Below are 57,671 nucleotides of genomic sequence, written 5' to 3'. Positions count from 1 at the left end.
TGTACTGGTACCTCAAGCGGTCCGTTCCGTACTACGCGCGCGAGCGGGTGGCGACCGGCGAGCGGTCGCAGGCCATGGCCGGGGCGCTCCACGGCGCGGCGACCGTGCGCGCGTACCGCATGGAGGACGCCCACGTCGGTCGGATCGCCGATCGCTCCGCCACGGCCCGCGACCTGTCGTTGGAGATCTTCGGCCTGCACACCCGGTTCGGGCTGCGGATCAACCGGTCGGAGTTCGTGGGGCTCGCCGCCGTACTGCTCGCCGGTTTCCTGCTGGTCCGCGACGACCTGGCGACCGTGGGGGCGGCCACCACCGCCGCCCTCTACTTCCACCGCCTCTTCAACCCGATCGGCCTGCTGCTGCTCCAGTCGGACTCCGTGCTCCAGGCCGGGGCGAGCCTCGCCCGGCTCGTCGGCGTCACCGCACTGCCCGACACCGATCCGCCCGACGGCTCCGCGCCCGCCCGTGCGGAACGGCCCGGGACGGCGGGGCCGGGCGCGCTCGAACCCGCGGCGCTGGAGGTGGCCGTCGCCCGGCACTGCTACGACGACGGACCCGTCGTGCTGCACGACGTCACCCTCCACCTCGCACCCGGGGAACGCGTCGCCCTCGTCGGCGCGAGCGGAGCGGGCAAGAGCACGCTCGCCGGTATCGCCGCCGGCATCATCGCGCCCACCCATGGCTCGGTCCGCCTGCGCGGCGTGCCGCTGACGGAACTGGACGAGCACCGCGTGCGTCGCGAGATCGCCCTGATCAGTCAGGAGGTGCACGTCTTCGCCGGGACCCTCGGCGACGACCTGCGCCTCGCCGACCCGGACGCCACCGACGCCGAGATCACCGCCGCGCTCGACCTCGTCGGCGTCACCGACTGGCTTCGTACCCTGCCCGACGGCCTCGACACGTGCGTGGGGGAGGGCGGGCGACGCGTCACCGCCGCCCAGGCCCAGCAGCTCGCCCTGGCTCGCCTCGTCCTCGCCGACCCCGCCGTCGCGGTCCTCGACGAGGCCACCGCGGAGGCCGGCAGCGCGGGGGCGCGCGACCTCGACCGCGCCGCCACGGCGGCCACCGAGGGCCGCACCACGCTCATCGTCGCCCACCGCCTCAGCCAGGCGGCCACCGCGGACCGCATCGTCGTCCTGGAGCACGGGCGCGTCGTCGAGCACGGCACGCACGAGCAGTTGCTGGCGGCCGGGGGCGGATACAGCCGGCTGTGGCGGTCCTGGAGCACGCCCGGTCCCGTGGTCCCCAGGGGACGCGGGAGCGAGGATGCCGCCGCCCGTCGTCCACGCTCGGCCGTGTCGCCGGGTTAGCGCGCGACCGCGGGGGCATCGGCGGCACGCCGGTCGCCGTACGCCGCACCGACGACGCGACGGGCTGGTCCCGGCGCTGCCCGCGTGGCGTCGCCCGCCGGAGCCGGGGCAGGATGGGTACGTGGACATCGAGCCGGTCGACTCCGCGCCCGAGCAGGCCTTCCGGTGGGGGATCCTGCGGCAGCGCTGGGACGACCTGACGTTCCTGCACTGGGCGGTCGCGCCGGAGCTCGTCGCGCCGCTGCTGCCCCAGGGAACCCGCCCCGACACCCTCGACGGGGTCAGTTACGTCGGGCTGATCGGCTTCCGGATGGTGGGGCTGGGCCTCGGCCGAGGGCCGGGGGTGCCGTACTTCGGCAGCTTCTGGGAGACCAACGTCCGGCTCTACTCGGTCGACGACACCGGCCGGCGTGCCGTGGTGTTCCGTTCGCTCGACGCGTCGCGGCTGGTCCCGGTGCTGGCCGCCCGGGCGACCCTGCGGCTGCCGTACATGTGGTCGGCGATGCGGCTGGACCGCGACGGCGACCGCCTCACCTACCGGTGCCGACGCCGCTGGCCCGGGCCGGTGGGTGCGACGAGCCGGATGGTGGTGCGGGTGGGGGAGCCCGTCGCCGACCCGACCCCGCTGGAGCACTTCGTCACCGCCCGCTGGGGGCTGCACACCCGGGCGTACGGGCGGACGCTGCACCTGCCGAACTGGCATCCCCGCTGGCCGCTGCACCGGGCGGAGCTGCTGCACCTGGACGACGAACTGGTCGGGGCCGCGGGGCTGCCGCGGCCCGTCGGAGCGCCGGTGAGCGTGCTGTATTCCCCTGGCGTCCCGGTGCGGTTCGGCCCACCGGTCGCGACGGGCCGGACGCGGGCTGCCCAAGTCAGGCAGTCAACCTGAACCGCTGACCCTCGGCTGCTGATGGTCGGTCAGCCGGAAGCCGACACCGCGCACCGCGTCGATGGCCACCCCGGTGCCGAGTTCGTGCAGCTTGCGACGCAGCCGCTTCACCAGGGACTGCACGTCCGCCCTGCGTTCCCGCCCCTCGTCACGCCAGACCGAGCGGTGCAGCTCGGCGTAGCTCCACACCCGGATCGGCTCGGTGGTCAGGCAGGCCAGCAGGTCGTGCTCGAGCCGCGTCAGGCCGATCTCGCGGCCCCGGCTGCGGGCCGTCGAGCGGGCCGAGTCGATCAGCAGCGCGTCGCCGTCGGCGGTCGGCGTGCGGGCGGACGGCTCCGGGGCGGGCCCCGGCGCGACCCCGATCAGCCTGCGCAGCTCGTCGAGGTCGGCGACCAGCAGCAGCGGCGCGACCCCGTCCAGGCGTTCGGCGAGTCGTATCCGCTCGGCCGCCGACGGCGTCACCGCGATCACCAGCGGAAATGGTTCGTCGGCCGGAGCTGGTCCGTCCGGCGTAGTGCCTTCGTCGCGTGCCCCCACAGCACCCACCCGGAAACTATGGGCAGCCTCTGCCCATCTTCGTCATGACCGTGACAATCATTGGCAAGCTCCCCATTCGCCGGCCAACAGCTAGTGACAGATTGCTTACGGCAAGTTCTTGATCGTCCATTCTTGTCGATCATAGTGTCCAGACGGGCAGCCGGCGCGACCCGCGCGGTGCCTGGGGGGCATGTAGGGGTCGGATCCGGATCATCCGAACGGAGCCGGCCCCCTGCACCTTCCACCATGGCTCGTTCCACTCTGGGTCGTTCTGGAGGAGGCACCACCGATGTTCACACGTCCACCCGCAAGGCGCTTAGCCAGATCTCTGGTGAGCGCCGGAGCGGCGATGATCCTCGCCGCGACAGGCCTGGCCGCGACCGGGTCAGGCGCACAGGCCTCCCCGTCCGACAAGATCAGGCCGGAGCTCACGAAGGAACTCCAGGGCAAGACCGAGGGCGACTTCTGGATCCGCTTCAAGGACAGGGCGGACCTCAGCGAGGCCGCCGCGATCAAGGACTGGGCCAAGCGCGGCACCGCCGTCGCCGACGCGCTGAAGAAGGCCGCCGCCAGCAGCCAGTCCAAGATCCGCGCCGAGCTCGACGGTTCGGGGACGAAGTACGAGACCTTCTGGGCGACCAACGCGATCAAGGTCAGCGGCGGCTCCCTGACGATGGCGCAGAGCTTCGCCGCGCACGCCGAGGTCGAGGGCCTGTACGCCCCGGTCGCCTACAAGGTTCCCGAGGTCACCGAGGGCACCGACGAGAAGACGGTCAACGCCCTCGAGTGGGGCATCGCGAACATCAACGCCGACGACGTCTGGTCCCAGTACGGCGCCAAGGGCGCCGGCATCACGGTGGCGAACATCGACACCGGGGTCCAGTTCGACCACCCCGCGCTGGTCAACTCCTACCGGGGCAACAACGGCGACGGCACGTTCGACCACAACTACAACTGGTACCGGGCCACCGGCTCCTGCGCCGCGCCCTGCGACACCAACGGCCACGGCACCCACACGATGGGCACGATGGCCGGCTCCGCCGGTGCGAACCAGATCGGCGTCGCACCCGACGTGAAGTGGATCGCGGCCAACGGCTGCTGCCCGAGCGACGCGGCGCTGGTCACCTCCGGCCAGTGGATGCTCGAGCCGACGGACCTCAACGGCCAGAACCCGGACGCCAGCAAGCGGCCGAACATCATCAACAACTCGTGGGGAACCACGCTGCCCTCCAACGACCCGTTCATGGAGGACGTGACGCTGGCCTGGACCGCGTCGGGCATCTTCGGCGTGTGGTCCAACGGCAACAGCGGGTCGGCCTGCCAGACCAGCGGCTCACCGGGCAGCCTGGTCAGCAACTACTCCGCCGGCGCCTACGACGTGAACAACAACATCGCCAGCTTCTCGTCCCGTGGCGCCGGCCAGAACGGCGAGATCAAGCCCAACATCGCGGCACCCGGGGTGAACGTCCGGTCGAGCATCCCGGGCGGCGGGTACGCCAGCTACAACGGCACCTCGATGGCCGCCCCGCACCTCGCGGGCGCGATCGCGCTGCTGTGGTCGGCCGCGCCGGCGCTCGTCGGCGACGTCACCGCCACCCGCGCGCTGCTGGACAACTCGGCGATCGACAAGGCCGACGCCCAGTGCGGCGGCACCGCCGACGACAACAACGTGTTCGGCGAGGGCCGGCTGGACGCGCTGACGCTGCTCAACGCCGCCCCGATCGGCGACACCGGCACCCTGGCCGGCAAGGTCACGGACGCGACCACCGGCGCGCCGATCGCGGGCGCCACGGTGACCCTGACCGGCGCGGCGGACCGCGAGCTGACCACCGGGTCCGACGGGACGTACTCGTCCCTGCTTCCGGTCGGCGACTACCAGGTCGCCGTGGCGGCGTTCGGCTACCAGGCCAAGACGACGCCGGCAGCGGTCGCCCGCAACGCGACCACGACCGTCGACGTGGCGCTGACGGCCGTGCCGAGCGTCACCGTCAGCGGCACCGTCACCGACGGCTCCGGACACGGCTGGCCGCTCTACGCGAAGGTGACCGTGGAGGGTCCGTCGGGCGTGTCCGACTACACCACCCCCGTCAACGGCCGCTACAGCCTCAAGCTGCCGGCCGGCACCACCTACGACCTGAAGGTCGAGCCGCAGTACCCGGGCTACCAGACGGTGACCAAGCAGGTCGTGGTCGGCACGGGTAACGCCACGGCCAACGTGGCGGTGCTGGTGCGGACCGACGCCTGCACGACCGCGCCCGGCTACCGGTTCGGCTCCGACGGCGAGTACGAGACCTTCGACGGCAGCACCGTGCCGGCCGGCTGGTCCGTGGTGGACCACGCCGCCAGCGGCCAGGTCTGGAAGTTCACCGACGACGGCGCCCGCGGCAACCTGACCGGCGGCACCGGCAACTTCGCGATCGTCGACAGCGACGAGTACGGCTCCGGCGGCAAGCAGGACACCTCGCTCGTCAGCCCGGTCGTCGACCTGACCGGCGTCACGGCACCGGTGATCCGGTTCAACCAGGACTACAACTGGCTGGGCAGCGACCGCGCCGACGTCGACCTCAGCCTCGACGGCGGGACCACGTGGACCAACGTGCTCCGGCAGGCGGCCGACGTCCGCGGCCCGAAGGTGACCCAGGTCGCCATCCCGCAGGCCGCGGGCCAGGCCCAGGCACGGGTCCGGTTCCGCTACTACGACGCCTCGTACGAGTGGTGGTGGGGGGTCGACAACGTCCTGATCGGCAGCCAGCTCACCTGCGAGCCGATCGACGGCGGCCTGGTGCTCGGCCACGTCCGCGACAAGAACGACAACGGCTACGTCAACGGCGCCACCGTCACCAGCGACGACCGGCCGACGGAGAAGGCCACCACCGTGGCGACCCCGGACGACCCGGGGCTGGCGGACGGCTTCTACTGGCTGTTCTCGTCGCTGACGGACACCCACCCGTTCACCGCCCGCGCCGGCAGCTACGTCAGCCAGAGCAAGCAGGTCGACGTCCAGGCAGACTGGGCGACCGCCGCGAACTTCCAGCTGGCGGCCGGCCGCCTGTCGGTCAAGCCGACCCAGGTGGCCGGGACGGTCCGGATGCCCAGCGGCAAGGTCACCAAGGCGTTCACGGTGACCAACACCGGCGGGGCCCCGGTCGCGGTCGAGTTCAGTGAGCGCGACGGCGGGTTCGAGCTGCTGCGGGCCGACGGGTCCCGGATGAGCAAGCAGGAGGTGCTCGGCTCCCAGGGCGCGCCGGTGCAGCGGCTCGAGGTCCCGACCTCGTTCGCGGCGAAGACGTCCGGCAAGTCGACGGCGGCGGCGTCGCCCGAGGCGGGCCCGCAGGCCGCGCCCTGGACCGACATCGCCAACTACCCGGCCGTGGTGATGGACAACCGGGTGGTCAACCTCGGCGGCAAGGTGTACTCCATCGCCGGCGGCACCGGCTCGGCGTCCTCGGCGAAGAACTACGCCTACGACCCGGTCGCGCAGACCTGGACCGCGATCGCCGATCTGCCCGGCGCGCGTACCGCCATGACGGTGGGCGTCCTGGACGGCAGGATCATCGCCACCGGCGGGTGGGCGGCGGCCGGCCCGGACGGCACCACCTGGTCGTACGACCCGGCGGCCAACACCTGGACGGAGAAGGCCGACAACCCCGCGCCGCGCTCGGCGGCGGGCCAGGCGGTCGCGGGCGGCAAGCTGTACGCCATCGGCGGCTGCACCACGGCGTCCTGCACGCCGATGTCCAACGACGTCGTGCGCTACGACCCGGCCGACGACAGCTGGGAGACCCTGGCCGACTACCCGAAGTCGGTGGCCTTCGTCTCCTGCGGCGGGATCGACGGCATCGTCTACTGCACCGGAGGCAACGACGGCTCCGCCGCGCAGAAGGCGAGCTACGCCTACGACCCGGGCGCCAACACCTGGACGGCCATCGCGGACGCGCCGGCCGACAACTGGGCCAGCTCGTTCGCCGTGGCCAACGGCAAGTTCCTGGTCGTCGGCGGCTCGCAGGGCGGCGCCATCACCAACGTGGGCTTCGCCTACGACCCGGCCACCTCCTCGTGGTCGAGCCTGCCGAACGCCAACACGGCGCGGTACCGCGGCGGCGCGGCGTGCGGCTTCTACAAGGTCGGCGGCTCCTCCGGCGGCTTCACCGCGACGCGGGACAGCGAGGCGCTGCCGGGCTTCGAGGAGTGCGCCGCCAGCACCGCCGACGTCAGCTGGATGACGGTCGACAAGACGGCGGCCACCCTGGCGCCGGGCGAGGCCGTCACGGTCAACGTCGGCATGACGGCGAACGTGGACCAGCCCGGCACCTACACCGCCTCGGTCGCCATCAAGGAGAACACCCCGTACGCGGTGGAGCCGGTGGCGGTCACGATGAACGTGCTCCAGCCGACGACCTGGGGCAAGTTGATGGGCACGGTCACCGGGACGAGCTGCCAGGGCGCCGGCTCGCCGCTCTCCGGTGCCACCGTCCAGGTCGACTCGTGGGCGATGTCCTGGACGTTCGCCACGGACGCCGAGGGCAGGTACGCCTACTGGCTGGACCGTCGGAACAACCCGTTGACGATGATCGTCGCCAAGGACAACTGGAAGCCCCAGACCCGGCAGACGAGGATCAACACCACCGCGCCCACGGTGGAGGACTTCGCGTTGTCGCCCGTCCGCTGCTGACACCGAACGTCAGCCGACAGGTCCGGCCCGCCTGGTTTCCCACCAGGCGGGCCGGGCCGCGTCGGGGCTCCGAAGAGGCCGGACGGGTCAGACCGGCGCGAGGCGGAAGCCGACCCCGCGGACCGCGTGGATCGCCGCCGAGGCGTCCAGCCGGGCGAGCTTGCCCCGCACCCTGCGCACCACCGAGTGCATGTCGGAGCCCCGCCCGAGGTGCACGTTGCCCCAGACCTCGAGGTGCAGCCGCTCGTAGGTCCAGACCTGCCCGGGCGCGCCGACCAGGCACCGCAGGAAGTCGTGCTCCAGGCGGGTCAACTCGACCTCGCGGTCCAGCCAGCGCAGCATCCGTCGGTCGGAGTCGACGCTCAGGTCGGCCGGCGGCGGTGCCACGGCGCCCGGCACGGGCCCGGCCGCCACGGCCGGCCTGGTCGCCACGACGGGCTCGGCTGTCACGACGGGCCTGGCCGCCACGACCGGCTCGGCCGTCACGACGGGCCTGGCCGCCACGACGCGCTCGGCTGTCCCGACGCGCTCGGCTGCCGCGACGGGCTCGGTAGCCACGACGGGCCTCGCCGTGACGGCCGGCTCGGCCGCCGCGACGGGCTCGGACCGCGCCACCGGCGCACCGGGCACGCCGAGGAACGTGCGCGCCTGATCGACGCTCGAGACGATCAGAAACGCCTCGGTCCCGCCGAGCAGACGTGCAAGCTGCCTGCGTTCGGCCGGCGAGGAGGCAATGCCGATGACCAGCGGAGCCACCCCCCTCATTCCCACCCCTTCCGGTGTCCCACCCACTCCGGGGACGATTTCAGCCACGACACCGATCAATTGGTTTCCTGACCCTAGTGGTGACTCGTCTCGCTTCGGTTAAAAACGGTGACGCGTTGGCGTCGATAAATTGACTGCATTCGGCGTGCCGAGTCGGGTCGTGGCCCTTCATGGCGGCTTGACCCTTTTCGGCGCGATGTTCTCCGGGCGCGCGGTTTCGGCGACCGACAATTGCCCGGCGGGTGCGAGCGGGGCCCGCGTCGAACCCGGCGAATCGTCAGGCCCCGGCAGCCGCCCGTGGCGGTGTGGAAACTCCTGTCGACGTTGCGGGCCCTTGCCCGAACGGTGGCGGCACAGGCGACGCGGGCCGGGGCGCGCGCCGTGGTCGGGTCAGGTGCGGGCAGGCGACCAGCCGACGGGGACGAGCCGGGCGGCGTCGCCGCCCTCGCCCTGGAAGAGGAGCCCGTCGCGGTCCGCCGCCACGATCCGGTCGACGTATACGCCGCGACCCTGGCTGGAGGCGTCGGTGGTGCTGCTGAAGCGCAGGTGGGTCGCCCGGTCGGGCAACTCGACCGAGACCTGCCACCAGACCCGGCCGCCGTAGCCGGTGACCGTGCCGTCGCTGCTCCACCGCCGGTCGGAGTGCCGCAGCAGCAGCCGTCCCGGAGCCCACGTCGACCCGCCGTCGGTGGAGACCTCGAACCGGGCGCTGTCGTAGCGGGGCTCGGTGTCGTACCAGAGCAGGAAGCTCGCCGTGGCGCCGCCCCGCGCCGCCCGGCGCAGCGGGGCGGTGAGGGTCACCGTCGCGAGGTCGCGCGGGTCGGCCCGCCACGCCTCGCGGGACCGGGGCCGCACCGGCGTCGCCTCGGCGAGATCGCGCGCGACGGCGCGCCGGGCGACGTTGTTGCTGCCCCAGCCGCGATCGGGGTGCACCCGGTTGCTGAGCAGGATGACGAACGAGTGGGAGAGCGGGTCGACGACGATCGACGTCCCGGTGAAGCCGGTGTGCCCGAACGCCACCGGGGAGGAGAGCCCCATCATGTACCAGTGCTTGTCGAGCTCGAAGCCCAGCCCGCGGTCGCTCTCGGGGTAGCCCTGCTCCAGCGGGGCGTTGTGGTTGACCAGCATCGCGCGCACCGTGTCCGCGCGCAGGATCCGTCGTCCCCGGTACTCGCCGCCGTTGAGCAGGGACTGGCAGAGCACGGCCAGGTCCGCCGCCGTGGAGAACACCCCCGCGTGCCCGGCGACGCCGCCGAGCGACCACGCGTTCTCGTCGTGCACCTCACCGTGGACCATGCCCCGTCCGGCGTACGGCTGGTACTCGGTCGCGGCGATCCGCGACCGCCGCTCCGGCCCCGGGTTGTAGCCGGTGTCGGTCATGCCCAGCGGCGTGGTGACGCCGTCGGCGACGAGCGCGGCCAGCGGCCGGCCGGTCACCCGTTCCACCAGCACGCCCAGCGCGATCAGCCCGAGATCGGAGTACACGTACCGGGTACCGGGCTGCGCACCGGGCGTGAGTGGCGTGGCGAGCGCGGCGGCGAAGCGCTCCGCCGGCGTCGGGTACCTGCTCCACAGCGGCGCGAAGGCGGGCAGCCCCGAGGTGTGGGTGAGCAGCATCCGTACGGTGACGGCCGCCTTGCCGCCGGCCGCGAACTCCGGGACGTACCGGGCGACCGGCGCGTCGAGGTCCACCCGTCCCCGCTCGACCTGCTGCATGGTCACGATGGCGGTGAACAGCTTCGACACCGACGCCAGGTCGAAGATGGTGTCGGGCCGCATCGGGATCTGCTCGTCGGCGGGGAGTTCCACCCCTTGCAGCCCGGGCGGCGGGCCGACGGCGGCGTACCGCACCGCGGAGCCCACCGCGGCGTGCTGCACGACCACGCCGTCCTTGGCCGCCAGGACCACGGCACCCGCGTACGCGGGATGGCCGGGGTGATCCGGCGTCGGCTCGAGGTATGCCGCCAGGTCGGCGGGCAGGCGATCCACGTGCTCGGGGAGCAGGCCGACCTCGCGGGCGTGGCCCGGCCGCAGCGTGTCGTGCCGGAACGTGATGTCGGCGGGCGTGACGACCGGCGGCGCCGATCCGGCCGGCGGCGGCGCGGCACCGGCCGCCGTGGCCGGAAGGGCCGCGCCCAGGACGGCCGCGGTCAGGCCGATCGCGAAGGGGCGGAGCGACGACATGGTGGGTTGCCTCCTACCAGCTCATGCCGTGGCCGTAGGGATAGAGCACGGTGCCCGCACCCTCGGCCGTGGGGATCGTGACGGGAAGCCGTCCACGGGGGGACAACTCGCCGTGCAGCGCACGGACGAGGGCGTCCATCGCCGCCCGGGTGTACGAGTAGGTCGCCAGGTAGGTGGTCACGCCCGGCAGGTACGCGACGTCGTAGGGGTCCCGGACCGCTACCACCACCACGGGCCGGCCCGTGCCGAGCAGCGCGGCGACGAGCCGCCGCTGGGTGCCGCGTGGATCGGTGACGGTCGTGTCCCACGCCTTGTTGGTCAGCACGACGGTGAGGTCGTGCTCGGCGGCGGCCGCGGCCGTCGCGGCGATCGTCTGATCCGACGGCAGGGTCGCGGGCCGGGCGGTGGCCCGGGCGCCTCGGGCGGTGAACCCGTCGGCGACGGTCTCGACCGGCGCGAAGGCGGCGCTGTTCCAGCCGGTGACCAGCACCGACCGCTGCCCGGGGGACAGCGGCAGCAGCCCCGTGTCGTTGCGGACCGCGGTGAGGGTCGGATCGGTGACCCGTGCCACGGCGGCGAGGTGCGCGGGCGCCCCGACCGTGCGTACGGCCTGCTCGACGTCGACCAGCGGCGACCGGGCGAGGCCCTGCCGGTACTTCAGGGCGAGGATGCGCCGGACGGACTCGTCGACGCGCCGCTCGGTCAGCTCGCCGGTGGCGACGGCCCGCAGCACCGCGTCCCGGGCCAGCCGCAGGTCCGGCGGCATCAGGAGCTGGTCGGCGCCGGCCTTGAGGGCCAGCACGGGCACCCGGTCGTCGCCGTACTTGCGGCGCACGCCGGCCATGTTCAGCGCGTCGGTGACGATGACTCCCCGGAAACCGAGCTCGCCGCGCAGCACGCCGTTGAGAATCGTCGGCGACAGCGTCGCCGGGTCGCCGGAGGGGTCGAGCGCGGGCACCACGATGTGCGCCGTCATGATCGATTCGACGCCGGCGTCGATCGCCCGCCGGAACGGCGGCGCGTCGATCCGGTCCCACTCCTGTCGAGTGTGGTCGATGACCGGCAGGTCGGTGTGGCTGTCCGTCGCCGTGTCGCCGTGGCCGGGGAAGTGCTTCGCCACCGCCGTCGCGCCGGCTCCCTCCTGGAACCCGGCGACCTGGGCGGCGGTCAGCTCGGCCACCAGGGTGGGGTCGGCGCCGAAGGACCGTACGCCGATCACCGGGTTGCCGGGGTCGACGTTGACGTCGGCGATCGGTGCGTACGGCTGGTGGATGCCGACCGCGCGCAGCTCGCGTCCGGTGATCTTCGCGGCCTCGTGGGCGGCCCGGGGCGACCGCCCGGCCCCCAGGGCCATCGACCCGGGGAACTGCGCGGCGGGGGCGGGCATCCGCAGCACCACGCCCTGCTCCTGGTCGGTGGAGACGAGCAGGGGCACCCGCCCCTTCGTGCCGTCGCCGACGGCGGCACGCTGCAACCCGTTGGAGAGGTCGGCGATCTGGCGCGGGCTGTCCAGGTTGTGGGACCACGAGAAGTAGCAGACGCCGCCGAGGTGGAACTCGTCGACGACCTCGGCCGGCGTCTCGACACCGAACGCCGCGCGGTTGGCGGCGCGGTCGGCGGCCGAGGGCTCGGTGGCGTCAGCGCCGTAGACGTAGGTGGCGAAGAGTTGGCCGACCTTCTGCGTCAGGCTCATGTGCCGCAGTGTCGAGGTGACCCAGCCGTGCTCGCCGCCCGGTGGACGCGCGGGTGCCGCGGAGGCCTGGACGGGCAGCGGCGCGAGGGTGGTCGACAGGGTGGCCACCAGGACGGTCGCGGTAACGAGTCGGGCCTTCATGGACGACGACCTCCCAGTCCGGATGGCTGAAACTTAGCTACGCATCGATGAATCGTCAAGAAGGTTTGCTACAGGTCCGGTCGGACCCGGAGCGGTCGGCGGAGGCCGGCGACCGGACATCTCCCTCGACGCGGCGGAACCCGCGGGGCGTCGGCGGTGTCATGAGTGTGTCCCCACCGGAGGTTCCCCTGAACGACGAAGACCTGGTCACCCGTGCCCGGGCGGGCGACCTGGAGGCGTACGAACTCCTGGTCGCCCGGCACACCGCATCCGCGTACCGGACGGCGGTGCTGCTCGGCGCCGGTCCGGACGCGGAGGACGTCATCCAGGAGGCGTTCGTGAAGGGACACCGCAAGATCTCCCGCTACCGGGGAGAGTCGTCGTTCCGGTCGTGGCTGATGGCGATCGTGGCCAACGAGACCCGCAACCTGCACCGGTCGCGCAGCCGGCGCGACGGGCTCGCCCTGCGCGCCGCCGCCGCGGACCCGCACGCGGAGATCGGCGAGGACGCCGCCGTCGAGGCCGTCCTCGCCGGGGAACGCCGGGCCACCCTGGTGCGGGCCCTGCGCTCGCTGTCGGTGAAGGACCGCGAGGTGATCGTGTGCCGGTTCTTCCTCGACCTCAGCGAGGACGAGACCGTGACCATGCTGGGTTGGCCGCGCGGCACGGTGAAGTCGCGGACCTCCCGGGCGCTGGCGAAGCTCCGCGGCCTGCTCGACGTCGCGGAGGTGCGCCGTGGATGACCTCGAACGCGAACTGCGCGACCTCTCCGCCTGGCTGGAGACGCCCGACCCGCCCGACGTGACCGCCCGGGTACGCGCCCGCCTCGCCGCGCCCGCGCCGAGGCGACGCCGGTGGCGCCACCTCGTCGCCGCGGCGCTCACCGTCCTGGTCGTGGCGGCGCTGCCGCCGGGGCGCGCCGCCCTCGCCGACGCCGCCGCCGGGCTGCTGCGCTTCGCCGGAATCACGATCGCCACGACGCCCGATCCGGCGCGTCCCACCGGCGCCGCCTCGCCACTGCCGACGCAGCGGCTCACCACCGTGGCCGAGGCGCAGCGGAAGGTGCGCTTCCCCGTCCGCACGCCGACGAGGCTGGGCCCGCCCGAGCAGGTGCTGGTCGCCGACCCCGACGGCGCGGGCTTCTGCCGGGTGGCGACGCTGCTCTACCGCGGGGGAGCGCTGCGCATCGACGCCTTCGACGGCCGTCTCGACCTGGCCTTCCACAAGGAGAGCAGCGCGGTGGGAACCAGCTGGGTCCAGGTGAACGGCGGCTTCGCCGTCTGGATCGGCGCCCCGCATCCGGTCTCCTACGTGGACCGCGCGGGCGCCGTCCGGGTGGAGACCGCGCGGCTCGCCGCCTCGACCCTGATCTGGCAGGAGGCCGACGTCAGCTATCGGATCGAGGGCGACCTCACCAGGCCCGAGGCGATCGAGATCGCCCGGTCACTCGGTTAGGGCGGTCGTGCCGGTGCCGGCCCGCCACCCGGAGGGCCCGGGCCGGGAACCCGGGGGAGCCGGCCGGTGTCCTGACAGTGCAGAGCACGAGCAGGTCGTCGGGAGGCGTGAGATGGGTGCGGCGCGCAGGGTGTTGCTGGGGACAGTGGTCCTGTTGGCGGGGTGCACGACAGCGGGGCGGCCCGTCCCGCAGGCGGCCTCCCCGGCCGTGACGGCGTCGGCGGGCGCGGCGTCGGGTGGTGCCACCACCGGCTGCGGTTCCCGGGTCGAGACGGGGCCGCTGCCCGACTGGGCGGACGCCGGGTTCAGCGGGAGCACCCGGATGCCGCACGTTTTCGGCGCGAGCGGCGAGATCGTCGCGGTGCTGTTCGGACACCCGCTGGCCCGGGCCAGGAAGCACGGGACGAACAACAAGATCCTCTGGGTCGCCCGTCCCGCCGCGACGCCCCCCGCCGCGACCACCCCGGACGCCCTGCGGATCACCGCGACCCTGGACGGCACCGGAACCCGGGTGACCCGGGAGGTCGCCGGCGGCCCGGGCCCGTCGATCATCGACATGCCGCGGGCCGGCTGCTGGCACCTCGAACTGCGCTGGGCCGGACGCACCGACGTCATGGACCTCGTCTACGAGGACAGCTAGGCCCCGGGCCGTCGCCCGCTCGAACGCCCCGCCGCCCCCCGGCACACCCGGCGGCGACGTGCGCCGACGCCACGGCGAGGGCCGCCGGGTCGACCGGTACGGGCGGTGGCGTCGCCACTGCCGGCCCCGGGGTCGACGCAGGTCGCCCCCGCCGTGGCGCGGTGGCGCGGAAGGCGCTCCGCCGATGCGAATCCGATACCCGCGCCCGCGGCGGACGCCCGGCGGCGACGACCGCGGACCACCCGTGCCGCCGTGCCGCCGCAGGAGCCACAGTCGAGGGTCGCGACGGCTTTGCCGAGGCTCCCGAGCGCGTGGCAGGATGCGACCATGACAAGCGACGAGCAGGTGAAAGCCAGCCACCGCAACACCCCGACGAGCGACGCGTTCCGCGCTTTCATCGCCTCCGGTTGGGCCAGTCCGGATGCGGCACCTGTCCCGCGGGCGGAGGTCGCCGACCACGCGGCCCGCCGTCGGGCGGCCTTGTCACGGCGGTTCCCGGGCGAGCGCCTCATCATCCCCGCCGGCGGCCTCAAGGTGCGCAGCAACGACACCGACTACACCTTCCGGCCGCACACGGCCTTCGCCTGGCTGACCGGCCTCGGGTTCGACACCGAGCCCGACAGCGTCCTGGTGCTGGACCCCCGGCCCGACGGCCACGAGGCGATCCTGTTCTTCCGGCCGCTCGCGCCGCGCGACAGCGAGGAGTTCTTCGCGGACTCCCGGTTCGGCGAGTTCTGGGTCGGGCCCCGCCCGACGATGCGCGAGATCGAGCAGCGGCTGGGCATCGGCACCCGGCACATCGACTCGCTCCCGGACGTCCTGGCCAAGGACGCCGGCGCGACCGTGGTGCGCGTCGTGCGGGGGGCCGACGGCGAGCTCGCCCGGCTCGTCGACGAGACCCGGGCCCAGGCGGAGACGCCCGCCTCGGTGACGCAGCAGCACGAGGCGGACGAGGAGCTGGCCCGCCACCTCTCGGGGATGCGCCTGCTCAAGGACGAGTGGGAGGTGGGCGAGATGCGCAAGGCGATCGCCGCCACCCACCGGGGCTTCGAGGCCATCATCGCCGGGCTGCCCGAGGCCGTCGGCAAGGAGCGCGGCGAGCGGTGGGTCGAGGGCCTCTTCGGCCTGTACGCCCGCCACGACGGCAACGGCATCGGCTACGAGACCATCTGCGCGTCCGGCGACCACGCCAACACCATCCACTGGACGAAGAACACCGGGCCGGTCCGCGAGGGCGACCTCATCCTGGTGGACGCCGGTGTCGAGGTCGACTCCCTCTACACCGCCGACATCACGCGCACCCTCCCGGTGACCGGTCGCTTCACCGACGTGCAGCGCAAGATCTACGAGGCGGTCCTGGAGGCGCAGGAGGCCGGCCTGGCGGCGGTGAAGCCGGGCAACAAGTTCAGCGACATCCACGCCGCCGCGAACGTGGTCATTGCCCGACGGCTGTACGAGTGGGGGCTGCTGCCGGAGGGGGTGACCCTCGAGCAGACCCTGGACCGCGAGCGCGGCGGCTGGCACCGGCGGTGGATGGTCCACGGCACGTCCCACCACCTCGGCATGGACGTGCACGACTGCCAGATGCTGCTGCGGCAGGAGTACATGGACGGCGAGCTGAAGCCCGGGATGATCCTCACCGTCGAGCCCGGCCTGTACTTCAAGGCGGACGACCTGCTGGCGCCGGCGGAGTTCCGTGGCATCGGCGTCCGTATCGAGGACAACGTGCTGGTCACCGAGGACGGCCACGAGAACCTGTCGTCGGCCATGCCGCGTACCGCCGACGACGTCGAGGCCTGGATCGACCGGGTGCGCTCCGGGGCGGGTGCCTGAGCGCCCCGCCACGTGTGGGCCGGCACGCGCGGGCGCTGAGCGCCCGGCCGTGCCGGCCCCTCCGGCCGGGCGGGTGACCGCCTCCGGCTGCCCACGCAACCGGCGCGCACCGCTAGCCCGCCGGGCACCGCGATCCGGTGCCCGGCAGGCGGCGGTGCGGGCGCGACCGCCCGCACCCGGCCGGTGGCGGGCGCTCAGCCGCCGTGGAAGGTGCAGCCGATCCTCGCGCCGCCGGCCATGCTGACCACCCCGACTCCCGGGTCGGTGCTGCCACGGACGAGGCAGCCGGCGTATCCGTCCTCGTCCACGACGTCGCGGTCGGCCAGGTAGACCCCCCAGTTGAGGTAGAGGTCCTGCACGCCGCCCGCGCCGTCGGGAAACGGTTCGGCGGCGGGCCGGACCCGGCGTTGCAGCACGAACGGGCCGTCCAGCGCGGAGTCGAGCCGGGACCGCCACTCGTCGGCGTCCACCGTCCAGCCGGCGAGCACGCCGTTGCCCCCGTGCAGCAGCGTCGGCTTCAGGACCAGCTCGTCCTGCCGGGCGCGGGCGTAGGCGAGCAGGTCGACCTCGGCCCCCTCGGGATCGGTGCCGCGCGGGCGTACGTGCCGGGTCCACGGCAGGATCCGGTCGAGGCAGGCCAGCTCGTCGGCGTCGAACAGGCCCCGGTGCCGGTCGTCGGAGAGCATGGCCAGGGTGCCCTTGTTGCCGTAGAGCTCGGCGTCCAGGCGGCTGAACAGGCCGACCTTCTCCTGCTCCGCGGCGACCAGCAGCGGCTCCACCTGGGCCTCCACCGCCGGGTCGGCCAGGTCCTCGGGCAGGAAGTAGCGCAGGACGACGTCGACGGCGCGGCCCGCCACGGTCGGCCGGCCCTGCGGGTACGTGAACTGGCCGAGGTGGCAGCCGATCCCCTCGATCCCGTACCCGGCGAGCATCTCGGCGAGCACCTCGAGCCGGCCGCCCACGATCGGGAAGTTCTCCGTCGTGTCCACCACGGCGACGACGGGCGGCCGGTCCGCGGGGATCATCGCGGCGCACTCGGCGTACATCGTCCGCACGATGCAGCCCAGCGTGTCCCGGTACCGGAGCCGGTGTCCGTCCACGAACTCCCGCAGCGGCGGGTACGCCAGCATCGCCCGGTTGATGTCGGCGCACTCGAAGCCGCCGAGGGCGCTGGTGAGGTTGAACTCGAGCAGGCGGAAGCCCGAGCCGTCGTGGTAGAGGTCGGCGCGGCCCAGCGGGACGAGCGACCCGGCGCGGGCGCCGCGCGTGATCAGCGCCGTCTGCCGGGGATCCATGCCGACGGCCTCGGCCAGCGCGGTGAGGTCTCCGCCGAACACCCGCTCCGGCAGGGCGCGCAGCAGGTCGTAGACCGTGCGGAGGTCCCGGGCGACGGCCCGGCACTCGCTCTCCGCCAGGAAGGCGGGGCCGCTCATGAACCGGTCCCGGTACGGCTCGAGGATGACCGAGGCCAGGGCGGCGGCGGTCGGGTGGTCCGTCGACGCGCTCCGGGCGAGGTGCTCGGCGTACGCGCGGCCCAGTGGCGACCTGCTCACTGCGGGCGGCCGGGTGGTCGTCATGGTGTGTCCTTTCGGGGCGGGTGGCGCGTCCGGTCCGGGCCGGGCGGGGCCGGCAGGGGGGGGGTGCGGCGGTGATCGTCGTCCGTCGCCGGTCGGGCTTCGCCGGCGGGCGGCGGTCGATGAATTCCATCCCCCCTTTCGAGCTGCCGATCCACCGCCGTCGACAATTCGACCGGACCGTCCGAAAATGCCAGCACGGTGGGCTGACGAAGATAGTCGCAAATGGTCGTGCCGGCGTCGACGGCGCAGTGCCGTCGGCGCCGTCACACCCCAACGTGGACTGTCGTGAGAGTGACCCAACAGCCAGGTTCACTCGGCGCGGTCATCTGATAGCTTCGATGCCGGCGGAACGCTGCGGCTGACGTGGAGCGCAACGGCCGCATCGGTTGTCGTGCTTGTAGACGGGGGCTCCTTCGGATATTACGTCGAGACTTCTGAGATCAAGCTATATGTCCGATTGTTGTTCGACGAAGCGGCAATTCCGAGCGAACGGAATCCGCCGGACGACTCCCGGTCACGACGTGTCCCGACATGCGCCCGGCGCACCCGTCTCTTCCGACGACCCACCGGCCGCGACGCCCGCGAGGGCGGTCGCGCCGCAGTGGGCGTCGCGCGGGTCGTCCGGGCACCCGCACCCGGGAGACGGCACGGCTGGGCGACGTCCGGCACGCCGACCCCGCGCACCCGGCCCCCGTGGTGCCGCACGAGGTTCCGCCCGGGCCGCCGTGCACATCGACTGGTGAGGACGACCTACTTGAGAACCTACGACCCGGAATCCGCGAGCCACCCGACCCGTACCCGCCGCTCCCTCGCCCGGTGGTCGCGGACCGGCCGGCTCCGGCGCCCTGGAGGCACGCCTTGAGTCTCACCGCGGACGTGACCGACGCCGAGGTCCGCCTCGTCGAACCCGCCACCGTCGCCGTCATCGGCACCGGGGCGATCGGCCAGGACCTGATCAGCAAGATCCACCGTTCCTCCCTGCTGGACTGTCGACTCGTGGCCGGGCGCAATCCGGACTCGGCGGGCCTGCGGCACGCCGAGCGGTTCGGCTACCCCGTCAGCGCCGCCGGGATCGACGCCGTGCTGGCGGCGGGGGACGCGTTCGACGTCGTGTTCGACGCCACCAACGCGGCGTCGCACCTGCGCCACTGGTCGCTGCTGGAGCCGCTCGGCACGCTGGTGGTCGACCTGACACCCAGCAGGGCGGGCCGGATGGTGGTGCCGACCGTGACCGGGGTGGAGGCGGCGACCGGGCGCAACATCAACCTGATCAGCTGCGGCGGTCAGGCGTCCATCCCGGTCGCGCACGCGCTCGCCGCCCGCTTCCCGGTGAGCTACATCGAGGTCGTCTCGACGGTGGCCAGCGACGTCGCGGGCCGCGGCACGCGGTTGAACCTCGACGAGTACGTGGCGACCACCCGGCACGCCGTCACGACGTTCTCCGGCGTGCCCGACGTCAAGGCGATCCTCAACATCAGCCCGGCGGTGCCGCCGGCGACGTTCCGCACGGCCGTGCACGCGCGGATTCCCGGCGCCGACGTCGCCGCGGTGCGTGCGGCGGTGGACCCGGTGGCCGAGCAGGTGCGGTCGTTCGCCCCCGGCTACGCGGTGACCGCCTGCACGGTGGTCGACGACCGGGTGACGGTCGCCCTCCAGGTCACCGCCCACAGCGACGTGCTGCCCCGGTACGCCGGCAACCTCGACATCATCAACTCGGCCGCCATCCTGGTCGCCGAGCAGCACGCGGCCCGGCTGGGCCGGTCCGCCCGGACGGAGGCGGCCCGATGAGGAACGTCGTGATCCACGACCCGACGCTGCGCGACGGCCAGCACGCGGTCCGCCACCAGCTCGGGGCCCTCGCCCTGCGCCGGTACGCGGAGGCGGCGGACGCGGCGCGGATCCCGGTGGTCGAGGTCGGCCACGGCAACGGCCTCGGCGCGTCGTCCCTGCAGGTCGGGCAGGCGGCGGTCAGCGACGACGAGATGCTGTCGACGGTCCGGGAGGCGCTGCGGCACAGCCGGATGGGCGTGTTCATGCTGCCGGGTTGGGGCACCTCCGACGACCTGCGGCGCGCGATTGGCCACGGCGCCGACGTCGTCCGCATCGGTGTGCACGCCACCGAGACGTCGCTGGCCGAGCGCCACCTCGACGTCCTGCGCGAGGCCGGCGCCGAGGCGCACTGCGTGCTGATGATGAGCCACATGGCGTCCCCCGACGAACTGGCCGAGCACGCCGCGCAGGCCGTCGCGTACGGCGCGCAGGCGGTCGGGATCATGGACTCGGCGGGCCACTTCCTGCCCGCCGACGTCACCGCGCGGATCGGCGCGATCGCCGCGGCGGTCGACACGCCGGTGATCTTCCACGGCCACGACAACCTCGGCATGGCCGTCGCCAACTCGGTGGCCGCGGCGCAGGCCGGCGCCCTGATCATCGACGGTTGCGCGCGCGGCTTCGGCGCCGGGGCGGGCAACACCCAGCTCGAGGTGCTCGTTCCCGTGCTGGAGCGCAGCGGGTTCTCGACCGGCATCGACCTGTACGCGCTCCTCGACGCCGCCGACCTCGCGGAACGCGAACTCATGCCCGCGCCGCCGGTGACCGCCTCGATGTCCATCGTGAGCGGCCTGGCCGGGGTGTTCTCCGGGTTCAAGCACCGGGTGGTCGAGCTGTCCGGCCGTGCCGGCGTCGACGCGCGTGACGTGTTCTTCGAACTCGGCAGGCGGCAGGCCATCGCCGGCCAGGAGGACCTGATCGTGGACGTGGTGGCGGAGCTGAGCGCCCGTAGGGTCACCACGTGACCGGCCGCGCACCGCGGCCCCGGCAGTGAGGAAAGGCGACATGGGAGTTTCGGACGCAGTGTCCAACGCGAACGGGTCGGCGGGTGTCCCCGTGGCCCGCATGACGTTCGACGAGTTCATGGCCGTCGGTCCCGGCGGCCTGTTCAAGGCCGACGTGCCCGTGGTGATCGCGCTGCCGGGCGACGTGCAGGGGCTCGGCCGGGAGGGCGTGGCGAGCCGGCTGGCCGACATGACCGTCACCCTGTTCACCGAGCCGGGCGACAAGAACCACCCGGGGCGCTGGGAGACCCGCGACATCAAGCTGTGCGACTTCTTCGCCGACGAGCGCCACCTGACCACCCCGGGCACGTGGCACCGGGTGGTGTCGAACATCCGCAACAGCCCGGCGGACGTGAACGCCGTCATCGGCTTCGACGCGGACAAGTTCTTCGGCTACGGCGACACGCTGTACGCGGCGAACCTGTGGATCAGCCACCGCGGGGTGTTCACCAAGAACCACTTCGACGAGTTCGAGAACTTCAACATCGCGCTGGAGGGCCGCAAGCGGTTCATCATCGCCCCGCCCGGTTCCCGCGAGTACTACCCGCGCTCGGTGCTGCGTGGGTTCGGGGACAAGTCCCGGGTCTTCGACCTGGACAACGTGGACCTGGCGCGCTATCCGAGGCTGGCGCCCAAGCTCGCCCAGCGCCGTGACTTCGTCCTCGAACCGGGCCACATGCTCTACCTGCCGCTCGGCTGGTGGCACCAGGCCGAGTCGCTGGACGAGATGAATATCAACGTCAATTTCTGGCTGAAGTCGAAGAAGATCCTCCGCAGGCCGCACGCGCTCGGCGTCGCGCTGTACACGTACGCCTACCGGAGGGTCAAGGGTGTCTACAGCTACAAGCCCACCGAGGTGAACTCCTGATGAGCGAGCGCAAGACCATCACCCCCACCCACCGCTACCGCAACAACGACAAGCTCATCGGTGTGGGGAACACCTTCTGGAACCTCTCCGAGGAGCACGGGGTCGCCGGCATCGTCGGCGACCTCTCCGACGGCGTGTTCCGGATGGCCGACGGCCACGAGTTCGTCAACTTCACCGTCTGCTCCTACCTGGACCTGGACACCCACCCCAAGGTGATCGACGGGGCCGTCGACGCGCTGCGCCGATTCGGTGTGCTGGACCACTGCATCCCGCGTACCCGCGTGCAGACGTCGGTGCTGCTGGAGCTGGAGGAGTCGCTGGGCGAGCTGTTCGACGCCATGGTGATCAGCGCGATCTCCACGGCGGCGGCCAGCACCGGCCTGCTGCCGCTGATCGCCTCGGGGCACCTCGGCAACGGCACCCGCCCGCTGATGGTCTTCGACAAGAACGCCCACGTGTCGATGGCCAACGCCAAGCCGAACTGCGCCGACGAGACCGAGGTCGTCACCTGCCGCCACCACGACCTCGACTACCTCGAGGACATGTGCCGCACCTACGAGCGCGTCTGCTACGTCGTGGACGGCTCGGACAGCCTCGGCGGCTACGCGCCCGTCGAGGAGCTGGCCGTGTTGCAGGACAAGTACAACATGCTGGTCTTCTACGACGACTCGCACTCGCTGTCGGCGTACGGCGAGCGCGGCATCGGCTACGTCCGCTCGCACTGCCCGGTGCGGGACGACCGGACGATCACCGTCGCGACCCTGAGCAAGGGCTTCGGGGCGGGTGGTACGGCGATCCTGCTCGACGGCTTCCCCAAGGAGACCCGGCGGATCATCGAACGCTTCGCCGGGCCCCTGGGCTACTCGCAGAAGATGAACGCCGCCGCGGTGGGCGCCGCGCTCGCCTCGGCCGAGATCCACCGCACCGAGGAACTCACCCGGTTGCAGGGGCGGCTGCGGTCCAACATCGCGCTGTTCGACTCGCTGCTCGCCACCGAACAGTCCGGCAGCACGTACCCGATCCGGGTGGTGCCGATGAGCGACGAGACCGTCGTCGAGGCGGCCCAGCGGGTCTTCGCGGCCGGGTTCTACACCTCGCCGGTGTTCTTCCCGATCGTCGCGCGCGGCACCGCCGGCCTGCGGGTCATGCTGCGCGCGGGCCAGACCGAGGAACAGATCACCCGGCTGTGCTCCGTGCTCGTCGAGGCGGGCGCCCGCCCGGCCGCCGCCGCGCGACCCGAGCCGGTGACCCGGTGACCGGCGCCGCGCGGGCGATCCCGCGCAGCATCCTCTACACCCCGGCGCTGTCGCTGGACCGGGTCGTGAAGGCATGGTCCTACGACGCGGACGTCCACCTGATCGACCTGGAGGACTCGGTACCGGCGGCCGAGAAGCCGGCCGCGCGCACCGTGTGCCGGGCCGCCCTGGAGAAGGCGCCACGGCCGGGGAACGTCGCGGTACGCATCAACGAGCTGGGCAGCGTCGCGGCGGTGCACGACCTGGTGGCGCTCACGGAGGGCTCGGTGCGGCCCGGCATCGTCATGATGACGATGGTGACCTCGGCGGCCGAGGTGACCCTGCTGCGGCGGATCCTGGCCTCCGCGGACGCGCATCCGGAGATTTACGTGACGGTGGAGACCGTGGAGGCGGTCGCGGAGATCGACGCGATCGCCGCGGCCAGTGACGGGCTGGTTCTCGGCTCGGCCGACCTGGCCGCGACGCTCGGGGTCGAGATCACCTGGGAGGCCATGCTCGCCGCCCGGCAGGCGATGGCGCTGGCCTGCGCGCGGCACGGCACCGCCTGCATCGACACCGCCAACTTCCGGCTCGCCGAGCCGGCCGTCCTGGCGCAGGAGACCGCCCGGGTGCGGGCGCTGGGCTTCCACGGCAAGGCGACGGTGCACCCGGGCGAGCTCGACGAGATCAACCGGGTGCTGCGCCCCCAGGCGGACGACCTGCGCCTGGCGCGCCGGGTGGCCGAGGCCGTACGGGCGGCCAACGGCGGGATCGCGGTGCTGGACGGCAACATGGTCGGCCCGCCGTTCGCCCGGATGGCCCGTGCCACGGTGTCCCGCGAGGACGCCTGGGCCGTCCGGTTCGGCACCGAGGAAGCTGCCCTGTGACCGCGCCGGTGACGGTCGGCGCCGCGCAGATGGCGGGTACGCCCCAGCTGGTGCGGGTGATCGACGCGCTGGGCGAGATGTTCGCGGACCTGGCTGCCGGCCGGACCGACTCCCCGGCGCGCACCGTCATCGAACACGGCCCCCAGCGGGTCCTGCTGGTCAGCCCCGCGGTCTGGGAGCGGCGCGGGGTGGGCAGTGTCAAGATCACGACGCTCACCCCCGACAACCCCGGGCGCGGGCTGCCGCTGATCCACGGGATCGTCGCGCTGACGGACCTGACCACGGGGCAGATCACGGCCCTGCTCGACGGCGCGGAGCTGACCGCCGTCCGCACCGGTGCGGTCGCCGCCCTGGCGACCCGCTGGTGCACCGCCGAGGACGCCGAGGACCTCGCGGTCATCGGGGCGGGGGTGCAGGCGCGGGCCCTGGTGCGCGCGGTGGCGGCGGTGCGCCGGATCCGTACCGTCCGGGTGTTCTCGCGGACCCGCGACCGGGCGGAGCAGTTCGCCGACTGGGTGGGCGACGTCGTGCCCCACCCGGTGCACGCGAGCGTCTGCGACAGCGCCAAGGCCGCCGTCGCCGACGCGGCGATCATCTGCACGGCGACCTCCACCAGCGACAACACGCCGCTGGTGGAGGCGGACTGGGTGGCGCCCGGCGCCCACGTCAACGTCATCGGCGGCACCCACCCCGACGCGATCGAAGTCGACCCTGCCTTGCTGGCCGGCGCCGTGGCGGTCGTCGAGGACCGGACCGCGGCGCTGGAGGGCGCCGGCGAGGTGCGCGCCGCCCTGGCCGCCGGCCTGATCGGCGTGGACGACCTGCACGAGCTGGGCGCGCTGGTCACCGGCGAGGTGCGCGTCGGCGGGCGGACGTCGGTCCTGCGTACGGTCGGGATGGCCATCGAGGACACCGCCGCCGCGGTGGCGCTGCACGAGGGGGCGGCGCCCGGGGCGTAGGTCAGGAGGAGCTCTCCCGGCAGCGGACCATGAAGGAACGCTCGAAGACGATGACCGTCTCGCCGGTGGACTTCGTGCCCGTCGTCTCCACCGTGACGATGCCCTGGCCGGGCCGGGACCGGCTCAGGCGCTTGTCGAGGATGCGGCTGGTGGCGTACAACGTGTCCCCGACGAAGACCGGCTCCCGCAGGCGGACCTTGTCCCAGCCGAGGTTCGCCACGGCCCGCGCCGACAGGGCCTGCACGGTCATGCCGCCGATCAGGCACAGGGTGATCCCGCTGTTGACGAGCACCCGCCCGTACTCGCTGCCCGCGCCGTAGTGCTCGTCGAAGTGCAGCGGGTGCTGGTTCATGGTGAGCAGGGTCAGCCAGGTGTTGTCGGTCTCGGAGATGGTGCGGCCCGGCCAGTGCCGGATCACCATGCCGGGCTCGAAGTCCTCGTAGTCCCCGCCGTGCTCTTCGCGGTACTCGTTGCCCTGGACGTGACGCAAGGTCATCGGCAGTTCTCCCGTTTCGCGTGTGGACGAGCCGGCACGGTCCCCGTCGAACGTGAATGTTAGTCTATGTCGATCATCGTTTCGGAGACACCGGCCCGCGGCGAGCACGCTCCGACGGCCGGCCCGACGTGCAACTCCGGGGAGCGTCAGATGACCGTGCGCGAGCATGTCGGCAGTGCGGGGCCGGCCGGGCATCCGTGGTTCGGCACGCACCGCCTGGCGCCGGCCGCGCCTGCCGAGACTATCCGCGGGATGCTCCGCCACGAGCTGCGGGACACGGGCTGGCCCTACCAACGGCTGCTGCCCGCGGCGCCGATCGCCATCCCGCGCGCGTCCTACGCCGAGATCTTCCGGGCGGCCGCCGCGCTGGTCGACCTGCTCCGCCGCACCGCCCTCGAAACGGCCCCCACCACGCAGGGCCGGCTGGCGGCCTACCGCATGCCGCAGAGCGAGGACCAGCTGTTCGTGCGGGACCCGTTCGTCGAGGAGCGCTATCCGGACTGCGTCGTGCGGCCGGACGTCGTCATCGGGCCGGACGGGCCGCAGTTCCTGGAGTTCAACGTCAGCGGCGCGCTCGGCGGCGTGGTGGAGACGCACTGCCGCCTCGAGGTGTGGCGCAAGCTCCACGCCGACGCCGAGGGCAGGACCCCGTTCAGCTCCCCGGACCCGTTCGCCGTGCGCGCCGAGATGTACCGGTCGCTCTGCGCCGAGCTGGGCCTGGCGCCCAGGGTGGCCATCGTCGGCAGCGCCCGGGTCTACGGCGTGCAGAGCCGCTACTTCCAGCTGGAGGCCGACTACCTCAACAACCACGGCCTCACCGCCCGCTTCTTCGAGCCCGAGGAGCTGCCGGAGGCGTGGGACTGCCCGCCCCACCTGCGCTACCCGATCGGGCTGCGCAACTTCACCATCCCGGACTGGCTCGACGCCGGTCTCGACACCTCCTACGTACAGGACGCGCTGGACAACGGCTGCCTGCTCGTGGGCACCCAGACGTCGACCTTCATGCACAGCAAGCTGACCATGGGCCTGCTGTCGGAGGGTCGGCCGTGGATGAGCGCGGCCGAGCGCAGCCTCGTCGACCGGTACGTGCCGTGGACGCGGATCCTCTCGGACCGCAGGACGGGGCGCGAGGGCCGCGAGGTCGAGCTGCTCCCGTTCGTCCTGGCGAACCGGGACCTGCTGGTGCTCAAGGCGGGCCTGGGCGAGAGCGGCAAGCAGGTGGTCATCGGCGGCGAGGTCGACCAGGCGACGTGGGAGTCCGCGGTCGCCGAGGCCGCCGCCGACGGCACCAGCGTGGTGCAGGACTTCGTGGCGCCACGCACGTGCCGGGTCGCGCTCGTCGCCGACGGCGCCGACGAACCCCACGACGTCGAGGTCGCCCCGGTGATCGGACCGCTGCTGTTCGGCGGGCGCGCGGCGGGCCTGTTCTGCCGCTACTACGGCGACGGCTCCGCCGGGATCGTCAGCGCCCGGGGGCGCGACAGTGGCTCCGACAACTGCATGGTGGCGGTCTGACCACAGGGGAGTGCCGCCGTCCGTCGACCGGTCGCGACGATAGGGGTTCGCGGCACGAATGAGGTGTTGTCGCGGTGCGACCCCCGTGTCACGATCGCTGCCACCGAAGCCCGTGCCGCGCGACCCCACGGTCGGCCGGCGACCTGTCGGCCCGCCGCCGTCGAACCGAAGGGACCTGCCATGCCTGCCGATCCCGAGGTGTCCGGGCCGCCGGCCGGATGGGACCCCGACCGGGCGGTGCCCGCGCTGATCTGGGCGGCCGCGGGACGGCACGGTGACCGTACGGCCGTCGTCGGCGCGGACGCGACGCTGAGCTACACCGAGCTGCGCCACGCCGTCGCAGGTCTCGCCGACGTGCTGCGGCGCCACGGTGCGGCAGGCGCCCCGGTGGCCGTCCTGGCCCACCGCGGCGCCGCCCAGCTGGTGGCGTGCCTGGCCGCGCTGCACGCCGGGGCCGGCTACGCCTGCGTGGACGCCAACCAGCCCCGGGCCCGCGTCGAGAGCCAGTTGCGTGGCTGCGGGGCCGCCATCGTGGTGACCGATCGCGACGACCCGCCGGTGTCCGGGCAGGTGGTGCTCGCCGTCGACCTGGCCGGCTGGATCGACGTGGGGACGGCGGCGGAGAGCGCCGGGATGCCGTGCGGGCCGTCGCCGGTGGCGGGGGACCAGCTCGCCTACACCGTGTTCACGTCCGGCTCCACCGGCGTACCCAAGGTCGTCGAGATCCCCCACGCGGCCCTGGCCAACTACGCGGCCTTCGTCGCCCGGCTGGTCGAACCGGAACGGGCGGACGGCGGACAGCTCCGCTTCGCGTCGGTGACCAGCCTCGCGACGGACCTCGGGCACACCGCGGTCTTCCCGGCGCTCACCGGGGGAGACGCGGTCCACCTGGTGCCGACCGGGACCGCGACGGATCCCGACGACTTCGCCGACTACCAGGACGAGCACCGCGTCGACGTCCTGAAGATCACCCCGTCGCACCTGGCGGCGCTGCTCGACGAGGCGGCGGAGCGGGTGCTGCCCCGCCGCCTGCTGATCGTCGGCGGCGAGGTGTGCCGCTGGGAGCTGGTGGACCAGGTCCGCGAGCTGTCGGACGTGCGGATGGTCAACCACTACGGCCCGACCGAGACCACCGTCGGCGCGCTCACCTTCGAGGTGCCGACCGACCCGGCGGCGCGCCCGGGCACCGCCACCGTGCCGATCGGCCGTCCGATCGACAACGCGCGGGTCGCCGTCGTCGACGCCGATCTCCGCCCGGTCGCAGCGGGCGTCGAGGGGGAGCTGCTGATCTTCGGCGCGGGGCTCGCCCTCGGCTACCGCGACGACGCCGGACTGACCGGCGAGAAGTTCCCGACCGGCCGTCCCGACGGCCGGTGCTACCGCACCGGTGACCTGGTGACCCGCCACCCCGACGGGCTGGTGGAGTTCCACGGCCGCCGGGACGGCCAGGTCAAGATCCGAGGCCACCGCGTCGAGCTGGGCGAGGTGGAACAGGCGGTACGCCGGTGCGCCGGGGTGCGCCGGGCGGCGGTGGTGCCGGTCGGCGGGACCGGCTCCGTCCCGCGCCTGGTCGCGTACGTCGTGCCGAGCGAGCCGCCCGGGCCGACGGCCCGCGAGCTGCGCGACCAGCTCCGCGAGACGCTGCCCGACCACCTGCTGCCCGGCGCCGTGGTGTGCCTCGACGAGCTGCCCCGGACGCCGAGCGGGAAGCTGGACGTGCGGGCGTTGCCGGCACCCGGCCGGCCCGGCGCGCGACGGTAGCTGCCGACCCGGCTGCCCGGGTTGGCCGCCGCGCGGCAGCCGCCGGCTTCAGCCGGCGTGCGGGTCGAGCCCGAGCGCGACCCGCCCGATGAACGGGTAGCCGTCCAGCGAGCCGAAGGGCTGCATGAAGCCGCCCGCGCGGGCGTCGCGGTAGAGCCGGGACAGGGGGTGCCGGCTGCTGAAGGACGCCCCGCCGCAGATCGTCATGGCCCGGTCGACCGTGCTCACCGCCGTGCGGTTCGCCAGCAGCTTCGCGGTCTGCCACGCCCGTACGACGTCGCGGACGGCGGCCTCGGACTGCTCCGCCGGGTCGGCGGCGAACAGGGCGTCCACCAGGCGTCCGGAGCGCTCCAGGACCCCCCGGGTGGCAGCGAGGTCGAGCTCCATGGTGGCGATCTCCCGCTGTACGGACGGGTGGTGTGCCGGCGCCGCCCGCCCGGGCTGCCGGGGAACCCTCGTGGCGTGCTCCACCGCGATCTGGAAGGCCGCCTCGGCGATCCCCAGTGAGGCGCCCAGCAGGGGGAAGTTGATCGCGCAGGAACGCGCCAGGTCCTCCGACGTCGGCGGGCCGAACGGCTCGCCGACCGTGACCCGGTCGGCGGGGACGACGCAGTCCTCCAGCAGGAGCCCGTGGCTGCCGGAGCCCCGCATCCCCAACGCGTCCCAGTCGCCCAGCACGGTCAGCCCGGGGGTGCCGGCCAGGACGACGGCCTCGGCGTGCCGCCACCCGCCGTCGGGATCGGCGACCCGCACCGCGACGTTGAACGAGTCCGCGACGGCCGAGTTGGTGACGAACGTCTTGCGCCCGGTGATGACGTACTCGTCGCCCTTGCGGACGGCCTCGGTGAGCGCGCCGTTCCACGTCGCGCCCGGTTCAGTGGACGCCCCGGCCATGATCAGGTCGGAGCCGCCCAACGCCTCCAGGATCGCGTCCAGCTGTGTCGCACTGACCCGGTCGCCGTCCGCCTCGGCCCGCTCCCACCGGCGGACCTGCCCCCACACCGAGGCCATGTGCATGTTCGCGCAGATGGCCGTCGACCCGCAGCCCCGGGCCAGCCGGGAGACGGCCACCAGCACGTCGTGCAGGGAGCGGACCCCCAGCCCGCCGTGCCGGGTCGGGGCGCACGCGGAGAGCACCCCGCTGTCGCGCAGGTCGGCGAAGTTGTCGGCGACGAACGTGTTGTCCCGGTCGTGCCGGCCGGCCCGCTCGGTGAGGGTGCCGACGTGGCCCTCGGCGAGGGAGACCAGCTCCCGGCCGGCGGCGGTCGTGGCGGTGAGTTCTCCGAACACCTACAGCATCCTCAGGATGGAGAGAAACTCCTCGGCCCGCTCGGCGTGGGGCTGCTGCGGGCCGTCGAAGCGGGCGCCGGTCTCCGTCGGCACCGGCGTCGGCAGCACCCTCGGGAACAGCGGACCCCCGATGGGATCACCCGGCCGCAGGCCGTGTTCCCACAGCAGCGGCAGGACCGCGTGCTGCGGCTGGAAGGTGACGCCGTCGCCCACCCACCGGGAGACGAACGCCCGACGCTGCCGCTCGGGGCCGGTGCCGGTGGCGCCGTGCAACGCGGCCGGGTGGAACAGCACGATGTCGCCGGGCGTGAGGTCCCAACTGAGGATCTCCTGGTCGGACACGTCCGGCACCGCCTCGAGTTCCTCGCGCCGGCCCAGGTGGGTGGCTCCCGGGGTGATCGGCACGTAGCGCCGGCCCCAGCGGTGCGAACCGCGCACCACCTGGAGCGCGGCGGTGTCGGGAGTGCACGGGTCGAGGGGAATCCACATCGCGCACACCTGGTCGCCCGCGATCGGCCAGGAGCTGACGTCCTCGTGGAACGGCGTCGGGGCACCCGACCCGGCCGGCTTGGCGAAGATCTGGTCGTAGAAGGCCGTGATCGCGGTGGAGCCGAACAGCTGCTGGGCGATGCGCGCCGCGGGGGAGAAGAACATGAAGTCGCGGAAGCCGTCGTGGGTCTTCCACATGAAGGCGTCCCCGGCGAAGCCGCCGCCGCCCAGCAACGCGGTCGCCTGCGCCAGCACGGTCGGGTTGGCGAGCAGGTACTCCACGCCTTCGGCGATCCGGCCGAGCCACTTGTCGTCGATCATGCCGGAGAGCCGGACCACGCCGTCGGTGTGGAAGGCGTCGATCTCGGCCTGGGTGAGGTCGCGTGGTGGTGCCTCGGGAGGGCTGATGTCCATGTGAGTGGTCTCCGTCAGGGAAGACGCCGCCAGTGGGCGCCGAAGAGGGTCTCCTCGTCCGGCAGGCTGGCCGGCAGGGGATGTGAGACGTAGGTGTAGTTGAGGAAGTCGCGCCAGGTCACGTTCTCCGACCGGGAGCAACCGCCCCAGCTGCCACTGGCGATGACCTGGGTGAACGGCATCCCGTTGTCGAAGCTGCCGCTGTTGCCCACGGCGGTCGACTGGTTGACCATGACGCGTCCGGCGCGGGCCCGCTCGGCCAACCTGACCACCCGGTCGGGCCGCTCGGTGTGGATGCCGCAGCTGTGGCCCTGCCCGATCCGGCCCAGCAGCGCCTCCACCGCGGCCAGCGCGTCGTCGAAGGCGGTGAACGTCGACACGGTGAAGACCGGCGCCAGCTTCTCGCCGAGCATCGGGTCGTCGAGCGCCGGGACACCGCCGGGCGCCAGGGGCGGCAGCTGGGCCACCAGGGCGGTGGTCTTGGTCGGCTCGGCCAGGTCGATCCCGGCGGCGGCGGCGAGCGCCGCGGCGGGTCGACCGACCGCGTCGCGGTTGAGCAGCCGCCCGTCCGGCCAGAGCAGCGTACGCAGCCGTGCCGTCTCGGCCGGGTCGCACAGGTGGGCGCCCTGCCGGGCCAGCTGGTCGCGGAAGGCGGCGGCGATCCCGGCGTCCACCAGCACGTTGCTCTCCGACGAGCAGGAGGTGCCGTTGTTGAAGCTGCCGCCGAGCACGATCAGCTCCGCCGCGGCGGCCACGTCCGCCGAGGCGTCCACGATCACCGCCGGGTTGCCGACGCCCGCGCTGATCGCCGGCGTGCCGCTGCGGTACGCCCGGCGTACCGTGCCGGGCCCGCCAGCGGCGATGACCAGGTCGGCGGCGGCCATCAGGGCCTCGGTGGTCTGTCTGTCGGTGACCGGCAGGCACTGCACGAGGTCCGCCGGGGCGCCGACCGTCTCCAGGGCCCGACGCAGCAGCTCGACGGTGCGGGCCGCGGAGTGCCGGGCCCGGGGGTTGGGGGTGATGACCACCGCGTTGCGGGTCTTGAGCATCGGCAGGGCGTTGCCGACCACCCCGGAGCAGGGTGCGGTGGCGGGGCTGGCCACGGCGATCACCCCGATCGGCTTGGCCAGCTTGCGCAGGCCCCGCTCCGGCAGCTCCTCGATGATCCCGCTGGTGACGACCCCGTGCAGGTCGCGCAGCGTGCCGAGGACCCGGCGCCGGTAGAGCGTGAACAGGTGCTCCGGGTCGCCGAGGCCGGTCTCCCGGTACGCGAGGTCGGCCAGCGACCGGGCGGTGTCCTCCTGGTAGGCCGCCCAGCCGAGGGCCGCGACCAGGTCGTCGACGCGGTCCTGCGGCCAGAACTCGACCTCCGCCTGGGCCCGACGGGCGCGGGCCATGGTGGTCTCGACGTCGGGCCGTTCCTCCTCCGTGGAAAGGGCGCCGGCCGGGACCCCGTCCCGGCGGCTCGCCGCCGGTGCGTCCGGCGCCCCGGTGTGCGTCACGGCCGCGTCGGCCTCACGGAGGTCACCGCTGGACACTGGCGTGCTCCCGGTCCGAAGGGTGCGCCGACCGCAGCCGGCCGATGGTCTCCTCCAGCATGTCGTCGGTGACGGTGAGGGAGAGCCGCAGGTAGCCCGGCGCGCCCATCACCGAGGCCGGCAGCACCAGGAGGCCGTGCTCCTCGAGCAGGGCCGCGTGTGCCCAGTCGTCCGCGTCCGGCACCCGGGCCAGCAGGTAGAACGTTCCCTCGCTCGGCTGGACCTCGTACCCGGCCTCGCGCAGGGCGTCGACCAGCAGGTCGCGGCGCTGCTCGATCGGCTTGACCTGCAGCGCGTGCTGTTCCAGCTCGGGCAGGGCGAACAGCAGCGAGTTGTTGGGAAACGCCCAGCCGGTGGTCAGGCGGGCCACGGTCAGGGCCCGGCGGAGCACCGCCGGGTCGGGCACGGTCGGCGGGATCGCGACGTAGCCGACGCGCTCCCCGGGCAGCAGCAGCGTCTTGGTGTAGGTGTGCACCAGGAACGTGAACGGGTAGTGCGCCGCCGGGCTGGGGCACGTCCGGCCGTCGAACACGATGCGCCGGTACGCCTCGTCGGAGAGCAGGTAGATCGGCCGGCCGTTGCGGGCGGAGGCCTCCCGAAGCACCTCGGCGAGGGCGGCGAACTCCTCGTCGGTGTAGACGGCGCCGGTCGGGTTGTTGGGGCTGTTGACGATGACGGCACTGGTCCGGGGCGTGATCGCCGCCGCGATGAGTTCCGCGTCGAGTCGCCAGGAGCCGGGGGTCAGCGTCACCGGCCGGGGGACCGCACCGACCGAGGCGATGATCGGCTCGTAGTAGAACCAGGCGGGGTCGAGGTAGACGACCTCGTCGCCCGGGTCGCAGACGCTGCGCAGGCAGATGGTCAGTCCCGCGAACGCCCCGTTGGTCAGGGCGACGTCGTCGGCGGTGAACGGCAGCGCGAGTTCCCGGCTCAGGGTGGCCGCCACCGACTCCTGGGCCGGCGGGTGGTCGCGGGTGTAGGCGAACCAGTCGGTGTGCTGCGGGCTCAGGTGCCGCCGCAGGACCTCCACCAGCGCCGGGGCGGGGAACTCGTGCGGATCGCCGAAGGCGAGGTCGATCACGCCCGGGCCGCCGCGCAGCCGCGAGTAGGAGGACTGCTCGAGGTAGGCCCCCAAGCGCCGTCCGTACGCGTCGGTCGCGTCGGTCATCTGCCGACTTATCCGGTGCTCCATCCTGCTCCGATCTCCACCCTGATCCGTGGCCGGCGAGGTCGCCGGGTTCACACCGTGGCGGGTTGTGCGGCGGGGACTCTTGCGGGCAGCTGACGCACGGACCGCGCGGAGAAGGTCGCGACGGTCACCAGACCGAGCACCCCGCCCGCGATGACCAGCGTCTGGGCGACGCCGATCCGGTCCGCGACCGGGCCGACGACGGCCAGGCAGAGCGGGCCGAGCACGAACGAGCCCATGGCGTCGTACGAGCTGATCCGCGACAGCGCCTCGTTGGGCACGTGGTTCTGCAGGGCGGTGTCCCACAGCACCTCGAAGATGTCGACGCAGACGCCGTTGACGAGCATCGAGGCCGCGATCAGCCAGACCGGCGCGCCGGCCGCGATCAGCGCGAACGGCGGGAGGAAACCGAAGGTCGCCAGCACCGCCACCCGCATCGGCCGGCGGGGGCGGATCCGCATCGCCACGAGGCTGCCGCCGACCAGCCCCACGGCCTGCGCGGTGACGATCACCGACCAGGCGGTGGCGCCGCCCAGCTGCTCCTTGGCGGTCAGCGGGCCGAGCACGTAGATCGCCGAGAAGCATCCGTTGACGAACGCGAACTGCACGACCACCAGCCAGACCCAGGACCGGGAGCTGAACTCCCGCCAGCCCTCCCGCAGGTCGGCGAGCATGGTGCCGGTGACGGCCCGGCCGGGGTGGGACACCCGGACGCCGGCCAGCAGCAGCGCCGAGCCGAGGAAGGTGGCCGCGGGTACCGCCAGCGCCCAGCCGGCGCCGAGGGCGGCCACGAGCACGCCGGCCAGCGCCGCGCCGCCGATGGTGGTGCTGTTGCGGGACAGCCGCAGCAGCGCGTTGGCCGACTGGAGCTGTTCCCGGGCCACCACCTGCGGCACCACGCCGCGGGAGGCCGGCAGGAAGAGCGCGGCGGCGGCGCCGTTGACGGCGGACAACGCGATCACGACCGGCAGCGAGGGCCGGCCGCTGACGAACACCACGGTCAGGACCGCCTGCGCGGCGAAGGCCAGCAGGTCGGAGCCCACCATCAGGCGGAAGCGGTTCATCCGGTCGGCGAGGACACCGCCGAACAGCAGCAGCGCGACCTGCGCCAGCGACCGGGCGGCGAGCACCAGACCGAGGTCGGTGGCGGAGCCGCCCGGCGCGTCGAGGACGGCGAAGGCCAGCGCCACCGGAATCACGGCGCTGCCCAGCAGCGACAGCGTGCGGGCCAGGAACAGCATCCGGTACGACCGGTCGGCCAGGATCCGCAGGTCGTCGCGCACCTGGCATCACCTCCGGTCGGCCGGTCGAACGGGTCGCGTGCCGATGCTCCGGCGGCGTCACAGCGTGCCCATCATGTGGCAGGCAGGCGGGTTGCCCAACCCCTAGGAGTCGGAAGAGATGTCGTGAATTGTGAGGTCAAACCCCTATAACGGCTCTGTTCGCTGACTGCCTGCTCAGCCAGCTGGTACAGATCGATGATCGGCACCCGCATCGGTGGGACGTGCCCGCGTCCGGCGGTGACCCGGAGCGTGGACCGGATCACCGACGGACAACGGAGGACCAGTGGGACGGCAGGAGCATCCGGTCGCGAGTGACGTCACGCAACGCGTGGCGCGGCTGTCCAGTTCGGCGCGGGCCCTGCTCGACGAGCGGCTGCGCGCCGGCCGCTCCGATCCGGCGCCCGTCGCCGGCGCCATCCCCCGCCTGGACGCCGCCGAGGCACCCCTGTCGTTCGCCCAGGAGCGGCTCTGGTTCATCGAGCGCCTGGAGGACGACGCCGTCCACCACAACGACGCCACGCTGCTGATCCTGACCGGTGAGCTGGACCAGGTCGCGCTGCGCCGCAGCATCGAGGAGGTCGTCCGCCGGCACGAGATCCTCCGTACCGCCTTCCGCCAGCTCGGCGAGCGGGTCGTGCAGGCCGTCACGCCGCCCGCCCCGCTGAGCATCGACGTGGTCGACCTGCCCGGCGCCACCGCGCGCCCCGACGATCCGGTCCTGCGGGCCGCCGTCGAGCGGGAGATGCGGGTGCCGCTCGACCTGGCCGCGGGCCAGAGCATGCGGGCGGTGCTCTACCGGATCGCCCCGGACGTGCACGTGCTCGGGGTCACCGTGCACCACCTCGTCTGCGACCTGTGGTCGTTCACCATCTTCTGCCGCGAGCTGGCCGCCACGTACGCCGCCTTCGCGTCCGGCGCCGCGACGGCGGACCTGCCCGAGCTGCCGATCCAGTACGCCGACTACGCCGCCTGGCAGCGCACCGCGGTCGGCGAGGAGCGGATGGCGGCGCACCTGCGCGAGCGGGTCGACGAACTCGCCGGCGTGCCACCCCTGCTCACCCTGCCCACCAAGGGTCCCCGGCCAGCCGTGCAGCAGTTCGTCGGCGCGTCCGAGTGGTTCCGCGTCGGCGCCGCCGACGCCGAGCGGATCCGCGCCCTCGGGCAGGGCCAGGGCGCCACCATGTTCATGACCCTGCTCGCCGCCTTCAGCGTGCTGCTCGCCCGGCACAGCGGCCAGCGGGACATGGTCGTCGCCAGCCCCATCGCCACCCGCGAGCAGGACGAGCTGGAGCACCTCATCGGCTGCTTCCTGAACATGATCGTGGTGCGGGCCGACCTGTCCGGCGAACCCACCTTCGCCGAGCTGGTGGCCCGGGTCAAGGCGGCCTCCCTGGACGCGTTCCGGCACCGCGACGTGCCGTTCGAACGCCTCGTCGCCGCGTTGCAGCCGGAACGCAGCCGCAGCCACCAGCCGCTCGCGCAGGTCGCCTTCGTGCTCCAGAACGTGCCCACCAGCCGGCTGGACCTGCCACGGCTGCGGGTCGACGTCCACCAGATGGAGACCGGCCGGTCCCGGATGGACCTGTCGATGAGGATCACCGAGACGGCCGACGGGCTGGTCGGTGAGATCGAGTACGACACCGGCCTCTTCACCGCCGACGCGGTGCGCGACATGGCCCGGCAGTTCGAGCTGCTGCTCGTCGGGGCGGCGCGGGAGCCCGACACGAGCGTGTGGCGGCTGCCGCTGCTCGACGACGCGCAGCGCCACCGGATCCTGCACGAGTGGAACGACACCGCCGCCGACCTCGGCCCCGAGGCGCTCGTCCACCGCCTCGTCGAGGCGCAGGCGCGGCGTACCCCGGACGCGGTCGCGGTCGTCGAGGGCAACGTCCGCACGACGTACCGCGAACTCGACGAACGGGCCAACCGCCTGGCGCACCACCTGCGCGACCTCGGCGTCGGCGTGGAGGACCCGGTGGCGGTGTGCCTGCCGCGCTGCACCGCCGAGGTGGTGGCGATCCTGGCGGTGCTCAAGGCCGGCGGCTACCACCTGCCGGTCAACCCGCGCGACCCGCAGGCCCGCCGGGACGCGCTGCTCGGGCAGGTCCGCCCGGCGGTCGCGATCTCCGCCGGGGACCTGTGCGACGAGGTGTGGAGCCCCGGCCGGCGGATCATCGACCTGGACGGGGAGTCGTCGCTGACCGGCACGTGCCCCGCGACCGACCCCGCCGTGCCGCTGCACCCGGACAACCTCGCCTACACGCTGTTCACCTCCGGCTCCACCGGGCAGCCCAAGGGCGTGCAGGTCACCCACCGCGGCTTCACCAACCGGATGCTGTGGGCCCAGCGCAACTTCCCGCTCGGCCCGGACGACCGGGTGCTGCGCAAGGCGGCCTGCACCTTCGACGTCTCGCTGGACGAGCTGTTCCGGGCCCTGTTCAACGGCGCGGCCAGCGTGCTGATGCCCGAGACGGCGACCTTCGACCCGCGCCGGCTGGCGGGGGTCATCGCCCAGCACGGCGTGACCGACGCCGACTTCGCGCCGACCGCCCTGCGCGAGGTGCTGCTCAGCGCCGACGCCGCCGAGCTGAAGTCGCTGCGGCGGATCGTCTCGGGCGTGGAGGAACTCACTCCCGAGACGCAACGGCTGGTCTTCGACCGGCTCGACGTCACCATGTTCAACCTGTACGGCCCGACCGAGGTCTCGGTCTCCTGCACCGCCTGGCCGTGCGACCCCGCCGACGAGCGGCCGTTCGTCCCGATCGGCCGTCCGATGGCCAACGTCCGAGTGTACGTGCTGGACGAGGCGATGCAGCCCGTACCGCCGGGCGTGACGGGGGAGGTGTACGTCGGCGGCGCCGGGCTGGCCCGGGGCTACCTCGACAACTCCGCCCTGACCGCGGAGCGGTTCCTGCCCGACCCGTTCGCCGGCACGCCCGGCGCCCGCGTCTACCGCACCGGCGACCTGGCCCGGTTCGGGCCGGACGGCGTCCTGGAGTTCCTCGGCCGGGGCGACGGGCAGCTGAACCTGCGCGGCTACCGCATCGAGCCGGGCGAGGTGGAGTCCGCGCTGCGCCGCCACCCGGCCGTCCGCGAGGCCGCCGTCGTCGTACGCCGGGACCCGCCCGCCAGGGACGCGCGGCTGGTCGGCTACGTCGTCGGCGACGACCTGCCGGGCACCGCGGACCTGCGCGCCCACCTGCGCCGGCGGCTGCCGGACTACCTGGTGCCGGCCGCCTTCGTCAGCCTGCCCCGGCTGCCGCTGACCAACCACGGGAAGCTCGACGTCGCGGCGCTGCCACCACCGGGCCAGGACGAGCCCGCCGCCGCCGGGGCCGACGGGCCGCGCGACGAGCGCGAGCGGGTGCTGCTGGACATCTGGCGCGACGTGCTCGGACGCGAGGGCATCGGCATCCACGACGACTTCTTCGACCTCGGTGGCGACTCCCTCACGGCCACCCGGATCGTGGCCCTGGCCGCCGCGAAGCTGGGGGCGGACGTCGAGGTGGCGGTGATCTTCGACGCGCCGACGGTCGCGGAGCTGGCCGCCCGGCTCACGCCCGGCCAGCCGTGACCCCCGGTCCGACCCCTGTGCAGCGAGTGGAGAGCCAGATGACCGAGCACCACGGCGCGTTGACCCACGAGGCGACCGACGTCGTCAACCTGGGCGCCGCCCTGTCCCACCAGGCGCGGGTCCAGCCCGGCAGCCCCGCCCTGCACCTGGTGGCCGAGGACGGTTCGGCCGAGACGGTGGACTACGCCACGCTCGACGCCCGGGCCCGCCGGGTCGGCGCGGCCCTGGCCGGGCACTGCCGCCCCGGTGACCGGGTGCTGATGCTCGTCGGGGCGGGGGTCGACTTCCTCGCCGGCTTCTTCGGTTGCCTCTACGCCGGCACCGTGCCGGTCCCGCTGGCCGCCCGGCTCAACCGGGCCAGCGCCCCGGTCGTCGCGCGGATCCTCGACGACGCGCAGGCCACGGCGGTGCTGGCCGCCCGCGCGGTCACGAGCGCGGTGGACCTGACCACGCTCATGCCCGGTCGCCGGCTGCCGGTCCTGGAGCTCGAGGCCCTCGACGCCGCCCCCGCCGGCTGGCAGCCGGCGGTGGCCGAGGGCGGACTGGCGTTCCTCCAGTACACCTCGGGCACCACCAGCACCCCCAAGGGGGTGATGGTCAGCCACGCGAACCTGCTGGAGAACCTGCGGGCCATCCGCCGCTCCTTCGGCTTCGACGACGCGACGGTGATGGCCTCCTGGCTGCCCCCGCACCACGACATGGGCCTGATCGGCACCCTGCTCACCCCCGTCTACCTCGGGGTGCCGACGGTGCTGATGGACCCGGCGACGTTCATCCGCACCCCGGTGCGGTGGCTCCAGGCGATCAGCCGGTACCGGGCCACCATCAGCGGCGGGCCCAACTTCGCCTACGACCTGTGCGTACGGAAGGTCGCCGAGGTCGACCGGGCCGCCCTGGACCTCAGTTCCTGGCGGGTGGCCTTCAACGGCGCCGAGCCCGTACGCGCGGCGACCCTGCGCGCCTTCGCCGAGGCGTTCGCCCCGCACGGATTCGACGAGCGGGCCTTCCTGCCCTGCTACGGGCTGGCCGAGGCGACGCTGCTGGTCGCCGGGCGGGCCCGGCCGCGGCGGCCCGTCGTGACCACGGTGGCCGACCCGGAACCCCACCGTCCCGGCACGGAGGTGGTCGGCTGCGAGATCCTGCCCGAGGCGGAGGTCCGCATCGTCGACCCGACCGGCCACCCCGTCCCCGACGGCACCGCCGGCGAGATCTGGGTGCGTGGCGGCAGCGTCGTCGACGGGTACTGGAACCGGCCGGAGGAGTCCGCGCGGACCCTGCACGCCACCCTCGGCGGCGACCCCGACGACGGCCCCTACCTGCGCACCGGCGACCTCGGCTTCCGCCAGGACGGTCACCTCTACGTCCGCGGCCGGATCAAGGAGACGGTGGTCGTCCGCGGCCAGAACCACTACCCGGACGACATCGAGCAGACCGTCCGCGCCGCCTGCCCCCGCCTCGGCGGGCGGATCGCGGCGTTCGGCGTGGAGGTCGCCGACGACGCCCACGGCGTGGGCGAGGCCGTGGTCCTGTGGTACGAGACCCGCTCCGACAGGGCGGCGGACGAGGCGCCGGCCATCGCCGAGGCGGCCCGCCGGGCCGTGGTGACCGTCCACGGCCTGGACCTGCACCGGGTGCTGGCCGTGCCGCCCGGCACCATTCCCGTCACCACCAGCGGCAAGACCCGGCGCGGCGACTGCGCGCGGGCGTACGCCGCGGGCAGCGCCAAGATCGTCGCGGACGACCCCCTGCGCCCGGCGGCGCGTCCCGCCCCGGCCGCCGCACCGGCGCAGGCGCAGCGGCTGCGCGTCCTGGCCGGCGGGCTGCTCGACGTCGACCCGGAGCGGATCGACCCGGAGCGTTCCCTGCCGGAACTCGGGTTCGACTCGCTGCGGGCGGTGGAGCTGCAACACCTGATCGAGGGGGAGTGGGGCGTCCGCCCGGCCCTGACCGACCTGCTGGGCGACAGCACGGTGGCCGAACTGGCCGCCGCGCTGCCGGCCGCGCCCGCGCCGGCCGACCCGCCGGCCGCCCCGGCCGCCGCCGACCGGCCCTACCCGCTGTCGTACGGCCAGCGCGCGATCTGGTTCCAGGGCGCCCTCGCCGAGGACCCGGCCAACCTCAACCTGTGCCGCGCGGTGACCGTCGACGGCGAGCTGGACGCCGCGGCGCTGGCCCGCGCCGTCCGCGACCTCGGCGTCCGGCACCCGGCCCTGCTCACCCGCTACGACGACTCCGGCGCCGAGGTGACCCAGCGGGTGGCCGACGACGCCGAGGTGACGCTGGAGGTGCGCGACGCGGCGGGCTGGCCGGCGGGCCGGCTCGACGAGGAGATCGAGGCGGAACTCGGGGTCGGCTTCGACGGCCCGCCCCTGCTGCGCGCCGTGCTGTTCCGGCACGCGGCCGACCGCCACACGCTGCTGCTGTGCACCCACCACAGCGTGATGGACGTGTGGTCGCTGGCGGTGCTGGTCGAGGACCTGGCGACCGGCTACGGCCGGCACGCCGCCGGGGACGCGGCGGCACCGCCCGCACCCACCGCCCACCCGGCCGAGTTCGCCGCCTGGCAGCGCTCCTTCCTGGACACTCCGGTCGGCCGGGAGCTGACCGCGACGTGCCAGGCGCAGGTCGCCGACCTCGTGCCGCTGGACCTGCCGACCGACCGGCCCCGCCCGTCGGTGCGTACCTTCCGGGGCGCCGCCCACGCCTTCCGGCTCGACGCCGACCTGTGCGCCGGGATCGACGCGCTCGCCGCCTCGCACGGGGTCAGCCGCACCGCCGTGCTGTTCGCCGGCTACGCGGCGGTGCTGTCGCGCTACGCCGGCCAGGCGGCGTTCCCGCTGGGCTTCGTGCACGCCGGCCGGGTCCGCGGCCGCTTCGCCGATCTGGTCAGCTACCTGGTCAACCCGCTGCCGGTGCCGGTGGACCTGTCCGCCGACCCGGAGTTCGGGGCCCTCGCGCGGGCGGCCCACGACGCGGTGCTGGCCGCCTCGGACCGCGCCGAGGTGCCGTTCGGGCGGATCGTCGAGGGGCTCGGGCAGGCCGCCGACGCCAGCCGCGGCGCGCTGCTCAGCGCGGCCTTCGCCTACCAGCACGGCCGCGGCACCGACCGGCTCGGGCTCACGCCGATGGTGCTCAACCACGAGGGGGCGCTGGGGGACTGGGCCGGGCTGCGGGTGCGCAGCCGGCCGGTGCGGCAGCGGGCCACCTACTACGACCTCTCGCTCTACCTGGGCGAGCACGGCGGCGAACTGCTCGGCACCTTCGACTACAGTACCGACCTGTTCGACGCCGACACCATGGGCGTGCTGGCCGAGGCGCTGACCGCGCTGCTGTCCGCGGCCGTCGCGGCGCCGGCCACCCCGGTCGGCGCCCTGCCGCTGCTCGGCGCCGGGCGGCACCGGCAGGTGCTGGTGGAGTGGAACGACACGACGGCCGACTACGACACCGACCGGTGCGCGCCCGAGATCGTGGCCGAGCAGGCCCGGCGGACCCCGGACGCGCCGGCCGCGATCGACGACACCACCCGGCTCACCTACGCCGAGCTCAACGCGGCGGCGAACCGGCTGGCCCACCGGCTGATCCGGCTGGGCGCCGGTCGGGGCACCCGGGTCGGCCTGCTGGTGCCCCGCTCCACGGTCAGCCTCACCGCCGTGCTGGCGATCCTCAAGACCGGCGCCGCCTACGTGCCGCTCGACCCGTCGTACCCGGTGGAGCGGCTGCGGTTCATGCTCGCCGACTCCGGGGCCCGGCTGCTCGTCGCCGCCCCCGGCGCGGCCGGCGGCCTCCCGGACGTCGAGGTGGTCGACCCGGCCGAGGAGTCGCTCGCGGCCGAGGACGACCGCGACCCGCGGCCGACGGCCCACCCCGACGACGTGGCCTACGTCGTCTACACCTCCGGGTCCACCGGCACCCCGCAGGGCGTACTCGGCCTGCACCGGGGCATCGTCAACCGGCAACGGTGGATCATGGACCGCTTCCCGATGGGGCCGGACGAGGTGGGCAGCCACAAGACCTCGCTGAGCTTCTTCGACTCCGGCGGCGAGATGTTCCTCCCGCTCTTCGCCGGCGCCCCGGTCGTCGTGGTGCCCGAGGACGTCGGACGCGACCCGGTCCGCCTGGTCGACCTGCTCGCCCGGCACCGGGTCACCCGCCTGGTGGCCGTACCGTCGTTGCTGCGGGCGATCCTGGACGGCGTCGCCGACGCCGGCGAGCGCCTGTCGGCGCTGCGCTACTGCCACTCCAGCGGAGAGGCGCTCACCCCGGACCTGGCCGCGCGGTGGCTGGCGGCTCTGCCCGGCTGCGTCCTGGTCGACCTCTACGGCTCGTCGGAGATCTCCGCCGACGTGACCCTGGACGTGGTCACCGGCCCGGAGCGGGTCGGCAGCGTCGGGCGGCCCATCGGCAACACCAGGATCTACGTCCTGGACGAGGCCATGCGGCCGGTGCCGCCCCGCTTCGCCGGCGAGGTGTACGTCGGCGGGGCCGGCCTGGCCCGTGGCTACCTCGACCAGCCGGCGTTGACGGCGGCACGGTTCCTCCCCGACCCGTACGGGACCGGTGGGCGGCTGTTCCGCACCGGCGACCGGGGCCGGTGGAGCCACGACGGGCGGCTGGAGTTCCTGGGCCGGGCCGACCACCAGGTGAAGGTCCGCGGCTTCCGGATCGAGCTGGGCGAGATCGAGGCGACGCTGCGGGCCCACCCCGGGGTCGCCGCCGCCGTGGCCGCGCTCGCCCAGGCGCCCGGCGGCGGCGAACAGCGGATCGTCGCGGCCGTCGTGCCCCGCCGCCGGGGCGACTCGTCCCGGCCGGCGCCGGCCGGCTCGGACCCGGGCGGGGCGCCGGCCACCACCCGGGTGTCGGACTGGCGGCTGCTCTACGACCGGATGTACACCGAGGCCGGTCCCGCCGAGGAGGCCCAGCAGGCGATCTGGACCAGCAGCTACACGGGCGCGCCGTTCACCGACGTCGAGATGGGCGAGTGGATCGACCAGGCGGTCCGGCGGATCCGGGAGCTGCGTCCCCGCCGGCTGCTGGAGCTGGGCTGCGGCACGGGCAACCTGACCCTGGCGCTGGCGCCGGACTGCGAGGCGTACGTCGGCACGGACTTCTCCGCCGCCGGCCTCAAGGTGCTCGAACAGCGGCTCGACGCCGAGGGGGTGGACCGGGACACGGTCACGTTGCTGCTGCGCGAGGCCGACGACCTCACCGGCATCGAGGCCGGCAGCTTCGACACGGTCGTGCTGCACTCGGTGACCCAGTACTTCCCGAACCACGACTACCTGCGCGGGGTGCTGCGCGCGGCGGTCACCGCGGCCTCGCCGGGCGGGCGGATCTACCTCGGCGACGTACGCGACCTGGACCTGCTGGAGGTGTTCCACGCCTCGGTGGAGCTGGGCGGCGACCCGGAACCCGGGCTGACCGTCGCCGAGCTGCGCCGCCGCGTCGCCGCCCGGGTGCGCGCCGACGACGAGCTGGTGCTGGCCCCGGACCTGTTCCTCACCGCGCCGGACTGGCTGCCCGGGGTGACCGGGGCGGAACTGCACCTCAAGCGCGGCCGGCAGGCCAACGAGCTGAGCGCGTTCCGCTACGACGTCGTCCTGCACGTGGGCACCGCCCCCGACGGCGACGCCGCCGGGCCGGTCGAGCCGGTGCGGCTGGACTGGACGCGCGACGGGCTGGACGTCGCCCGGCTGCGGAGCCTGCTGCGCGGCAACCGCAACCGGCCGGTCGAGGTGCGCGACGTGCCGAACGCGCGGCTCGTCACGGTCGCCGGCCCCGTGCGCCGGCTGGCCGGTCTCGCCGATCCGGACCCGGTGAGCCGTCCGGCGGGCGAGCTGCCGCCCGGGGTCGACCCGGAGGACTGCTGGAGCATCGGCGAGGCGCTGGGGCGGCGGACCGCCGTGGTGCCGTCGACCGCCCGCGACCCGTACACGATGGACCTGCGGTTCTGGCCCGCCGCCCGACCGGACGACGCGGTCGGCTGGACCCCGCCCGGGATCCGGCGCGCCGACTGGCCGGAACTGGCCAACGACCCGCTGGGCGCGACCGCGCGGCGGGACCTGCTGCACGACCTGCGCACCCACCTGCGGCAGCGGCTGCCGGAGTTCATGGTGCCGCTGCTGCACCTGGTCGACGAGCTGCCCACCACGGCGACCGGCAAGGTGAGCCGGCGCGCCGTCGCGGCCGAGGCCACCGAGGCGCTGGCCCGGCTGGGCGCGGGCGCCGCGGCCCGGCCGCTCGCCCCGGCGGCCGGTGGGCTCCAGGCCCAGGTCACCGAGATCTGGCTGGACGTCCTCGGCGTCGGCGCCGTCGGGCTCGACGACAACTTCTTCGACGTCGGCGGCAACTCGCTGAGCCTGGTCCAGGTGCACATCCGCCTCCAGGAACTCCTCGGCCGGCAGTTCCCGCTGGTCGACCTGTACGAGCACACCACCGTGCGCAAGCTCGCCGAGCACCTCGGCGGGCCCGCGCGCCCGGCGACGGACCCGCCCGTCGACCCGGGGCCCGACCGCAACGAGCAGGTGGCCAACCGCCGCCGGCTGATGCGCCAGCGTATTCAGGAAGTGGGAAGTCGATGAGCAGCGAGATGGACATCGCGGTCGTGGGGATGAGCGGACGGTTTCCGGGCGCGGCGAACGTCGCCGAGTTCTGGGAGCTGCTCCGCGGCGGCGTCGACGCCGGCCGCGAGCTGACCGCCGCCGAGCTGGACGCCGTCCCGGCCGAGGAACGCGCCGACCCGGCGTACGTGCCGGTGTGGTCCGGCATCGAGGGCGCCGACCGGTTCGACGCGCAGTTCTTCGGCTACTCGCCGACGGACGCGACGCTGATCGACCCGCAGCACCGGATCCTGCTGGAGTGCGCCTGGGAGGCGTTGGAGGACGCCGGCTACGACAGCCGCCGCTTCCCCGGCGACATCGCCGTGTACGCCGGGTGCGGCCTGAACCAGTACCTGCTCTACCACCTGCTGCCCCAGCAGGAGCTGGTCGACTCCGCCGGCCGCCTCGGCATGGCCGTCGCCAGCGACAAGGACAACCTGGCCACCCGCATCTCGTACAAGCTCGACCTGACCGGGCCCAGCATGACGGTGCAGACCAACTGCTCCTCGGCCCTGGTCGGGCTGCACCACGCGATCAGCAGCCTGCTCGACTACCAGTGCGACATGGCGATCGTGGGCGCGGTCAGCGTCAAGAACCCGGTGCCCCGCGGCTACCGGCACGAGGCCGACGGCGTCAACTCGCCCGACGGCCGCTGCCGGGCCTTCGACGCCGAGGCCGCCGGCTACCACCTGGGCGACGGCGCCGGCGTGGTGGTGCTGCGCCGCCGCGAGGACGCCGAGGGCGCCGGCGACCGGATCTACGCCCTGGTCAAGGGCTCGGCGGTGAACAACGACGGCGCCGGCAAGGTCAGCTTCGTGGCGCCCGGCCGGTCGGGCCAGGTGCGGGTGATCCGCCGGGCGCTGCGGGTCGCCGACGTCGAGCCGAGCTCCATCCAGTACGTCGAGGCCAACGGCAGCGGCACCCTGATGGGTGACTCGATCGAGGTGTCCGCCCTGGAGGAGGCGTACGGCGCCGCCGGCGGCCCGGGCACCGGGTGGGCGATCGGCTCGGTCAAGCCGAACGTCGGCAACCTCGACACCGCCTCCGGCGTGACCTCGCTGATCAAGGCGGTCCTCGCCATCCACCACGGCGAGCTGCCGCCGTCGATCCACTACCGCAAGCCCAACCCGCAGACCTCGCTCGACCGGGGCCCGTTCCGCGTCAACGACATGCTGCGGGACTGGCCCGAGGGCACCGGGCCGCGCCGGGCGGCGGTCAGCTCGTTCGGCGTCGGCGGCACCAACGCCCACGTCATCCTCGAACAGGCGCCGCCGCCCGCGCCGCCGGGGCCGAACCCGCCGGCCGTGCTGCTGGCCGTCTCCGCGGCCGGCGGCGAGGCGCTGGCCGCCGCCGCCGGGCGGCTCGCCGGGCACCTCGGGCGCCATCCCGAGCAGGCCCTCGCCGACGTCGCCTACACCAGCCAGGTCGGCCGGCGCGCGTTCCGGCACCGGGCCTTCGTGGTGGCCGCCGACGTCGATGAGGCGGCCCGCGCGCTGTCCGCCGTCGGTGCGGGCGAGGCGTCGCCGGAGGCCGCCACCGTGGCGTACGCGTTCCCCGCCACCTGTCCCGACCTGGCCGCGCTGTGCGACGCCCTGCCCCGGCTGCGGGCGGAGCTCGACCGGGTGGCCGGTGAGCTGGGCGTCGACCCGGGTGCCGGCGCGACCGGGAACGACGCCGCCACCGTCACCGGGCAGCTCGCGCTCGCCCGGCTGCTGGGCGCCTGCGGCGTGACCCCGGTCGCCGCCCACGGTGAGGGCCCGGGCGCCGTGACGGCCGCCGTCGTCGACGGCCGCTGGACGGTGGCGGAGGCCGGGCGCGCGCTGCGCGCCGGCACCCAGCCGCCGGCGCCGGCCGGGGCACCGGCCCAGGCCGACCTGACGCTGGCCGTCGGCCCGGCCGAGGCGGCGACGCTGGCCCTGACCGACGACGCCGGCAGCCTCCGTGGGCTGCTCGGCACGCTCGGCGAGCTGTGGCGCCGGGGCGTCGAGGTGGACTGGGCCGCCCTGCACGAGGGCGCGTCGCGGCGTCGCGTCGGCCTGCCGACGTACCCGTTCCAGCGCTCGCGGCACTGGGTCGACCCGGTGGCCGTGGCGCCCGTGACCGGCCCGACGCCGGCGGCCCCGCCCGCCGACGCCCAGCCGGCGGCCGGTTCGGTCCTGGAGGAGGCGGTGGCCGCCGTGTGGCGCCGCCGGCTCGGGGTGGACCGGATCGGGCCGCACGACTCGCTGCTGATGCTCGGCGCGGACTCGCTCAGCGCGGCCCGCACGCTGCGGGACCTCGCCCAGGCCTTCCACGTCGAGCTGCAACTCGGCGTGTTCCTGCAGAACCCCACCGTCGCCGCGCTCGCCGAGGTGATCGACGGCAAGCTGCGCGAGGCGCAGGAGATCCGGGCCGCGCTCGCCGCGGTCACCGAAGAGGGAGCGTGAGGCCGTGCCCGACGTCAGCTTCATCACCGTGGTGCCCCGGGTCCGTGACCTGACCGCGTACGCGGACACGGCGATGTCCGTCATCCGCCGCACCGACGCGGCCGACCTCGACGGGGTGCTCATCTTCACCGGCAGCGGCGCGGTGCTGGACCCCTGGATCCTGGCGACCGCCGCGGCGGCCGGCACCACCCGGCTCAGCCCGCTGGTCGCGGTGAACCCCGTCTACCAGCACCCGTTCACCGCGGCCCGGATGGTCGCCTCGCTCGGCCTGCTCTACCAGCGGCGGATCGACCTCAACCTGATCACCGGCACCGCCGTGAGCGACCTGGACGCGCTCGGCGACCGGCTGGACCACGACGACCGGTACGCGCGCCTCGCCGAGTACGTCGAGATCATGATGGGGGTGCTGGGCAGCCGCCGCCCGTTCAGCTTCGACGGGCGGTTCTACCAGGTGTCCCGGTTGCAGCTCACGCCCGGCCTGCCCGCGCACCTGCTGCCGCGGCTGTTCGTCGCGGGACAGTCCCCGGCCGCCCGGCAGGTGGCCGAGCGGGTGGGCGCCACCAGCATCCAGATGCTGACGGCGGCCCGGCCCGACGCCGACGGCGCGCCGGGCGCGCTGAACTTCGGGCTGCTGACCCGGGCGACGGCCCAGGAGACCGAGCGGGCCGCCGAGGCCCGGTTCCCGGAGGACCCGGACGGCGCGAAGATCACCGCGGTCACCATGGCCAACACCGACTCCGTCTGGAAGCAGCGGCTCTTCGCCGAGGCGGAGGCCGGCCACGGCGCCGTCACCGTCGACCCGGCGTACCGGCTCGCGCCGTTCCGCTCCGGCCAGGCGGACGGGCCGTACCTGGTGGCCGACCACGCCGGCGCCGTCGAGCGGCTGCTGGGCATGATCCGGGCCGGGGTACGCACCTTCGTGCTGGACACCCCCACCGACGACGAAGACTTCCACAACCTCGCACAGGTCGTCCGGACCGTCCGTGACCGACTGCGGGTCGACCCGACCGGGGGAGAACGATGAACCAGCCCTTCGCCAGCCACGACCTCGTCCACGCCCGGCCCAACCTGGCGCTGGAACCGCTGATCCACCGGTACTACGCCTGGCTGAACCTGGTGTCGCCGGTGCCGGCGGCGATGAACTTCGCCAAGCTGCACGTGCCGCTGCTGCGCTCGTTCCTCGACGCGCCGGCGCTGCACCGCCGCTCGGCCCGGGACCCGAAGCTGCGCGGCGGCATGTTCGTCGACCTCGAGGACGACCACCTCGACGGGGTGTCCGACCTCGTCGGCCGGCTCGCCGACGGGCCGATGCCGGACCTGTCGGCGGCCATGGACGAGCTGACGGTCAACCTGGAGAAGCTCGCCGACGGGTTCGACCTGACGCCTCGCTACGGCGAGATCCCGCCGGCCCTGCGCGGCTACGTCGAGCTGGTCTACGACCTCAACGACCACGCCCGGATCCGGCTCGCCGAGCGGATGCTCTACCGGTCGCGGCACTTCGACGAGACCGCCCACTCGGTGGACCTGTCGCTGGCCACCGGCGACGAGCGGCCCTTCGCGATGACCACCCCGCGGTTCCCCGGCAACGGGCACGTGCAGGCCACCATGCCGCTGCGTGATCCCCGCATCGACCTGCTCTTCTCCACCATGACCACGGCCCGGCCCTTCGGCGAGCTGCGGGAGGCGTTCGACGTCTCCGACGCCGACCTGGCGACGTTCAGCGGGCTGTTCTCGGCCGAGCCGGGCGGGAGCCCGGACCGCAACCTGGACGGCCCGGGGCTGCGGGTGCGCTACTTCGGGCACGCCTGCGTGGTGGTGCAGTCCGGCCCGGTCACCGTGATGACCGACCCGTTCCTGTCCGACGCCCTGGGCGACGGTGACCGGTACGCCTACGCCGACCTGCCCGACGTCATCGACTACGTGCTCATCACGCACGGGCACCAGGACCACCTCGAACTGGCCACCCTGCTGAAGCTGCGGCACCGCATCGGCACGGTCGTCGTGCCGAAGACCGCCGCCGGTGCGTTGCAGGACCCGTCGTTGCGGCTGTGCCTGGAGGCGCTCGGCTTCCCCAACGTGGTCGACGTGGAGCCGGGCGAGACCATCGAGCTGCCCGACGGCCAGATCGTGGTCTGCCCCTTCGTCGGCGAGCACTGCGACCTCGACATCGCCGCGAAGGTGACCTACTCGGTGCGTACCGGCGGGAAGAACCTCTACTTCGGCGCGGACAACCGCTGCGTGGACCCGGCGCTGTTCGGCCACATCCACGACATGATCGGCGACGTCGACATGGCCTTCCTCGGCATGGAGTGCGACGGCGCCCCGCTGTCCTGGATGTACGGTCCGCTCTTCTCCCGCCGCATCGACCAGAAGATGAGCCGCAGCCGCAAGCTCAACGGCTCCGACGCCGTCGAGGCCATGGGCATCGTGCGGCGGCTGCGGGCCCGGCAGGCGTACGTGTACGCGATGGGCCGCGAGCCCTGGCTGGTGTTCGTCATGGCGACGAACTACACCGACGAGTCGTACCAGCTCAAGCAGATGGCGGAGTTCTTCCAGCGCTGCGCCGACGTCGGCGTGCCGGCGCGGGAACTCTACGGACGGGCCGACCTGGCATGAGCCGCAGCTGGACGTGCCAGTCCCGGTACGTGGCCACGCGCGACGGGACCCGGCTGGCCGCGTACGTCTTCCGGCCGGTCGGCCAGCGTGACCCCGCGCCCGTCGTCTGGGCCCACGACCGCTACCACCAGGTGTCGCCGCGCCCCGGGCGCGACGACTTCCTGGCCGTGGTGCGCGCCGAACTGGCGGACGTCGACCTCACCGACATCGAGGACCTCGGGGTGGCCGAGGTGGCCCCCGGGGAGGTGACGCTGCGGGCCTTCCCGGTCGCGCAGCGCCTGCTGGCCCGGGGCTACGTCGTGGTGGTGGTGGACAGCCGGGGCAGCGGCGCGTCGTTCGGCACCAGCGACGGCCCGTTCGGCACGGCCGAGGCGACCGACACGTACGACGTCACCGAGTGGATCGCCGCCCAGCCCTGGTGCGACGGCCGGGTGGGCATGTTCGGCCGCTCCTACCTCGGGGTGTCGCAGTACCTGGCGGCGAGCACCGCCCCGCCGCACCTGGTGGCGATCTTCCCGCAGATGGCGCTGTTCGACCTGTACCGCTTCGCGTGGGACGGCGGGGTGTTCCGGGACGACTTCGCCCGCGCCTGGGGCGAGGACGTGCGCGAACTCGACCTGCGCGGTCCGGTCGCGCCCCTCGACGACGACCCGGACGGTCTCCTGCTGGCCGCCGCCCGTGAGCAGCACGTGGCGAACCGGGACGTCCGGACGATGTTCGCCGGCCTGCCCGCACGCGAGTCGCGGCTGGCCGACACCGGCGAGGCGGCGTACCTGACCCGCAGCCCGTCGGCGCTGCTGGAGGCGATCAACGCCTCCGGGGTCGCCGTCTACCACCTGGGCGGCTGGCACGACGTCTGGGCGCGCGACGCGACCGAGTGGGCCCGCCGGCTGACCGTGCCGCACCGGGTGGTCATCGGCCCCTGGGCGCACACCGGCGGGGTGCTGGGCGGCGCCGGCTACAACCTGGCCGACGAGCACGTGCGCTGGTTCGACCACTGGCTGCGGGGCCGGGACACCGGGATCATGGACGGCCCGGCCGTCCGGTACCACGTGCTGGGCGCCGACGGGTGGCGTACCGCCCGGTCCTGGCCGCCGGAGCCGGCGACGACCGGCACGTGGCACCTCGGTCCGGCCGGCGAGCTGGGACCGGAACCCCGGGCCGGCGAGGCCCGGCGGTACGAGGTGGACTACGCCACCACGTCCGGCAAGACCAGCCGGTGGGCCAGCGGCTACGGCTCGCCCTTCCAGCGACCCGACCTGACCGACAACGACACCCGGGCGTTGTGCTGGACCTCCGACCCGCTGACCGAGGCGGTCGAGCTGGTCGGCGCCCCGGTGCTGTGCCTGGCGGCCCGGGTCACCGACGGCCCGGCGGACGTCTTCGCCTACCTGGAGTCGGTCGCCCCCGACGGCACCTCGCTGTACGTCACCGAGGGCTGCGGCCAGGTCGACGGCGCTCCCGGCGACGCCCGCCTCGAGATCGAGCTGCACCCGATCGCCTACCGGTTCGCGGCGGGCGAGCGGATCCGGCTGGCGATCACCGGGGCGGACGCCGACAACGCGCTGACCGTCCCCCGGGACGTGGCGCCGGTGCTGACGGTGCGGCACGACGCCGACGCCGCCCCGACGCTGGAGCTGCCCCGCGTGGTGGCCCCCGAACGGCGGGACGCCGACGACGTCACGGCGCCGCTGTCGGTGGCGCAGCGGGCGATCTGGCTGGCCGAGCAGGCCGGCACGAGCGGGGCGGCGTACCACCTCGACGCGGCGGTCGAGCTGACCGGGGCCGTGGACGCCGGCGCGCTGCACGCGGCGGTGGACGAGATCGTCCGCCGGCACGAGGCGTTGCGTACCACCATCGTCGAAATCGACGCGGAGCCGGTCCAGCGGATCCATCCGGCGGCGCCGCTGACCATCGCGCGCCTGGACCTCACCGACGCGCCCGCGGACGGCTGGGCCAGCGACCCACGGGTGACGGAGTTCCGGGACCGCCGGTGGGACCTCGGCCGGGAGTGGCCGATCCGGGTCGCGACCGCGCTGCTGCCCAGCGGCCGGACGGCGCTGCTGCTGGTGGTCCACCACGTCGCCGCCGACCCGACGGCGGCGGAGATCTTCTTCGCCGAACTGGCCCGGCTCTACCCCTCCCACGCGCTGGGCGAGCCGGTCCGGCTGCCGGACGTGCCGTGCCGGTACGCGGACGTGGCCCGCCGCCAGCAGGCCGAACTCGCCGGGCCCGGCATGGCCGACCAGCTCGCCCGGTGGCGGCGCTACCTGGACGGGGCCCCACAGGTGATCTCCCTGCCGACGGACCGGCCCCGGCCGCCGGTCCTCGACCACCGGGGCGGGTCGGTGCGCTTCACCGTCGACGACGCCCTCGCCGCCCGGCTCGTGTCGGCCGCCGCCGCGGCGCGGACCAGCCCGTTCACGCTGCTGACCGCCGCGTTCGCCCGCACCCTGAGCGCGTACGGCGCGGGCGACGACCTGCTGATCGGCACGCCGAGCCTGCAACGCGACGACGAGTCGACCCGCGACCTGATCGGCTGCCTGGTCAACCTGCTGCCGTTGCGGGTCCGGGTCGACCGGGACGCCACCGTGGCCCAGTTCCTGCACGACGTGCGGGGCAGCGTGCTGACCGCGCTGGAGCTGCGCCGGGTGCCCTTCGACACGCTGGTGGGCGAGCTGCGCCCGCGCCGCGACCCGGCGGTCTCCACGCTGGTGCAGGTCTGCGTCCGGTACGGCCGGGCGGTGCCGGACCGGTTCCGGCTCGGCGAGGTCGAGGCGGTCCGGCTGGAACCGCCGGAGTGGACGTCGGCGAAGTACGACCTGGCGCTGGCCGTGAACCAGGTCGGCGAGGACCGGATGGTGGGCAGCCTGGACTTCCGGCTCGCCCTGTTCGACCGGGCCACCGTCCAGCGGATCCTCGACTCGACGCTGACCGTGCTCGACCAGCTCGTCGCCGGCCAGGACCGGCGGGTGGGCGAGCTGTCCGCGATGCCCCGCCGGGAGCTGCGCGCCGTGCTCGACGGCTGGAACCCGGCGCGGCTGCCGGACGCGCTGGCCGGCCAGGACGGCCTGCCGGCCGTGGCCCGCTGCTACGTCCTCGACGACCGCGCGCGACCCGTGCCGGTGAACACCCCGGGGCGGCTGTGGGTCAGCGGCGCCGGCGACGTCGACGACCCGTACGCCGCGACGCCGGGCGTGCGGATGCGGGACACCGGGGCCACCGTGCGGTGGACCACGGCGGGACGGCTGGAACTGGTGCCACCCGCGACGCCCCCGGGGGAGCCGCCCGCCGCGGCGGGCCCGGCGACCGACGACGGTCGGTCCGAGGTGCTCGACCAGCTCGGGCAGATCTGGGCCGCCCTGCTCCAGGTCGACGGCGTCGATCCCGGGGACGACTTCTTCGACCTGGGCGGCGACTCGCTCTTCGCGATCCGCCTGATCGGTCGGATCCGCAAGGCGTACCAGGTCCGGCTCTCCCTGCAGGACGTCTTCGCGGCGCCGACGCTGGCCGAGCAGGTCGACCTGGTCCGTGAACGGCGCGCGTCGTGACCGGGCCCGTCTTCTACCCCTGGTCCGCCCAGGAGGAGATCGACCCGGTCCGCGTCGCCGGCGGCGCGGGCAGCTGGTTCTGGGACGACCGGGGCAACCGGTGGCTCGACCTGCACGCCCAGATGGGCAACCTGCACCTGGGCCACCAGCACCCGGCCCTGGTCGCGGCGCTGCGTGAGCAGGCCGGGCGGCTGTGCACGATCGCGCCGTCGTTCGCGGTCGACATCCGCGACGAGGCGGCCCGGGCGATCGTCGAGGTCGCCCCGGGGGACCTGGAGACGGTCCTGTTCACCACCGGCGGCGCGGAGGCCGTGGAGCACGCGGTGCGGATGGCGCGGGTGGTCACGGGGCGGCCGAAGGTGCTCGCCGCCTACCGGTCCTACCACGGTGCCACGGCGGGGGCGCTGGCGTTGACCGGTGACCCCCGCCGCTGGCCGGTGGACACGGCCAGCGGCGGCGCCGTGCACTTCATGGGCCCGTACCCGTACCGCAGCGACTTCCACGCGGAGGACGCCGCGCAGGAGTGCGACCGGGCGCTGGAGCACCTGCGCCGGCTCGTCGGCTACGAGGGCCCGGACACCATCGCCGCGATCCTCCTCGAGCCGGTGGTGGGCAGCAACGGCGTGCTGGTCCCGCCGGACGGATACCTGGCCGGCGTCCGCCGGCTCTGCGACGAGCACGGGATCCTGCTGATCGCCGACGAGGTGATGACCGGCTTCGGCCGGTGCGGCCGGTGGTTCGCCGGCGACCTCTGGGACGTGGTGCCCGACCTGATGACCTTCGCCAAGGGGGTCAACTCCGGCTACGTGCCGGTGGGCGGCGTGCTGCTGTCCCGCGCGGTGGCCGCCCACTTCGCACACCGCCGCTACCCCGGCGGGCTCACCTACTCCGGGCACCCGCTGGCCTGCGCCTCCATCGTGGCGGCGCTGCGGGTGCTGCGGGAGGAGAACCTGGTCGACCGGGCGGCCGTACTCGGCCGGGACGTGGTGGGCCCGGCGCTGGCCGAGCTGGCCGAGCGCCACCCGATCGTCGGCGACGTACGCGGCGTCGGCCTGGCCTGGGCCGTCGAACTGGTCCGGGACCGCGCGACCCGCGAGCCCCTGGCGCCGTACGCGGCCCCGGGGACGCTGGCGCCCGAGATGGCCGCCGTCCTGGCGGCGTGCAAGCGGCAGGGCGTCTGGCCGCTGGCGGCGGGCAACCGGCTGCACCTGTTCCCCCCGCTTACCATCACGGAGGCGGAGCTGACCGACGGGATCGCCGGGATCGACCGGGCCCTGGCCATGGTGTCCGAGGTGTGAGGAGAAGAAGATGACGGTGGAGCAGCCGGAGACGGCCGAGATCTGTCGGGTCGTGGTGAACGACGAGGAGCAGTACTCGATCTGGCCGGAAGGGCGGGAGATCCCGGCGGGCTGGCGTGCCGAGGGCTTCGTCGGGCCGCGGGCCCGGTGCCTGGAGCACATCGACTCGGTGTGGACGGACATGCGCCCGCTGAGCCTGCGCCGGGCGATGGCGGCCGAGGCGCGGTAACGCGGACGGGAGGGCCGGCCGCCCGGGCGTGACCGTTCCGTCAGCGCCCGGCGGCCGTCCCGCCCAGCGCCCGAACGCACCCGCCCGCGTGGGGCCGCCGGCCACCGCCGGGCGGCCCCACGCGCGCGTCACCCGCCGGAGCGCCCGCGCTCACCGACCGTCCAGCGCGCGGGCCAGCCACCCGGCGATGCGCTCCACGGTGGGCCGGCGCAGCAGCGAGTAGTGGTCGCCCTCGTACTCGTGCACGGTGGTCCGGGCGCCCACGTAGCGCTCCCAGCGCGGCTGCCAGCGCGGCGACGCGGAGGCCTGGACGACGGTCACCGGCAGCTCCACGCCCTCCGGCCGGTACCCGGCCACGGCGGTGACGTGCCGGGCGAAGGTCTCCACCCGGCGGCGCACCTCGCGCACCGGCAGCGCCACCGGGGTCACCCCGGCGTCCACCAGCCACCGGCGCAGCAGCATCGTCTGCTCCTCGACCGGCAGCGCGGCGAGCGTCGCGGCCGTCGGCGCCGGGTGGTCCCGACCGAGGGACGCGGCGAGGTCCGCGGCGAACCGGGCCGCCACCGCGGCGTCGTCGCTCCCCTCGCCGGCCGGGCGCGCCTGCCCGGGCGCGGTGTCCACGACCACCAGCAGGTCGACGGCGCGCCCGGCCCGCACCAGCCGGCGGGACATCTCGTACGCCAGCAGGCCACCCATCGACCAGCCGCACAGACGGTACGGGCCGGCCGGCCAGCGGGCGACCAGTTCGGCCAGGTACGCCTCGGCGAGCGCGTCGACGGAGTCGCCGGTGGCGTCGGCGGCCGACTCGATGCCGACCAGGTGGTACGCGGGCAGCAGCCGGGCGAGTTCGGCGTACGCGCCGACCGTGCCGCTGACCGGGTGCGGCAGGACCAGCGGCGGACGGTCCGTCGGCCCGCCGAGGTGCACCAGCGTGCCGGACGCGGTCCCGCCCGGCCGAGCACGCGCCGCGGGCGGCGGGGCCGCCGCCCGGACGCCCGGGGCCGGCACCGGCCGGCGCACCGGCAGCGCGTCGAGGGTGGCCTGCGGGTCGGCGACGACCGCGCCCAGCAGCGCGACGAAGTCGTCGGCGACGGCGGCCAGGTCCGCCGGGTCGAACAGCTCGTCGCGCCAGGTCCAGGCCGCCACGCGCCCGCCCGAGTCGTCCGTGAGGACGTCCAGCTGCACGTCGAACTTCGCCGTGCCGGTGTCGACGTCGATCCAGGCGGTGCTCAGGCCGGCGAGCCGGGGCGGGGGCGCGGGTCGGCCCTCCACGCTGAACGCGAACTGCGAGAACGGCATCCGGCCCGGCACCCGCGCCGGACGCACCTCGTCCACGATCCGTTCGAAGGGCACCGCCATGTGGGCGTACGCCCCGAGGGTCAGGTCCCGGACCCGGTCGACCACCTCGGCGAAGGTCGGGTTCCCCCCCAGGTCGCCGCGCAGCACCACGGTGTTGACGAAGTACCCGATCCGGCTCTCGTCGGCCTCGCTCGTCCTGCCCGTCGTCGGCGACAGCACGGCGACGTCGCTGCTGCCGGTGCGCACGGACAGCAGCACCAGGTACGCGGCCAGCAGCGTCATGAACGGGGTGGCCCGCCGGGACCGGCCCAGCCGGGTCAGGGCCGTCGTCACGTCCCGGTCGAGCGGGACGTCCAGCCGCCGCCCGGCGGTCAACGCCCCGGACGCCCGGTCGCGGACGCCGGGCAGGTCCAGGTCCGGCAGGCCCGCCAGCCGCTCGCGCCAGTAGGCCAGCGCCGCGTCCGGGTCCTCCGGGTCGGCGAAGTCGTCCTCGTCGTCGTCCTCGTCGTCGGGCACCGGCGGGTCGAGGTCCGGCACCCTCCCCGCCCGCAGCGCGTCGTACGCCGTGGCGAGGTGCTCCCAGAAGACCGGGCGGGACCCGCCGTCGAAGACGATGTGGTGCACGGTGACCGCGAGCAGGTGCTCGGCGGCGCCGCAACGGATCAGCACCGCCCGTAGCAGCGGGCCGTCGGCGAGGTCGAACAGCTCGTCGTGGGCCTTCTCCAGCTCCTGCCGGATCCGCTGCTCGCGGGTCGCGGCGTCCGTCGTGCCCAGGTCGACGACCGGTAGCGGCACCGGTGCGCAGGGACCGATCCGCACGACCACCTCGTCGTCGACCATCGCGAAGGTGGCCCGGAGCAGCTCGTGCCGGTCCGTGACGGCGGCGAGCGCGCCGCGCAGGGCCGGCAGGTCCAGCTCGCCGGTCATCCGCACCACCGTCAGGATGTGGTACGCGGTGCTGGTCGGCTCCAGCTGTTGCAGGAACCAGAGCTGACGCTGGGCCACGGTGGCGGGACCGGTCGGCGCGGCGGGCAGCCGCTCGCGCAGCAGCCGCACCAGCAGCTGCCGGTGCTCCTCCGCCGGCCAGCCGGGCGGCGGTCGCAGCAGCGCGGCGACCGGGTCGGGCGGCGGGCCGCTCATCGCGGTGCTCCTGTCTCGTCGTACGGCTGGCCGGGCCGGGTGGCGGCGGCCAGCGCTCGTCGGGCCTGGTCCTCGGTGAGCGCGGCGACGGCCTCGCGCATGCCGGCCACGGTGTCCATCCAGCCGGGCCGGCGCTCGACGCGGCGCAGCTCGCCGGCCAGGCCGACGATCGTCGGGTCCCGGAACAGGGCCGCGACCGGCAGCTCGACCTCGAACGCGGCGGCGGCCTGCGCGGTGACCTGCGTGGCGAGCAGGGAGTGCCCGCCGAGGGCGAAGAAGTCGTCGCGGACGCCGATGCCCGCGACGGAGGTGCCCAGCACCGTCGCCCAGATCCCCGCGAGCTGCCGCTGCACGGCGTCGCCGGGCGGCTCGGAACGGACGGCCGCGGAATCCGGTGCGGGGAGTGCGTTGCGGTCGATCTTGCCGTTGCGGGTGAGGGGGAAGTGGGGCAGGGCGATGATGCTGTGTGGTACGAGGTGGCGGGGGAG

36 protein-coding genes (1 of these 36 running past the window's edge) are annotated in these 57,671 nt (G+C 74.1%); 23 read left to right on the top strand and 13 right to left on the bottom strand.

The window, feature by feature from the left end; all coding sequences use genetic code 11:
* Window positions 1-1,310, top strand: partial view of an ABC transporter ATP-binding protein gene (locus AB0883_RS26150; protein ID WP_366643977.1) — the 3' portion only. Its footprint begins 580 nt before the window's first position; the window shows 1,310 of its 1,890 coding nt (coding positions 581-1,890); the start codon falls outside the window, past its left edge; it ends in the stop codon at window positions 1,308-1,310.
* Window positions 1,311-1,431: 121 nt separating this feature from the next.
* Window positions 1,432-2,199 (top strand): DUF2071 domain-containing protein, encoded by a 768-nt coding sequence (locus AB0883_RS26145; RefSeq protein ID WP_366643976.1) that lies wholly within the window; start codon window positions 1,432-1,434, stop codon window positions 2,197-2,199.
* Here AB0883_RS26145 and AB0883_RS26140 read toward each other — a convergent pair.
* Entirely contained in the window at window positions 2,191-2,670 is a 480-nt protein-coding gene (locus AB0883_RS26140) for a winged helix-turn-helix domain-containing protein (RefSeq protein WP_366643975.1), read from the bottom strand. The two genes, AB0883_RS26145 and AB0883_RS26140, sit on opposite strands and share 9 nt — an antisense overlap.
* Window positions 2,671-3,067: 397 nt before the next feature.
* Between AB0883_RS26140 and AB0883_RS26135 the strand changes: the two genes are divergently transcribed.
* Entirely contained in the window at window positions 3,068-7,408 is a 4,341-nt protein-coding gene (locus AB0883_RS26135) for a S8 family serine peptidase (RefSeq protein WP_366643974.1), read from the top strand.
* A gap of 87 nt (window positions 7,409-7,495) precedes the next feature.
* On the opposite strand, the gene AB0883_RS26130 is transcribed toward AB0883_RS26135, so the two are convergent.
* From AB0883_RS26130 to AB0883_RS26120, 3 genes are all read right to left on the bottom strand, one after another.
* Entirely contained in the window at window positions 7,496-8,233 is a 738-nt protein-coding gene (locus tag AB0883_RS26130) for a winged helix-turn-helix domain-containing protein (protein ID WP_366643973.1), read from the bottom strand.
* Window positions 8,234-8,563: 330 nt separating this feature from the next.
* Window positions 8,564-10,357 (bottom strand): serine hydrolase, encoded by a 1,794-nt coding sequence (locus AB0883_RS26125; protein WP_366643972.1) that lies wholly within the window; start codon window positions 10,355-10,357, stop codon window positions 8,564-8,566.
* A gap of 13 nt (window positions 10,358-10,370) precedes the next feature.
* Window positions 10,371-12,191, bottom strand: a complete 1,821-nt coding sequence (locus AB0883_RS26120) for a glycoside hydrolase family 3 protein (RefSeq protein ID WP_366643971.1) — start codon at window positions 12,189-12,191, stop codon at window positions 10,371-10,373.
* A gap of 161 nt (window positions 12,192-12,352) precedes the next feature.
* Here AB0883_RS26120 and AB0883_RS26115 point away from each other — a divergent pair, with 161 nt between their 5' ends.
* The 4 genes from AB0883_RS26115 (at window position 12,353) to AB0883_RS26100 (ending at window position 16,119) form a co-directional block, all read left to right on the top strand.
* Window positions 12,353-12,934, top strand: coding sequence for an RNA polymerase sigma factor (locus AB0883_RS26115; protein WP_233599919.1), 582 nt, complete (start codon window positions 12,353-12,355; stop codon window positions 12,932-12,934).
* Window positions 12,927-13,646, top strand: a complete 720-nt coding sequence (locus tag AB0883_RS26110; protein WP_366643970.1) for a hypothetical protein — start codon at window positions 12,927-12,929, stop codon at window positions 13,644-13,646. Before AB0883_RS26115 ends, AB0883_RS26110 begins: the two co-directional genes overlap by 8 nt.
* Window positions 13,647-13,854: 208 nt before the next feature.
* Window positions 13,855-14,286, top strand: coding sequence for a hypothetical protein (locus AB0883_RS26105; protein ID WP_366643969.1), 432 nt, complete (start codon window positions 13,855-13,857; stop codon window positions 14,284-14,286).
* A gap of 327 nt (window positions 14,287-14,613) precedes the next feature.
* Window positions 14,614-16,119: an aminopeptidase P family protein gene (locus tag AB0883_RS26100; protein ID WP_366643968.1), complete on the top strand. Its 1,506-nt coding sequence runs from the start codon at window positions 14,614-14,616 to the stop codon at window positions 16,117-16,119.
* Window positions 16,120-16,313: 194 nt separating this feature from the next.
* Here the strand turns inward: AB0883_RS26100 and AB0883_RS26095 are convergent, their stop codons facing one another.
* Window positions 16,314-17,696 (bottom strand): hypothetical protein, encoded by a 1,383-nt coding sequence (locus tag AB0883_RS26095; RefSeq protein ID WP_366643967.1) that lies wholly within the window; start codon window positions 17,694-17,696, stop codon window positions 16,314-16,316.
* A gap of 858 nt (window positions 17,697-18,554) precedes the next feature.
* Between AB0883_RS26095 and AB0883_RS26090 the strand changes: the two genes are divergently transcribed.
* The 6 genes from AB0883_RS26090 to AB0883_RS26065 all read left to right on the top strand — a co-directional run bounded on the left by AB0883_RS26090 (window position 18,555) and on the right by AB0883_RS26065 (window position 24,479).
* Window positions 18,555-19,484: an acetaldehyde dehydrogenase (acetylating) gene (locus AB0883_RS26090; protein ID WP_366643966.1), complete on the top strand. Its 930-nt coding sequence runs from the start codon at window positions 18,555-18,557 to the stop codon at window positions 19,482-19,484.
* Entirely contained in the window at window positions 19,481-20,491 is a 1,011-nt protein-coding gene (dmpG, locus tag AB0883_RS26085; protein WP_366643965.1) for a 4-hydroxy-2-oxovalerate aldolase, read from the top strand. Before AB0883_RS26090 ends, dmpG begins: the two co-directional genes overlap by 4 nt.
* A gap of 100 nt (window positions 20,492-20,591) precedes the next feature.
* Complete coding sequence (locus AB0883_RS26080; RefSeq protein ID WP_366644054.1) at window positions 20,592-21,398, top strand: cupin-like domain-containing protein; 807 nt, start codon at window positions 20,592-20,594, stop codon at window positions 21,396-21,398.
* Entirely contained in the window at window positions 21,398-22,654 is a 1,257-nt protein-coding gene (locus AB0883_RS26075) for an aminotransferase class I/II-fold pyridoxal phosphate-dependent enzyme (RefSeq protein WP_366643964.1), read from the top strand. The genes AB0883_RS26080 and AB0883_RS26075 overlap by 1 nt, the downstream gene beginning before the upstream one ends.
* Window positions 22,651-23,520 carry an aldolase/citrate lyase family protein gene (locus AB0883_RS26070; RefSeq protein WP_366643963.1) on the top strand — a complete coding sequence of 290 codons (870 nt, stop codon included), beginning with the start codon at window positions 22,651-22,653 and terminating at the stop codon, window positions 23,518-23,520. Before AB0883_RS26075 ends, AB0883_RS26070 begins: the two co-directional genes overlap by 4 nt.
* Window positions 23,517-24,479 carry an NAD(P)-binding domain-containing protein gene (locus tag AB0883_RS26065; protein ID WP_366643962.1) on the top strand — a complete coding sequence of 321 codons (963 nt, stop codon included), beginning with the start codon at window positions 23,517-23,519 and terminating at the stop codon, window positions 24,477-24,479. Before AB0883_RS26070 ends, AB0883_RS26065 begins: the two co-directional genes overlap by 4 nt.
* 1 nt (window position 24,480) lies before the next feature.
* Here AB0883_RS26065 and AB0883_RS26060 read toward each other — a convergent pair whose 3' ends face one another.
* Window positions 24,481-24,975: a MaoC family dehydratase gene (locus AB0883_RS26060; RefSeq protein WP_121398517.1), complete on the bottom strand. Its 495-nt coding sequence runs from the start codon at window positions 24,973-24,975 to the stop codon at window positions 24,481-24,483.
* 150 nt (window positions 24,976-25,125) lie between these two features.
* Here AB0883_RS26060 and AB0883_RS26055 point away from each other — a divergent pair, with 150 nt between their 5' ends.
* Both AB0883_RS26055 and AB0883_RS26050 read left to right on the top strand, forming a co-directional pair.
* The gene (locus AB0883_RS26055; RefSeq protein WP_366643961.1) at window positions 25,126-26,490 is read left to right on the top strand and encodes a hypothetical protein; all 1,365 of its coding nucleotides are present in this window, start codon (window positions 25,126-25,128) and stop codon (window positions 26,488-26,490) included.
* 180 nt (window positions 26,491-26,670) lie between these two features.
* A complete protein-coding gene (locus AB0883_RS26050; RefSeq protein WP_366643960.1) occupies window positions 26,671-28,251 on the top strand; it encodes an amino acid adenylation domain-containing protein in 1,581 nt (526 codons plus the stop codon).
* 48 nt (window positions 28,252-28,299) lie between these two features.
* On the opposite strand, the gene AB0883_RS26045 is transcribed toward AB0883_RS26050, so the two are convergent.
* The 5 genes from AB0883_RS26045 to AB0883_RS26025 all read right to left on the bottom strand — a co-directional run bounded on the left by AB0883_RS26045 (window position 28,300) and on the right by AB0883_RS26025 (window position 34,454).
* On the bottom strand, window positions 28,300-29,541 hold the full coding sequence (locus AB0883_RS26045) for an acyl-CoA dehydrogenase family protein (RefSeq protein WP_366643959.1): 1,242 nt from the start codon (window positions 29,539-29,541) through the stop codon (window positions 28,300-28,302).
* Window positions 29,542-30,444: a phytanoyl-CoA dioxygenase family protein gene (locus AB0883_RS26040; protein WP_121398513.1), complete on the bottom strand. Its 903-nt coding sequence runs from the start codon at window positions 30,442-30,444 to the stop codon at window positions 29,542-29,544.
* A 14-nt stretch (window positions 30,445-30,458) separates the two neighbouring features.
* The gene (locus AB0883_RS26035) at window positions 30,459-31,982 is read right to left on the bottom strand and encodes an aldehyde dehydrogenase family protein (RefSeq protein WP_366643958.1); all 1,524 of its coding nucleotides are present in this window, start codon (window positions 31,980-31,982) and stop codon (window positions 30,459-30,461) included.
* Window positions 31,969-33,150 (bottom strand): aminotransferase class I/II-fold pyridoxal phosphate-dependent enzyme, encoded by a 1,182-nt coding sequence (locus AB0883_RS26030; RefSeq protein ID WP_366643957.1) that lies wholly within the window; start codon window positions 33,148-33,150, stop codon window positions 31,969-31,971. Before AB0883_RS26030 ends, AB0883_RS26035 begins: the two co-directional genes overlap by 14 nt.
* 71 nt (window positions 33,151-33,221) lie before the next feature.
* On the bottom strand, window positions 33,222-34,454 hold the full coding sequence (locus AB0883_RS26025) for an MFS transporter (RefSeq protein WP_366643956.1): 1,233 nt from the start codon (window positions 34,452-34,454) through the stop codon (window positions 33,222-33,224).
* Window positions 34,455-34,737: 283 nt separating this feature from the next.
* Here AB0883_RS26025 and AB0883_RS26020 point away from each other — a divergent pair, with 283 nt between their 5' ends.
* From AB0883_RS26020 to AB0883_RS25985, 8 genes are read left to right on the top strand one after another with little or no spacing between them, the layout of a single operon-like run.
* Window positions 34,738-38,028 (top strand): amino acid adenylation domain-containing protein, encoded by a 3,291-nt coding sequence (locus AB0883_RS26020; protein WP_366643955.1) that lies wholly within the window; start codon window positions 34,738-34,740, stop codon window positions 38,026-38,028.
* 38 nt (window positions 38,029-38,066) lie between these two features.
* Complete coding sequence (locus AB0883_RS26015; protein WP_366643954.1) at window positions 38,067-44,606, top strand: amino acid adenylation domain-containing protein; 6,540 nt, start codon at window positions 38,067-38,069, stop codon at window positions 44,604-44,606.
* Complete coding sequence (locus tag AB0883_RS26010) at window positions 44,603-47,050, top strand: beta-ketoacyl synthase N-terminal-like domain-containing protein (RefSeq protein WP_366643953.1); 2,448 nt, start codon at window positions 44,603-44,605, stop codon at window positions 47,048-47,050. The genes AB0883_RS26015 and AB0883_RS26010 overlap by 4 nt, the downstream gene beginning before the upstream one ends.
* Window positions 47,051-47,054: 4 nt before the next feature.
* Window positions 47,055-48,074 (top strand): LLM class flavin-dependent oxidoreductase, encoded by a 1,020-nt coding sequence (locus tag AB0883_RS26005; protein WP_366643952.1) that lies wholly within the window; start codon window positions 47,055-47,057, stop codon window positions 48,072-48,074.
* Window positions 48,071-49,666 carry an MBL fold metallo-hydrolase gene (locus AB0883_RS26000; protein ID WP_366643951.1) on the top strand — a complete coding sequence of 532 codons (1,596 nt, stop codon included), beginning with the start codon at window positions 48,071-48,073 and terminating at the stop codon, window positions 49,664-49,666. The genes AB0883_RS26005 and AB0883_RS26000 overlap by 4 nt, the downstream gene beginning before the upstream one ends.
* Window positions 49,663-53,217, top strand: a complete 3,555-nt coding sequence (locus tag AB0883_RS25995; protein WP_366643950.1) for a CocE/NonD family hydrolase — start codon at window positions 49,663-49,665, stop codon at window positions 53,215-53,217. The genes AB0883_RS26000 and AB0883_RS25995 overlap by 4 nt, the downstream gene beginning before the upstream one ends.
* The gene (locus AB0883_RS25990; RefSeq protein WP_366643949.1) at window positions 53,214-54,515 is read left to right on the top strand and encodes an aspartate aminotransferase family protein; all 1,302 of its coding nucleotides are present in this window, start codon (window positions 53,214-53,216) and stop codon (window positions 54,513-54,515) included. The genes AB0883_RS25995 and AB0883_RS25990 overlap by 4 nt, the downstream gene beginning before the upstream one ends.
* A 10-nt stretch (window positions 54,516-54,525) precedes the next feature.
* On the top strand, window positions 54,526-54,744 hold the full coding sequence (locus tag AB0883_RS25985) for an MbtH family NRPS accessory protein (protein ID WP_366643948.1): 219 nt from the start codon (window positions 54,526-54,528) through the stop codon (window positions 54,742-54,744).
* Window positions 54,745-54,894: 150 nt separating this feature from the next.
* Here AB0883_RS25985 and AB0883_RS25980 read toward each other — a convergent pair whose 3' ends face one another.
* The gene (locus AB0883_RS25980; protein ID WP_366643947.1) at window positions 54,895-57,183 is read right to left on the bottom strand and encodes a condensation domain-containing protein; all 2,289 of its coding nucleotides are present in this window, start codon (window positions 57,181-57,183) and stop codon (window positions 54,895-54,897) included.
* On the bottom strand, window positions 57,180-57,671 hold a 492-nt coding region (locus AB0883_RS25975), incomplete at its 5' end, for a phosphopantetheine-binding protein (RefSeq protein ID WP_366643946.1). The genes AB0883_RS25980 and AB0883_RS25975, both read right to left, overlap by 4 nt.

This window comes from Micromonospora sp. NPDC047812, assembly GCF_040704175.1.
In the GTDB taxonomy this organism is placed as follows: Bacteria; Actinomycetota; Actinomycetes; order Mycobacteriales; family Micromonosporaceae; genus Micromonospora.
Note: the sequence above shows the minus strand (reverse complement) of the source record. Positions and strands in the feature narration are given on the sequence as shown.

Bases quoted from the DNA above. Each gene is read 5' to 3' on its own strand.
- AB0883_RS26000 (WP_366643951.1), top strand. From the start codon at position 48,071: ATGAACCAGCCCTTCGCCAGCCACGACCTCGTCCACGCCCGGCCCAAC.
- AB0883_RS26100 (WP_366643968.1), top strand. From the start codon at position 14,614: ATGACAAGCGACGAGCAGGTGAAAGCCAGCCACCGCAACACCCCGACG.
- AB0883_RS25980 (WP_366643947.1), bottom strand. From the start codon at position 57,183: ATGAGCGGCCCGCCGCCCGACCCGGTCGCCGCGCTGCTGCGACCGCCG.
- AB0883_RS26115 (WP_233599919.1), top strand. From the start codon at position 12,353: ATGAGTGTGTCCCCACCGGAGGTTCCCCTGAACGACGAAGACCTGGTC.
- AB0883_RS26120 (WP_366643971.1), bottom strand. From the start codon at position 12,191: ATGAAGGCCCGACTCGTTACCGCGACCGTCCTGGTGGCCACCCTGTCG.
- dmpG (WP_366643965.1), top strand. From the start codon at position 19,481: ATGAGGAACGTCGTGATCCACGACCCGACGCTGCGCGACGGCCAGCAC.
- AB0883_RS25985 (WP_366643948.1), top strand. From the start codon at position 54,526: ATGACGGTGGAGCAGCCGGAGACGGCCGAGATCTGTCGGGTCGTGGTG.
- AB0883_RS26125 (WP_366643972.1), bottom strand. From the start codon at position 10,357: ATGTCGTCGCTCCGCCCCTTCGCGATCGGCCTGACCGCGGCCGTCCTG.
- AB0883_RS26050 (WP_366643960.1), top strand. From the start codon at position 26,671: ATGCCTGCCGATCCCGAGGTGTCCGGGCCGCCGGCCGGATGGGACCCC.
- AB0883_RS26075 (WP_366643964.1), top strand. From the start codon at position 21,398: ATGAGCGAGCGCAAGACCATCACCCCCACCCACCGCTACCGCAACAAC.
- AB0883_RS26040 (WP_121398513.1), bottom strand. From the start codon at position 30,444: ATGGACATCAGCCCTCCCGAGGCACCACCACGCGACCTCACCCAGGCC.
- AB0883_RS26010 (WP_366643953.1), top strand. From the start codon at position 44,603: ATGAGCAGCGAGATGGACATCGCGGTCGTGGGGATGAGCGGACGGTTT.
- AB0883_RS25995 (WP_366643950.1), top strand. From the start codon at position 49,663: ATGAGCCGCAGCTGGACGTGCCAGTCCCGGTACGTGGCCACGCGCGAC.
- AB0883_RS26060 (WP_121398517.1), bottom strand. From the start codon at position 24,975: ATGACCTTGCGTCACGTCCAGGGCAACGAGTACCGCGAAGAGCACGGC.
- AB0883_RS26095 (WP_366643967.1), bottom strand. From the start codon at position 17,696: ATGACGACCACCCGGCCGCCCGCAGTGAGCAGGTCGCCACTGGGCCGC.
- AB0883_RS26080 (WP_366644054.1), top strand. From the start codon at position 20,592: ATGACGTTCGACGAGTTCATGGCCGTCGGTCCCGGCGGCCTGTTCAAG.
- AB0883_RS26030 (WP_366643957.1), bottom strand. From the start codon at position 33,150: ATGACCGACGCGACCGACGCGTACGGACGGCGCTTGGGGGCCTACCTC.
- AB0883_RS26015 (WP_366643954.1), top strand. From the start codon at position 38,067: ATGACCGAGCACCACGGCGCGTTGACCCACGAGGCGACCGACGTCGTC.
- AB0883_RS26055 (WP_366643961.1), top strand. From the start codon at position 25,126: ATGACCGTGCGCGAGCATGTCGGCAGTGCGGGGCCGGCCGGGCATCCG.